The 57671-nt window shown below is 38.7% G+C and carries 54 protein-coding genes (2 of these 54 cut by a window edge); 37 read left to right on the forward strand and 17 right to left on the reverse strand.

Features of this window, described 5'->3' with window-relative positions; genetic code table 11:
- From ED312_RS08570 to ED312_RS08635, 13 genes are all read left to right on the forward strand, one after another.
- Nucleotides 1–4015: the 3' portion of a DUF6443 domain-containing protein gene (locus ED312_RS08570; RefSeq protein WP_123215590.1), read on the forward strand. Its footprint begins 314 nt before the window's first position; only the last 4015 of its 4329 coding nucleotides appear in the window; its start codon lies beyond the left edge, outside the window; the stop codon is at nucleotides 4013–4015.
- A gap of 199 nt (nucleotides 4016–4214) precedes the next feature.
- Nucleotides 4215–4637 carry a hypothetical protein gene (locus ED312_RS08580; protein WP_123215592.1) on the forward strand — a complete coding sequence of 141 codons (423 nt, stop codon included), beginning with the start codon at nucleotides 4215–4217 and terminating at the stop codon, nucleotides 4635–4637.
- Nucleotides 4638–4722: 85 nt separating this feature from the next.
- Nucleotides 4723–4935, forward strand: coding sequence for a hypothetical protein (locus ED312_RS08585; protein WP_123215593.1), 213 nt, complete (start codon nucleotides 4723–4725; stop codon nucleotides 4933–4935).
- Between the two features lie 205 nt (nucleotides 4936–5140).
- A complete protein-coding gene (locus ED312_RS08590; RefSeq protein WP_206363231.1) occupies nucleotides 5141–5569 on the forward strand; it encodes a hypothetical protein in 429 nt (142 codons plus the stop codon).
- 81 nt (nucleotides 5570–5650) lie between these two features.
- Nucleotides 5651–5977, forward strand: a complete 327-nt coding sequence (locus ED312_RS08595) for a hypothetical protein (RefSeq protein WP_123215594.1) — start codon at nucleotides 5651–5653, stop codon at nucleotides 5975–5977.
- A 575-nt stretch (nucleotides 5978–6552) separates the two neighbouring features.
- On the forward strand, nucleotides 6553–7371 hold the full coding sequence (locus ED312_RS08600; RefSeq protein WP_148044253.1) for a helix-turn-helix domain-containing protein: 819 nt from the start codon (nucleotides 6553–6555) through the stop codon (nucleotides 7369–7371).
- 95 nt (nucleotides 7372–7466) lie between these two features.
- Complete coding sequence (locus tag ED312_RS08605) at nucleotides 7467–8189, forward strand: hypothetical protein (protein ID WP_123215596.1); 723 nt, start codon at nucleotides 7467–7469, stop codon at nucleotides 8187–8189.
- A gap of 3 nt (nucleotides 8190–8192) precedes the next feature.
- The gene (locus tag ED312_RS08610) at nucleotides 8193–9176 is read left to right on the forward strand and encodes a hypothetical protein (protein WP_123215597.1); all 984 of its coding nucleotides are present in this window, start codon (nucleotides 8193–8195) and stop codon (nucleotides 9174–9176) included.
- 3 nt (nucleotides 9177–9179) lie between these two features.
- A complete protein-coding gene (locus ED312_RS08615; RefSeq protein WP_123215598.1) occupies nucleotides 9180–9650 on the forward strand; it encodes a hypothetical protein in 471 nt (156 codons plus the stop codon).
- A gap of 52 nt (nucleotides 9651–9702) precedes the next feature.
- Entirely contained in the window at nucleotides 9703–11007 is a 1305-nt protein-coding gene (locus tag ED312_RS08620) for a hypothetical protein (RefSeq protein ID WP_123215599.1), read from the forward strand.
- Complete coding sequence (locus ED312_RS08625; RefSeq protein WP_123215600.1) at nucleotides 10995–11390, forward strand: hypothetical protein; 396 nt, start codon at nucleotides 10995–10997, stop codon at nucleotides 11388–11390. The genes ED312_RS08620 and ED312_RS08625 overlap by 13 nt, the downstream gene beginning before the upstream one ends.
- A complete protein-coding gene (locus tag ED312_RS08630) occupies nucleotides 11371–11841 on the forward strand; it encodes a PulJ/GspJ family protein (protein WP_148044254.1) in 471 nt (156 codons plus the stop codon). The genes ED312_RS08625 and ED312_RS08630 overlap by 20 nt, the downstream gene beginning before the upstream one ends.
- Nucleotides 11842–11875: 34 nt before the next feature.
- The gene (locus ED312_RS08635) at nucleotides 11876–13057 is read left to right on the forward strand and encodes a type II secretion system F family protein (RefSeq protein WP_123215602.1); all 1182 of its coding nucleotides are present in this window, start codon (nucleotides 11876–11878) and stop codon (nucleotides 13055–13057) included.
- Between the two features lie 384 nt (nucleotides 13058–13441).
- On the opposite strand, the gene ED312_RS08640 is transcribed toward ED312_RS08635, so the two are convergent.
- The 8 genes from ED312_RS08640 to ED312_RS08670 all read right to left on the reverse strand — a co-directional run bounded on the left by ED312_RS08640 (nucleotide 13442) and on the right by ED312_RS08670 (nucleotide 20632).
- On the reverse strand, nucleotides 13442–14797 hold the full coding sequence (locus ED312_RS08640; protein ID WP_123215603.1) for a transposase: 1356 nt from the start codon (nucleotides 14795–14797) through the stop codon (nucleotides 13442–13444).
- Between the two features lie 234 nt (nucleotides 14798–15031).
- Complete coding sequence (locus tag ED312_RS08645; protein WP_148044255.1) at nucleotides 15032–16690, reverse strand: S8 family serine peptidase; 1659 nt, start codon at nucleotides 16688–16690, stop codon at nucleotides 15032–15034.
- A gap of 77 nt (nucleotides 16691–16767) precedes the next feature.
- Nucleotides 16768–16920, reverse strand: a complete 153-nt coding sequence (locus tag ED312_RS23745; RefSeq protein ID WP_170164471.1) for a hypothetical protein — start codon at nucleotides 16918–16920, stop codon at nucleotides 16768–16770.
- Nucleotides 16921–17011: 91 nt separating this feature from the next.
- On the reverse strand, nucleotides 17012–18490 hold the full coding sequence (locus ED312_RS08650) for an AraC family transcriptional regulator (protein WP_170164472.1): 1479 nt from the start codon (nucleotides 18488–18490) through the stop codon (nucleotides 17012–17014).
- Nucleotides 18491–19218: 728 nt separating this feature from the next.
- Complete coding sequence (locus tag ED312_RS08655; RefSeq protein ID WP_123215606.1) at nucleotides 19219–19509, reverse strand: type II toxin-antitoxin system RelE/ParE family toxin; 291 nt, start codon at nucleotides 19507–19509, stop codon at nucleotides 19219–19221.
- Nucleotides 19509–19748, reverse strand: a complete 240-nt coding sequence (locus ED312_RS08660; RefSeq protein ID WP_123215607.1) for a hypothetical protein — start codon at nucleotides 19746–19748, stop codon at nucleotides 19509–19511. Before ED312_RS08660 ends, ED312_RS08655 begins: the two co-directional genes overlap by 1 nt.
- 79 nt (nucleotides 19749–19827) lie before the next feature.
- Nucleotides 19828–20217: a helix-turn-helix domain-containing protein gene (locus ED312_RS08665; protein ID WP_123215608.1), complete on the reverse strand. Its 390-nt coding sequence runs from the start codon at nucleotides 20215–20217 to the stop codon at nucleotides 19828–19830.
- Between the two features lie 19 nt (nucleotides 20218–20236).
- Nucleotides 20237–20632, reverse strand: coding sequence for a helix-turn-helix domain-containing protein (locus ED312_RS08670; RefSeq protein WP_123215609.1), 396 nt, complete (start codon nucleotides 20630–20632; stop codon nucleotides 20237–20239).
- 596 nt (nucleotides 20633–21228) lie between these two features.
- Between ED312_RS08670 and ED312_RS08675 the strand changes: the two genes are divergently transcribed.
- The 5 genes from ED312_RS08675 to ED312_RS08695 all read left to right on the forward strand — a co-directional run bounded on the left by ED312_RS08675 (nucleotide 21229) and on the right by ED312_RS08695 (nucleotide 27921).
- Nucleotides 21229–21582, forward strand: coding sequence for a hypothetical protein (locus ED312_RS08675; protein WP_123215610.1), 354 nt, complete (start codon nucleotides 21229–21231; stop codon nucleotides 21580–21582).
- A 129-nt stretch (nucleotides 21583–21711) separates the two neighbouring features.
- Nucleotides 21712–21936 (forward strand): hypothetical protein, encoded by a 225-nt coding sequence (locus ED312_RS08680; RefSeq protein ID WP_123215611.1) that lies wholly within the window; start codon nucleotides 21712–21714, stop codon nucleotides 21934–21936.
- A 152-nt stretch (nucleotides 21937–22088) separates the two neighbouring features.
- The gene (locus ED312_RS08685) at nucleotides 22089–25088 is read left to right on the forward strand and encodes a SusC/RagA family TonB-linked outer membrane protein (RefSeq protein ID WP_240643064.1); all 3000 of its coding nucleotides are present in this window, start codon (nucleotides 22089–22091) and stop codon (nucleotides 25086–25088) included.
- Nucleotides 25089–25097: 9 nt separating this feature from the next.
- A complete protein-coding gene (locus tag ED312_RS08690; protein ID WP_240643065.1) occupies nucleotides 25098–26498 on the forward strand; it encodes a RagB/SusD family nutrient uptake outer membrane protein in 1401 nt (466 codons plus the stop codon).
- A 28-nt stretch (nucleotides 26499–26526) separates the two neighbouring features.
- On the forward strand, nucleotides 26527–27921 hold the full coding sequence (locus tag ED312_RS08695) for a TlpA family protein disulfide reductase (protein ID WP_170164473.1): 1395 nt from the start codon (nucleotides 26527–26529) through the stop codon (nucleotides 27919–27921).
- A gap of 80 nt (nucleotides 27922–28001) precedes the next feature.
- Here the strand turns inward: ED312_RS08695 and ED312_RS08700 are convergent, their stop codons facing one another.
- The 3 genes from ED312_RS08700 to ED312_RS08710 all read right to left on the reverse strand — a co-directional run bounded on the left by ED312_RS08700 (nucleotide 28002) and on the right by ED312_RS08710 (nucleotide 29955).
- Entirely contained in the window at nucleotides 28002–28256 is a 255-nt protein-coding gene (locus tag ED312_RS08700) for a DUF6520 family protein (RefSeq protein WP_123215614.1), read from the reverse strand.
- 146 nt (nucleotides 28257–28402) lie between these two features.
- A complete protein-coding gene (locus ED312_RS08705) occupies nucleotides 28403–29467 on the reverse strand; it encodes a hypothetical protein (protein ID WP_123215615.1) in 1065 nt (354 codons plus the stop codon).
- On the reverse strand, nucleotides 29464–29955 hold the full coding sequence (locus ED312_RS08710; RefSeq protein WP_123215616.1) for a MauE/DoxX family redox-associated membrane protein: 492 nt from the start codon (nucleotides 29953–29955) through the stop codon (nucleotides 29464–29466). Before ED312_RS08710 ends, ED312_RS08705 begins: the two co-directional genes overlap by 4 nt.
- A 579-nt stretch (nucleotides 29956–30534) precedes the next feature.
- Here ED312_RS08710 and ED312_RS08715 point away from each other — a divergent pair.
- The 10 genes from ED312_RS08715 (at nucleotide 30535) to ED312_RS08760 (ending at nucleotide 42138) form a co-directional block, all read left to right on the forward strand.
- Nucleotides 30535–30927, forward strand: a complete 393-nt coding sequence (locus tag ED312_RS08715) for a plasmid mobilization protein (protein WP_240643066.1) — start codon at nucleotides 30535–30537, stop codon at nucleotides 30925–30927.
- On the forward strand, nucleotides 30915–32201 hold the full coding sequence (locus tag ED312_RS08720) for a relaxase/mobilization nuclease domain-containing protein (protein WP_123215618.1): 1287 nt from the start codon (nucleotides 30915–30917) through the stop codon (nucleotides 32199–32201). The genes ED312_RS08715 and ED312_RS08720 overlap by 13 nt, the downstream gene beginning before the upstream one ends.
- Nucleotides 32202–32221: 20 nt before the next feature.
- Nucleotides 32222–34204: a conjugal transfer protein MobC gene (mobC, locus tag ED312_RS08725; RefSeq protein ID WP_123215619.1), complete on the forward strand. Its 1983-nt coding sequence runs from the start codon at nucleotides 32222–32224 to the stop codon at nucleotides 34202–34204.
- A 271-nt stretch (nucleotides 34205–34475) separates the two neighbouring features.
- Nucleotides 34476–35078, forward strand: coding sequence for a hypothetical protein (locus ED312_RS08730; protein WP_123215620.1), 603 nt, complete (start codon nucleotides 34476–34478; stop codon nucleotides 35076–35078).
- Nucleotides 35079–35246: 168 nt separating this feature from the next.
- The gene (locus tag ED312_RS08735) at nucleotides 35247–36266 is read left to right on the forward strand and encodes a nucleoid-associated protein (protein ID WP_123215621.1); all 1020 of its coding nucleotides are present in this window, start codon (nucleotides 35247–35249) and stop codon (nucleotides 36264–36266) included.
- The gene (locus ED312_RS08740) at nucleotides 36266–37534 is read left to right on the forward strand and encodes a hypothetical protein (RefSeq protein ID WP_123215622.1); all 1269 of its coding nucleotides are present in this window, start codon (nucleotides 36266–36268) and stop codon (nucleotides 37532–37534) included. The genes ED312_RS08735 and ED312_RS08740 overlap by 1 nt, the downstream gene beginning before the upstream one ends.
- A gap of 61 nt (nucleotides 37535–37595) precedes the next feature.
- Entirely contained in the window at nucleotides 37596–38927 is a 1332-nt protein-coding gene (locus ED312_RS08745) for a DUF2314 domain-containing protein (RefSeq protein ID WP_123215623.1), read from the forward strand.
- 25 nt (nucleotides 38928–38952) lie between these two features.
- On the forward strand, nucleotides 38953–39381 hold the full coding sequence (locus ED312_RS08750; RefSeq protein ID WP_123215624.1) for a PH domain-containing protein: 429 nt from the start codon (nucleotides 38953–38955) through the stop codon (nucleotides 39379–39381).
- A 165-nt stretch (nucleotides 39382–39546) separates the two neighbouring features.
- Nucleotides 39547–41748 (forward strand): S41 family peptidase, encoded by a 2202-nt coding sequence (locus ED312_RS08755; protein ID WP_123215625.1) that lies wholly within the window; start codon nucleotides 39547–39549, stop codon nucleotides 41746–41748.
- 213 nt (nucleotides 41749–41961) lie between these two features.
- The gene (locus ED312_RS08760) at nucleotides 41962–42138 is read left to right on the forward strand and encodes a histone H1 (protein WP_123215626.1); all 177 of its coding nucleotides are present in this window, start codon (nucleotides 41962–41964) and stop codon (nucleotides 42136–42138) included.
- Nucleotides 42139–42167: 29 nt separating this feature from the next.
- Here ED312_RS08760 and ED312_RS08765 read toward each other — a convergent pair whose 3' ends face one another.
- Nucleotides 42168–43388, reverse strand: coding sequence for an alpha/beta hydrolase-fold protein (locus ED312_RS08765; RefSeq protein WP_123215627.1), 1221 nt, complete (start codon nucleotides 43386–43388; stop codon nucleotides 42168–42170).
- Between the two features lie 644 nt (nucleotides 43389–44032).
- Between ED312_RS08765 and ED312_RS08770 the strand changes: the two genes are divergently transcribed.
- Genes ED312_RS08770 through ED312_RS08780 form a run of 3 tightly spaced genes read left to right on the forward strand, consistent with a single transcriptional unit; the run spans nucleotide 44033 to nucleotide 46085 of the window.
- A complete protein-coding gene (locus tag ED312_RS08770) occupies nucleotides 44033–45109 on the forward strand; it encodes a DUF932 domain-containing protein (protein WP_123215654.1) in 1077 nt (358 codons plus the stop codon).
- A gap of 54 nt (nucleotides 45110–45163) precedes the next feature.
- Nucleotides 45164–45547 carry a hypothetical protein gene (locus ED312_RS08775; protein WP_148044256.1) on the forward strand — a complete coding sequence of 128 codons (384 nt, stop codon included), beginning with the start codon at nucleotides 45164–45166 and terminating at the stop codon, nucleotides 45545–45547.
- A gap of 10 nt (nucleotides 45548–45557) precedes the next feature.
- Complete coding sequence (locus tag ED312_RS08780; protein ID WP_148044257.1) at nucleotides 45558–46085, forward strand: hypothetical protein; 528 nt, start codon at nucleotides 45558–45560, stop codon at nucleotides 46083–46085.
- Nucleotides 46086–46209: 124 nt separating this feature from the next.
- Here the strand turns inward: ED312_RS08780 and ED312_RS08785 are convergent, their stop codons facing one another.
- From ED312_RS08785 to ED312_RS08800, 4 genes are all read right to left on the reverse strand, one after another.
- Nucleotides 46210–46812, reverse strand: a complete 603-nt coding sequence (locus ED312_RS08785; RefSeq protein ID WP_123215630.1) for a hypothetical protein — start codon at nucleotides 46810–46812, stop codon at nucleotides 46210–46212.
- A gap of 246 nt (nucleotides 46813–47058) precedes the next feature.
- The gene (locus ED312_RS08790) at nucleotides 47059–47868 is read right to left on the reverse strand and encodes an ImmA/IrrE family metallo-endopeptidase (RefSeq protein WP_170164475.1); all 810 of its coding nucleotides are present in this window, start codon (nucleotides 47866–47868) and stop codon (nucleotides 47059–47061) included.
- The gene (locus ED312_RS08795) at nucleotides 47855–48256 is read right to left on the reverse strand and encodes a hypothetical protein (protein WP_123215632.1); all 402 of its coding nucleotides are present in this window, start codon (nucleotides 48254–48256) and stop codon (nucleotides 47855–47857) included. Before ED312_RS08795 ends, ED312_RS08790 begins: the two co-directional genes overlap by 14 nt.
- A complete protein-coding gene (locus tag ED312_RS08800) occupies nucleotides 48253–48846 on the reverse strand; it encodes a hypothetical protein (RefSeq protein WP_123215633.1) in 594 nt (197 codons plus the stop codon). The genes ED312_RS08795 and ED312_RS08800 overlap by 4 nt, the downstream gene beginning before the upstream one ends.
- Nucleotides 48847–49231: 385 nt before the next feature.
- On the opposite strand from ED312_RS08800, the gene ED312_RS08805 reads away from it, so the two are divergent.
- Genes ED312_RS08805 through ED312_RS08820 form a run of 4 tightly spaced genes read left to right on the forward strand, consistent with a single transcriptional unit; the run spans nucleotide 49232 to nucleotide 52670 of the window.
- Entirely contained in the window at nucleotides 49232–50455 is a 1224-nt protein-coding gene (locus tag ED312_RS08805) for a nucleotidyltransferase domain-containing protein (protein ID WP_206363232.1), read from the forward strand.
- Nucleotides 50456–50461: 6 nt separating this feature from the next.
- Complete coding sequence (locus tag ED312_RS08810) at nucleotides 50462–50941, forward strand: hypothetical protein (RefSeq protein ID WP_123215635.1); 480 nt, start codon at nucleotides 50462–50464, stop codon at nucleotides 50939–50941.
- Nucleotides 50934–51962, forward strand: a complete 1029-nt coding sequence (locus tag ED312_RS08815; protein ID WP_123215636.1) for a CBASS cGAMP-activated phospholipase — start codon at nucleotides 50934–50936, stop codon at nucleotides 51960–51962. The genes ED312_RS08810 and ED312_RS08815 overlap by 8 nt, the downstream gene beginning before the upstream one ends.
- 51 nt (nucleotides 51963–52013) lie before the next feature.
- A complete protein-coding gene (locus tag ED312_RS08820; RefSeq protein ID WP_123215637.1) occupies nucleotides 52014–52670 on the forward strand; it encodes a hypothetical protein in 657 nt (218 codons plus the stop codon).
- A gap of 529 nt (nucleotides 52671–53199) precedes the next feature.
- On the opposite strand, the gene ED312_RS08825 is transcribed toward ED312_RS08820, so the two are convergent.
- Nucleotides 53200–53925 carry an RNA polymerase sigma factor gene (locus ED312_RS08825; protein ID WP_123215638.1) on the reverse strand — a complete coding sequence of 242 codons (726 nt, stop codon included), beginning with the start codon at nucleotides 53923–53925 and terminating at the stop codon, nucleotides 53200–53202.
- 118 nt (nucleotides 53926–54043) lie between these two features.
- Between ED312_RS08825 and ED312_RS08830 the strand changes: the two genes are divergently transcribed.
- Nucleotides 54044–55207, forward strand: coding sequence for a FecR domain-containing protein (locus ED312_RS08830; protein ID WP_123215639.1), 1164 nt, complete (start codon nucleotides 54044–54046; stop codon nucleotides 55205–55207).
- A gap of 136 nt (nucleotides 55208–55343) precedes the next feature.
- A protein-coding gene (locus ED312_RS08835) for a SusC/RagA family TonB-linked outer membrane protein (protein WP_123215640.1) crosses the window boundary here: on the forward strand, nucleotides 55344–57671 show its 5' portion. 3 nt of this gene lie beyond the right edge of the window; only the first 2328 of its 2331 coding nucleotides appear in the window; it begins with the start codon at nucleotides 55344–55346; its stop codon lies beyond the right edge, outside the window.

The raw sequence follows: 57671 nt of genomic DNA on the forward strand, positions 1-57671 counted from the left end.
AATACCTGCCAATCCAAAGATTACGAATACGGACTGTACCAAAGCGACACTTTCCCGTAACGGTACCCCTCCCAGTGGGGTTACCTGGTACTGGCAGGGTAAGAACAGTAATGGTACCAGTACCAACCTGGGTTCCGGTAGTACGTATACGGCAGCGCAAGGCAGTGGTGTTTATTATATCAAGGCAAGGAACAGCGATGGTATATGGAGTGAAGGGTCGGGTGCTGTACATATAACCATTCCGAACGATCTTCTAGACGTACCGCCGTTACCTTCAATAAAGAATAATTGTGGTAATACGGTTTTAAGCCATGGAAATCCTCCCAGTGGCATTACCTGGTACTGGCAGAGCAGTGCCGGGGGGACCAGTACCAGTACCTCTAATTTGTCGGCAAGCATCACCCTGACCAGTGGCACAGTATACTACCTAAGGGCCCGTCACGACAGTTCGGGTTGCTGGAGTGCTGCGCGTACCATAAATTATACGGTAACCCAGCAGAAGACCTGGTATGCCGATCCTGATGGAGATGGTTTCGGGGACGCTTCGGATACGAAAGTTTTCTGTAGCCAACCGGCCGGTTATGTGGAACGGGCCGGAGATAATTGCCCGGATGTTTACGGTGATGCCAATGGCTGCCCGGATGAAGATTATAAAGCCATTACCTTGAGTAATGAAAATTATATCTATACCCGTACCTATCAAAAGGAAATGACCGCTTCTGGTGGAATTGAGAAAAATGCGGATGTTTTGGAATCCGTAGTCTATTACGACGGCCTTGGGCGTCCCAAACAGGAAGTTTCCGTTCGCCAGTCTCCGGGCATGCACGATGTGGTACGTCATATCGGCTATAATGCCGTTGGCCGTCAGGACAAGGAGTATTTACCCTTTGTACCCGATCCCGCCCAGGGTGGTTATGGTACGTTCCGTACAGGGGATATGGCCGGCGGTACCGCGGCATACTACCTGGATCGTTATGGTTCTGATTTTACAGGGATGAATGCCTCCCAGGCCAATGCCTATTCCCAAAAGCAGTTTGAAGCATCGCCTTTAAACCGTGTGGAGAAACAGGCCGCCCCAGGTAAGGATTGGAAGCTAGGGAACGGCCACGAGATCGAATTTGGCTATAGTACTAATACGGCGACTGAAGTACGGTTGTTTCAGGTTTCCTTTTTGAATGGCAACCCGGAGGCTCCACAGCTGGAAGCAGTTGCGAACAAACACTATGGAGCAGGGCAATTGTACAAGACCATTACCCGGGATGAGAACCACAGCGGGACCACGAAAGACCATACCACCGAGGAATTCAAGGATAAACAGGGCCGGGTGGTGCTCAAAAGGACATATAATAATGGCAGCCAGCACAATACCTTCTATGTTTATGATGATTACGGGAACCTGACGTATGTGATCCCTCCTAAGGTTAATATCTCTGAGGGGATATCTACTGCAGAGCTCAACGAGTTGTGTTACCAGTACAAATACGACGGCAGGAACCGTTTGATAGAAAAGAAGCTTCCTGGAAAGTGGTGGGAATCTATCGTTTACAATACGCTGGACCAACCGGTGATGACGCAGGACTCGTTATTAAAGGCGCAGAAAAAATGGCTTTTTACCAAGTATGATGCCTTCGGCAGGGTGATTTATACCGGGCAGACGAGCCATAGTCAAAGTCGTGGAGAGCTTCAGGCAATTTTCAACAGGGCAGCCAAAAAGTATGAGACCCGTATCCAATCCCCGGCCTCTCCTACCGCCATCCAAGGAATGAATGTTTACTATACCAATGTGAGCCCGCCTACTGGGATATACCAGGTATTTACCATCAATTATTACGACGACTATATGTTTGACCTGGCGGGTTTAACGGTACCAACAGCGGTATTGGGGCAGGCTGTGAACATGAGGACCAAAACCCTGGCTACGGGGAGTAAAACAAGAGTGCTGGGTACGAACCACTGGATCACCACGATCCATGCGTATAATTCCCGGGGGATGCTTATTTACACGGCCACCAAGAACCCATACCTGAACACGACGGACATTGTAGAGAACCGGCTGGATTTTGTGGGTAAGGTGTTGGAAAGCAAAACCACCCATACTAAAGGTAGCAATGCCGCCATAGTTACGGTGGACAAGCTTACATACGATCACGCAGGACGGCTGCTCACTCATACGCAGAAGATTGGAAACCAGGCAGAAGAACTCATAGCAGAAAATGTATATGATGACCTGGGTCAGTTAAAGGTAAAGAAGGTGGGGAATACCCCAAGTAAACCTTTACAGGAAGTCAACTATGCCTATAATGTACGAGGCTGGCTTACGGGGATTAATGATGTGGACAATCCTGGTGGCAAACTATTTAACTTCCAGGTCAATTATAACAGGAGCCGAAGCGGAACAGTCCTCCCATTATTTAACGGTAACATAGCAGAGACCTATTGGAAGACAGCCAATGACAATACCATGAGGCGTTATGCCTATACCTATGATGCCCTGAACCGGATCACCTCCGGGAAGTTTAACGGCAGCGGGCAAACCGATCGTTATACGGTAAAGGATATTGGCTATGACAAGAACGGGAATATTACCAAACTGACCCGTAACGGTCATCTTGTAGCCAACCCTGTTCAAAGCAATGCGGGCCATTTTGGAGAAATGGACAAGCTGACCTACGCCTACCATAATGGAGGCAACTTTTTGGTCAAGGTAACTGAGGCTCACACAGCCAATAAGACCTATGGCTTTAAAGATGGCAGTAATACGGATAACGATTATGCCCGGGATGTCAACGGTAATATGACAAGGGATAAGAACAAGGGTATTACGGGTATCACCTATAATCATTTAAACCTTCCTACCCAGGTCAGTTTCGGAAGCAATAAAATTGTTTATATTTACGATGCCTTGGGCACTAAATTAAAGAAAGAGGTTACCCAGGGAAGTTCTGTGACAGGTACGGAGTATGCCGGGAAGTACATCTATGAGAACAGCCAGTTAAAGCAGGTAAGCCACCCCGAAGGGTATTTTGAACCGAAGGCTGGCGGAGGGTACCAATACGTATATCGATATACTGACATCTGGGGAAATACCAGAATTACCTACGCGGATGACAATGGTGACGGTGTTGCAAGCACTTCGGAGATCAGAAGGGAGCAGAACTATTATCCTGGCGGATTAGAACATCGAGGGTATAATGGAGCTATGTCCGGAGTGAAGAACAATCTGAAAACCTACCAGGGACAGGAATTTACCGAGGACTTAGGCTTAAATACCCACGAGTGGAAATTTAGGGTAAGCGATCCTGCAACACTCCGCTTCTGGCAAATAGACCCTCTTGCCGAAGATTATTATTATAACTCTACCTATGCGTTCCAGGAAAATAAGTTGGGGTTAGGTATAGAATTGGAAGGATTAGAATTAAGTAGGACAAGAGGTGGTACTAACCAAGTATCAAATAGTATTAACAGAGCATATAAGGAAGTCACAAATGTCCAACGAGAGATGAACCTGCAAGGAGCAAATGGAGACCAAGCTACAGAAATAGCAAGGCGGGAAAGAGTGTCAGAATATTCCAATGCGGCAGGTGGAATAACTGAAGGAGTAGAAGACATATCTAAAGGAGTGGTCTATTCTACGGGAGATGTAGTGGATGAAGTAGGAGATCATATAGAAACGGGGGCCCTAATTGCAGCACCTTTTACCGAAGGAGCTTCTTTGACGGCTTTACCTTTGGCTGAAAGTATGCAAGTTACAGGAAAGGGGATGAAAATTGCAGTACATATGTCCGATGAAAATTATACTGGCGCCTTGAAAGAAGGAGCCAGTATTCTTGGGAATAAAGTCATATCAAAAGCTACTAAAAAAATTATTAGTCACTCTAAAAAAGTTGGAAATATAGAAACAAAAAAGCAAGAACAGACACAAGAAACAGCATTAGGAGTTGTCGGTAAATTTTTTCAGGAAGTATTTAAGAGAACAGTAGAAATCTTTAGTGAAGATGATAACGTTATTAAATAATGAAATATTTACTATATTGAAATGAATGGTAATTTTTTTATAGGTGTCTTTCTTTTAGTAATAGGAATCCTATATGGAGTATGGAATCTGAGAAAAAAAACTGAAGAATACCCTAATACATTTACAAAAGTGGATTCTGTCAATTCATGGGGGATATCAATAATATTGATTGTTGTTGGAGTAATTATGATTGTAAAAAATGTATAAAAGGCATATAATTATATTATTATTTTGTAGCTTCTTTTCAAGCTGTACTTCTTTTAATCCCTTGAAAAAAGGTACATTTTCTTTGTATGAAGATGACCAATTAATTTGCACTATTTATCGATTAGAGAATTTTCAAATAGAGAAATGTCAAAAAGACAATCCTTTATATGCTAAAATACAGTGGCAATCTAGAAATTCATTCATTATGGAGGGAATAGAAAAAGAAAAAAAAGGGGTTGATACCCTGAAATTTTTAGTTAGCTTTAAAGAAATAGAGCAAAATAAATATTTATTAAAGAGTATTCCGGTGAATAGTGATATCAAATATGAATATAAGGCCGTCTTGGTAAAAACGAGTTCAACAATTAAAAGACAATATTTAGATACTTTAGTTTATTTAAACAAAACCAGATAGTATAGGTGTATGTACTGGGAAGTATATCTATGAGAATGGGCAATTGCAGTTTTTCAGTCACCCGGAGGGGTAAGTAAGGAAAATAATGCTTTCAATAACCAATACGGATGTAACTACCCAAGTAAATTGGAATGTACATACGGAAGGTAGGTCAGCCGATGGAATTGTGCAGATACCTACTTTGGCCGCTGATGATGAAGCTGCAAAAAAGGCCGCAAATACAGAGATAAGCAATAGGAAGAAATACATGCTTGTAATAACAACTGTTCAACAGTTACTCAAAGAATGGCAAATATAGCAACAGGAGGCAACAACTAAATTGATGCAAAACAAAGGATAACACCAAGTTGGATATTAAGAAGATTTGGGTACAAAGAAGCAGATGTTGTAGCACCCAATAATTTATATAATGCAGCGTTAAAGACTAAAAATGCGAAAAAGTTAAAGGACCAGCTAATGTACGGGCAAAGCCTTATTTAGAATATTTTGGAAAAAATTAAATTATGAAAAACTTGATAATGATTCTTTTATTTGTATTATCTGTAAGTTGTAATGGACAAGATAATAATATGAAAGATACACCGCTAGTAACAGTTATAAAATTGCAATCATCGGAAGCACTATTAAATTTTGATGAAGCAAAGCAATATATGGATATTGAAAAGGTTTTTGGAGAAAATCCTGAATCTAAAAAAAGCCCACAAGAAGAATGGAAAGAGATGGTTACTTTTTTTTATAATTTAGGAGGTAATAAAAAATTCACAAATCAGTTCAAATATTTTGATTACAATATTGCTGAAATAATTAAGGTTTCAAATGCTCAAGTTAAATTTGTAGCCATTGATAAAGATAGTCATATTAAAGAAATCATCTATTCGCTTGACAAAATAAAAGATAGATGGAAAGTAACTGACATGCAATATGTAAATTAATCTAAAACCCCTCAATGAAGTGTACCTCGGCTCTATGAAGTTTGCTACCGAGGCTGCTGAAAAAGGGTTAAAAATTAACATATGAGAAAAGTAGGTTTAGTATTGATGATTTGTTTGTTTTTGTTGAGTTGTAATGATATGATTATAGATGAGTCGGGAATTGAGTCCCTTGAGGTATTCAATAACAATAAAGAAAAAATAAGTGTGCTAAATAACAATTTTGAGATATCAAATTTTGTTAAAAAATTGAATGGAGCAGAAAGGAAAGTGATCAAATTTTATCCAACATATACTATCAAAATTTCATATCAAAACGGTAACGAAAAAATATTATTTAGTAATGGGAATAATTTTAAAATAGATGGTTTAACCTATCAAATGAAACAAAACGTTGTTGATCAAGAATAAATTAATAATTCGAAGGTAAAAGAAAACTTTATCTCTGTGAATCAAAATGCGCGAATAAAGGAAATTATTTACTCTTTGGATAATACCGGGGATAAGTGGAAAGTAGTGGAAATAGAGTATGTTAATTAGATGATTTTTAATATTATGAAAAAACAATAAAAAGGGGCAGATATTGGTTGTAATTCGAGATTGGGTTGCTTTTTTGAGAGGGGTAGACCATGGAACAATCAAATTTCATACATTTAGCTTGAAATTTTGACCATGAATGAAATTAAGCTTTAATATTTTTAGTATACTAATATTTGCCGGTGTAATACAAGGGGTTTTTTGGCATAGTTGTTTTAACCTCAAAGGCGTTTAAAAGTAGGGCAAATAAATATTTGGCGCCAACAATAATCGCATTGTCGCTAAATAATCTATATTACTGGTTTACCGATATCAGGTTAATTGAACAGTTCAAAGAAATTGACTTGTTGTACCTTCCTTGGCACTTATTTTTTCTGGTAACCTTTTATTTATATGTTTGTGCATATACTGAAAATAGGAATAAGAAGCAGTTTTTAATACTACTTTTTATGCCTTTTATCATCTCGTCCATTTTTCATATAGGGATAAATATTTTTTATTATTCTGTAGAAAGTTATCCTGCTGGTGTAAAATTATTTTATGTTTTGGAAGAATATTTGGCTTTTATCTATGCCGCTTTACTAGGCGTGTTATCATTTCGAAAGTTAAAAAATGCTATACATATAAACAATAAGGTTAATACAAAATGGCTATATAATCTTTTGAGGGTAGGACTTATTCTATGTATTGTTTGGGTAGTCATATATTCCTTGGCAATATCATTTAGTATGAGCGGTATGAAACTTTATTACCCGATATGGTTGGGAATCTCCATTTTGTTCTACTGGATTAGTTACAGGGGATTATATCAATTTCGGTTGGCAAAAGATCGTAAAGCAGTCAGTTTACTACTTCACGAATTTGTGAAAAATAAAAGTGAAGAATATCATCTAGGGACTGATAATTATACACAGAAGAATCCAATATTCAGTAAACTGAAAAAAATTATTGAAGAAGATCATATATACCGGGAACAAGATTTATCCTTATACTCTTTGTCTAAAAAGCTGAAAACTAATACATCTACCCTGTCAAGAATTGTGAACGAAGTTTCTGAAAAGAGCTTTACAGATTTTATAAACGTATACAGAATTGAAGAGGCTAAAAAGATATTAAATGATGATGCTTTTTTCAAGTATAAAATTTCTGCAATTGCATTAGAGGTAGGATTTAATAACTATGACACCTTTTGCAATGCATTTAAAAAGTATACAGGAACTACCCCGGGAAAATATCGAGAATCTCATATGAAGAGAGTGAAAGATTAGTTTTTTTAAAAAGACCCGTTAAAAAGAAGAGACTGAATTTTAATTAGTTGATTACTTTTTCTTCATGGGTTAAGGCTCAATAAAATACAAGTTCTATGAATAAAATATACTACGCTTTTTTACTTATCACATTATTTATAAGCTGCAAAAGTGTTTCTGTAAACAACCGGTTGCAGCGAACAACGGTAGAACCTGTAGAACTGGGCACTATCGGTTTGCATGAAGACCAGTATCCGTACGATCGTTTTTCCATTACGACGGTACCCGTGCTGGATGAGAAGGTCCGGGTGAAGGCGGTGAAGCATGTATTCAACAAAAGGAAATTCAATGCTTACGAAAAAGCTTCCCCGGAAAACAGGATGCAGTTGCAATATGTTGATTCCCTACCGGATAAGCCCGAGTATATATCACTGCAACTTATAGACAATGTAACCCATACGGAAATACTGAACCGGGATGCGGCCCTCCTGGATTATCTGAAGCCCCGGACCGACGCCTTTATAGTCACTTCTGTTGCGGCTGCATTGCACGGTACGCATATACAGGCCATCCATAATGCGGAAAGCGTTTTCCTGGTTTATGACACGGATGTAAAAAAGTATTATCTTGAAATTAACAACAGGGATAAGACCACTTTAAAGATCCGGATGGAAGATATGGATGTCTTTGCCTATGGCCTGTCTTTTTTCTGTTGGGGCGAGAATACAAAACACCGGATAGAGATCAAAGACATTATAGAGGAGCATAATTCCTGCCCGGACGGAACATATAAGAAGGCTTCCAAAGTAAAAAAGAAAGTCAACTATTTTAAGCTGTAAGCTATGGAACGATTATGGAAAAACGGAAAGAAGAAGGTAACGATCACCGGAATAGTGCTGATAACAGCACTGGTCTTTACCGCTTGCGATGATATTGCAGAAGTCCCGGATATATCGGATAAGGAAGTTATTCTTATTGCTCCGGCGGATAGCACGACAGTGCGTGGAAACGCGGTGACATTTACCTGGCAACCCGTAGAAGACGCGGAAGCTTATGTATTGCAGGTGGCCACACCGGACTTTCCGAATGCCTCGCAGGTGGTGATAGATCATACTATAAAAAAAGATACTCTCGGAAATCCATTGGCCACATCCTATGCAAAAGAAATGCTGCCCAATACCTACGAATGGCGGGTAAAAGCGGTAAACAGCGGTTATGAGACCCCTTTTTCCACCAATAGGTTCGTGCTGACCGAAAGTGACGGTTTTTCAGGGAATACGGTTATCCTGAATGCCCCTGAAGATAATTTTGTGACGAACCAGGAAGAGGTAGGTTTATCCTGGGGCGCCATAGCAGAAGCTACCGGATATCGTGTGCAGGTACGGAACGAAGACGATAGTGTGGTACAGGAAGAAGAAGTTACCGAAACCGCGCTGGAAATCACTTTTGAAGAGGGGAATTTCACCTGGCAGGTACGTGCGGAGAAAGATGCGGAAAGCACTTTGTACAGCTCCCGGGAAATACTGGTAGACCTTACGGCTCCCAATACTCCGGAACTCACGTCACCGGCAGATCAAAGCACGACCACAAATACCGAAGTTACATTTACCTGGAGCAGGGGCAACATTGCAGGAAGTGCGGAATATGACAAAATATTTATCTATAGTGATGAAAGTCTGCAAAACCTGGTTGAAGAGGAAGAAGTAACTAACAAAACCCATACCGCCACATTGGAAGAAGGGGTGTATTACTGGAATGTGAAAGGATTTGACAGGGCAGGTAACGAGGGGGAGTTATCCGGAACTTTCAGCTTTACGATAAACTGAGAAATGGGGAATAAACGGAATACCTATGTACTATTAATCGTTGTCCTGGCCATCTGGGGGATTATCGGGTACAGGGTACTGAAAACCCTGAATCCTTCACCGGAAGCGTCGGCCGTTACGGAAAAAGGAGTGTCCTTTCATCCGGAAAAACTAAAAAAGCAGGAATCTTTTACTATTGCGGTTCAGGAACGCGATCCTTTTTTGGGGACCATAACAAGGCCCCAAAAGAAAAAGGCAGCGAAACCGGCAGTACGCAAGGAAATGCCCCCGGAAATGGAGGTGCCTGTCTATTATTTCGGCATGGTGAAGGATGGCAAATCCAGGGAAAAGATCTATTTTGTCCAGATAGACGGTATGCAACAGTTAATGCGTATCCATGATGAAGTAAAAGGAGTGAAGTTATTAAAGGGCAGCGAGCAGGAGATCACCGTTCTGTATAACGGAAAGCGTAAAGTTATTCCGATTAACGGATAATCACCACAGATAAGCCGCCCGGCCTTTAAAAGAACACTAAAAACAACGAAGCATGTATGTATGGCGAAAAAAAATACCTTCCGGTGCCCTGCAATTTGTTGTTTTTATCGGGGTGGTCATTGCCATTTTACTCGCGGCATTCATCATGCTGATCCACACCCGTACCCTTTTCAGGAAACAATCCGGTTTTACCATAGAAACCGTAATAAACGCGAACTACGGAATAGATTACATATTGTCCAGAGCGGTTCCTTTACAGGATTCGGTAAAGGTTAACCTTTTTGATGAACCGTATAAGACCTTGTCCGTACATAAAACGTACTGGGGAGTGCTGGAAAAAACCACGGCAGTCTCCCGGGTAAAAAATAAAGAATTTGTCCGCCTGGCACTATTGGGAGGCTATACACCCCCGGAAGAAAAGGCTGCACTTTATGTAAAGGATAATAATCGTCCGCTGGTTGTGGTAGGCGATACCCGGATAGAGGGTACGGTATTTTTACCGGAAGCAGGCATAAAAGCCGGAAATATATCCGGCCAGGCCTATTACGGGAGTGCCCTGGTCTATGGGAAAACAGCACAAAGCGGGACCGATCTGCCCGGATTGCCGGAAACCTTGTCCGGTTACCTGGAATCTGTTGCCCGAGGTGATTTTCCTGTAAGTGAAGACCAGGTTCTGGCCCCTGAAGAAGGCGGAGTATATAAAAATTCGTTTCTCGAAACGACAAAGTATTTATACGCTCCCGGAGAACTTCGTTTGCAGGGGATAAGTCTTATAGGGAATATTATAGTTTACAGCAGTACAAGGATCATTGCCGACAGGAGTGCCGTACTGAAAGATGTGTTGCTTATAGCCCCCGAGATAGTCATTGAAGACGAGACCAAAGGCGTTTTCCAGGCCATAGCCACAAAAAAAATACGTACAGGGAAAAATTGTGAATTCGGATACCCCTCCGCGCTCGTGGTATGGGAAGAGGAAAAAGAGAATGCTGCAGAAAATATTTCCGGATCGGAACAAGGTACCGGAGATCATGAAAACGGTGTACGAATAGGGGAGGGAACCGTAGTTAAAGGCATTGTGATGTTCCGCGGTGTGGAAAAAGAAAATAACTATACGCCCCAGGTCGTCATAGAGGAAGGGGCCAATGTATATGGTGAGGTCTACTGTAACCAGAATACCGAACTGATGGGCAGGGTGGCCGGGTCTGTTTTTACCGGAAATTTCATTGCCAATCAGTCTGGCTCCATTTACCAGAACCATTTATATAATGCCGTGATAACCGATGCGGAACTCCCCGAAGAATATGTAGGGCTTATTATGGAGACCAAACAGAAAGGAGTGGTAAAGTGGCTGTATTAAAAAAGAAATACCGGAAGGTAAAGGCCTCTACCCTGATGGAGACCCTGGTGGCTACGGTGCTTATCGTAGTGATCTTTATGGTGACCAGCCTGGTGCTGAACAACCTTTTTTCCGGTAGTGTAAGCCAGCATACGGGAAAAATAGAAAACCGTTTAAGAACATTGGAATATATGGTACAGCGCAACAAAATAGAACTTCCTTATTCCGAAGATTTCGGGGAATGGAATATATCCGTCCTGGTAGAGCCACAGTCGGGGACGTACGGGGTCTCACCATCCGCGGCCAGCGGCTATAGGGAGGTCGCTGTAGAAGCAAAACAAAAGAACACAGACAAAAAGATAGTACAAAAGATCATCTGCCGGAATGAACCCAAACAAAGGTAAAATACCGTCTTTTACGTTGAGTGAGATGATGGTGGTTATAGCTATAACCGCTATTGTTGTAGCCATGGCATTTACTGTTTTGGGGCTTGTACAGCGGCAGATGAAAGGAATTGAGATCAATTTTTCCGGGGACACCAGGCTGGAACTGCTGGAACAGTCCCTTTGGATCGATTTTAATCGTTACCAGACCATAGCGTTTAATGCTGCTATGGACGAAATCGTATGTAAAACAGCATTGGATTCCGTATATTATGAACTCTATGAAGACAAGGTTATCAAATACCCGGATACGTTCCGGATCGCTTTTCCGGTAAAAACTTTTTATATGGATGGCAATGTGGTAGAGAACGGACGTATAGATGCCATACTACTGGAAACCTCATTGGATACCCTGAAAAATAAAAAATTGTTTGTCTGTAAAAAGAATGATGCCGCCCAATATATGGATTAGCCGGGCTGCTCATAAGAAATCCTGATAGTATATTATGGCCTTTAAATTGGATAACACCCGAAAGAATAGTACAGCTCCGCCATCACCGGGAGCTTTTAAACAGGGAAACGGACAGACTCTCCGTGAAAAAGACCAGGGCGGTATATCCGGATTATTACAAAAGGAGATTACCATTTTCGGGAATACTTTTTCCAATAAGAAAAAGGAAGATTTTTATACGGAGGTCAGCGTTTTGCTAAAGGCGGGAATAACGCTTAAGGAAGCCCTTACGCTTATAAAGGAAAATCAGAAAAAGAAAAACCTGCAGGAATTTCATGCGGACCTGATAGAACAGCTTATCTCCGGAAAGAACTTTTCCGATAGCATACAGGGCAAAAAAGAATTTTCGGAGTATGAGTATCATTCCCTCAAAATAGGAGAAGAAACCGGGACTCTGGAGAAAGTTACCGAAGAACTGGGAAGCTTTTTCTCCAGGAAAAACGAACAGCGCAGAAACCTGATCAGCGCACTGATGTACCCTGTTATTATACTGGCTACAGCCGTATTCGTTGTCGCTTTTATGCTCCGGTTCGTAGTGCCGATGTTCCAGGATATTTTTACGCAGAATAATGTGGAATTACCGGGGGTTACGAGGTTTATTATAAGCCTTTCCGGATTCAGCCAGGGAAAAGGCTGGATATTCCTGGTATTGGTGGTGATCTTTCTTGTATTGCGCAAGACCTTGTCTAAAAAGAAATGGTATAAAAAGATCAAAGACAATGTTCTCTTGAAGCTACCCTTTATAGGACCATTCGTAAAAAATGTGTACCTGGTCCAGTTCACGCAGGCAGTATCCCTGCTTACCGCATCAAAGGTCCCCGTAGTGAACAGCATCCGCCTGGTTAAAAAAATGATAAGCTTCTATCCCTTACAACAGGCGCTGGAAGAAGTAGAGACCAGTATATTACAAGGAAAAAGCCTCAGTGAAAGTTTGAAACAGGCCCGTATTTTCGATCATAAGATGGTTGCACTGGTGAAAGTGGCGGAAGAGACAAACCAGACGGAGTTTATCTTCGAACGCCTGAATCATCAGTATAATGTGGAAGTGCAGCAAAAATCCAAAATGCTGTCTACCATGATGGAACCGTTTATTATACTTTTCGTAGGAATTATAGTAGGCGTAATTCTTATAGCCATGTATTTGCCGATGTTCCGGCTGAGTAGTGTATTAGGATAATGAATCTGATTTTCAGGATATCAAATATCTATAAATTTTGAAGTGTACGATTTAATCATAAATGCAGCCGAACAAAACGAATTGGATAAAAGCCTGGCCGCAATGTACCTGGATAGGTACCTGATGCACCGGGGAAAAGATCAGATTTTTGGAACGCAGATAAGATCAGATCTCGAAACAATATCTCGACCATCCCATTAAGTGTTGTATAGGCGCTTTCAGAAGTAAGTTAATTTCCCAAAAAATAAACAACGAACTCAGGTGATTTTAGCATAGATTGCCTGAGTTTTTTCTTTTTTGAGGATACTTTTGGTCTTTGAGTTGGATTGATGTACCAAAAGGACATAGGTATCCCTGTATTTTTGCGTTTATTTTAAAAACCTATCAGGCTGCTTGCTGGTGGAGTTGTCCTGCCATACGCCTACCGATTTCCAGACAGTTGGCCGTGTGGATGCCGAAGAAGATCCACAGGATTTCTGTAGCCCTGGTTTTGGCTTTTACCTTTTTCAAGTGATAATGTTCCTTTTCTTTACCAAAACTGCCTTCCAGCCTTGAAGCCCGCTCTTTGGTGATCTGTCCCTTGAGCAGCGCTTGCTCTTTGTGATGTTTGCCTTTAGGACCTTTGGGCTTAAAATCGGTCTTGATACTATGCTTAGTAACAAACCTACGATTGGCATTGGTGGCGTAAATGGCATCGGCTCCAAGAACCCTGAGCCTTTTTCGAGTGAGGCGTTGTGCTTTATAGACGGAACTCTTCAGCCGGGTGCCCTCGTTAAAGTTATCAAAACTAATCAGTTCTATAAAGTTGATGCCATCTATCTGTAGCTTGTTGACCTTGGCTCCAAACTCTACTTTCTTGATCTCCTTACCTCTGACAATGGGACGCAAGTAATCCTTGCCAATACTCACAATACGACCTTTAGGCTTTTCCCCGGTAGTAAACAGGTTTAATTGCTGCTGGTAGATCTTCCTGATGGTATGTACGGTCTTATGGTAGCGCTTGGGCAGTTCCACAGCGTGCCCTTTAAGTAGCTGTTTTTCAAAACCCAAGAACTTATCCAACAGTCGCAGCAGTGCCCGGGTCAGCGAGCGACGTTTCTTTACCGTTTTCTTGCGCATCTTGCTGTAGCCAATATAACGCTTCTTCCATTTGAGGTACTTACTACGGGGCAACTTCACCTCCAAGGCTCGACACAGCCGCCGCAGGGCTTTGTAAAGCCACTCTACAGCTTCCCAGAGCTGCTTCTGGTTGGTGGGGTAACGGACTTCACTCTCATAGCAGGTGGCATCCACGACAGCTTTTTCAGCTTCGTCAATATAGGGCTTCCAATGGGTATAAAATACCTTTTCCAACGCATCGATCTCCAATACTCCAGACAACTCACAGCGGATTTGGCTCACGATCTTGTAATTGGTAATACGGCGAAGTCCCAGGTGGATGTCACAGAAAAACTGGTAATCGATATTGCTGTTAAGTTGTTCGATGAGTTTACGATCTGAACAGCCCGCATGATGTTTTAGAAACATTAAAGCGATCCGCCCTCGGGGACTGAACATAAAACGAGGACCTTTTTCATAAGGCTTCAAACCAAATTCTTTCACCAGTTTATCCCAGGGAACCGCCTGGTAGATTTTCCCCAGGTCACTCTCAAAAAAGCGTTCCCGATAGGCCGCTAATTGTTCGGTAGAAGATAAAAATGAAAAAGTGTGTTGTAATTCAGAGATTCTTTGTAATTTCATGGATAGATAGAAAAGAAAACCCCGTTTTTTGGTACTTTGGCCAATTTCCGGGGTTTTGTTTCTCTAATTTACAAACTAATTCGCTGAATTACAAATGTTTATTTACTTCTGAAAGTGCCTTGTATAAAGCACCATAACTAATCATGTCCTAAGAGACACACACGCTATATCTTTCGTCGACTCCCCCAAATTAATGCTCATTTTTAGCTCGAACTTTTATATGTTTGATAGTATTTATTCTTTTGATACCCTTTCTGCCATAAGTAAAGCATTATATGCATTTACTATTTTGCCAGATTTTGACAATTTGTCAAAAGGTATTTTATGGTTTTTATCCTCTTTAGTAGGTACTTTTACAGGAAAAGTATAGGCTATTCCTGAATCCATAAGAATATATTTCACCTCGGTAGCGGTTAAATCCGGATAATTAGAAAAAATAAGAGCCGCAACACCGGAAACAAGTGCCGTAGATAATGAAGTTCCGGAATCAGTGTGGTATAGTGGAAAACCGTAAGTGTTATGATTGGGAAAAGCTGTCTCTATTTCGTAGCCTGGAGCAAATAAGTCCACATCATTAGCGCCATAGCTGGAAAAATAGGCCCTTAAATTTTCATTGACAGTATAGCTTGAACCTCCAACTTTTAAAAAATTATCTACTATTTCATGACCTATGCTATCCTTATCTAAAGGATACTGGATTTCATCGTCAACATTTGTAGATAAATTGCCCGCAGCAGAAACTATTAATACATTATGTGCTTCAGCATACTTCATAGCGTCCAGTACCCATTGATTGTTTAAAGAAAATAATTTTATAAAACTCATATTGATCACTTTCGCACCTTTATTGACGGCATATCGGATTGCTAAGGCGAGATCTTTATCATAATAATCCCCTGTCGGAGATTTACTTATTGGCAATATTTTAAGGTTTTCGGAATAATTTCTAAAAACACCTGTGATCACACTAGATACCCGAGTACCATGATCGAAAATATTTGCCTGTGCAAAGACTTGGTTGTTACCATAAATGGTATCATTAATATCATAAGGATTATCACCGACAAGCTCCCTGTCATTAAAATCAATATTTAATACTTTATGAACCCTATCGTTTTGTTTTTTATTGTAATGGATATTAAATTCATCTGTTTCTCCCCATTCGATAACTTCTTTGATCTCTTTTACATGAGGGGCCAACTCGGGATTGTTGATAGTATCTATCTGATTTAAGGTTTCCAAATTGTAATTATAATCAGGGAACCAAAACTTTAAAGCTTCTCTCGCTGTGATATAAGTATTATAATAATCATTTAAACGGACTAACTTATCTTCTTCTTTTTTTAATTCGTCTTCCAATTTTTCTTTGGCCTTGATGTACAGGTTGAACTTTCCAACTTCCTCTTGCGAAATATCAGCTAATGTTTTGTTTTTAAAATGTTCTTTATACAAGCGAACAATGCGTACATACTCCTGATTTACAGTAGATGCATTATCTCCGTTATTGTTTCCCATAAAGTTCCACCCATACATATCGTCTATATAGCCATTGCCATCATCATCACGGTAGTTTAGATTTTCAGACGGGTTTTCCCAAATATAATCTTTTATTGCAGGGTGATTAATATCAAACCTTCCATCTATTACTGCAACAATGACCTCCCTTCCCTTTCTATTCTTAAGGATAGTTTTTTCGGCCTTTTCTAAGCTAATTCCAGGAATACTGTCGTCTAAAATATCTTTATAATACCAATCTTCCTTTTTTATTAAGCTATCAGGAATAGTTCCGTAGGTATCGAAAACTTTTTCTATAAGCTGGAACTTATCATTAGGAGATTCGCATTGAAAAAAGCTACATACAATAAAACTTAAGATGAGAATACGGTACTTCATAAAAAATAAATAAAAGAAAAATAACAAGGATGATACGTATCACCCTTGTTATAACAATTGAATATAAATTTCGCTATTTAGTTATCACCATTAGCTAGTTCTTCTTTGCATTTTCTTGATGACAGAGTAATAGTCTGATCATTCCCTCCTTTAATGGCATAAGGGTTAGTAAGTCTCGCAATTTTGAAAACTTCCAGTTTGAGTGTTTTTTCAGTCTTTTTTTTCATCATTCTAGTATTTTGTATATTTAGTTATTAATGAGGCTAAATGTCCATAATGCAATTTAAAAAATCAAATCCCCTGGGCTTTAGTTGTCGAAATTCATGAATTTCGATTCACATTCTCCATGTTTTTAATAAAAAAGGAAGGTTTGATCTCTGTATTTTTTAAAAAGGCATTGGAGAAGGATTCAGAAGTATTGAACCCACATTCTTGTGCTATAGCTTTAATGGTATACTTTCTAAATTGTTTATCTGATTTTAAGCGTTCTATACAATAATTGATCCGAAGATCATTAATATAATTTGAAAAATTTTTGTCTTTGTAAAAATTGATGATTTTGGATAAGTAGCGAGTATTAGTATTAAAGTTGGCAGCCAATGATTGTATAGATATTTCGGATTTAATAAACTCTTTATTTTTTTCAAAAGCATAAAGTTTACTATTAATATCTTTAATTATCTCCGGTCTAATATCCAAATCATCTTGTTTGGACAAAGGGATTTGTTGAGGTTTCCTTTGTTCCCTTTGCAATACAGCTTCAAGTCTTTTTTTGTATTGTCTTTGTTTACGATATGACCAGATAACATATATCGTAATTAGCAAAATCACTCCCCCACTAATAAAAAGATAAGTAGAAAAATTTTTCTTTTCATTTCTTAAGCTGGAAATAAGCTGCTCTTTTTCTTCTAATAGTAAGGGAGTATCATATTCTTTTACCAACCTTTTGGATAGTACCTGATATTTTGTATTCAGCACACTATCTATAGCTAATAATCTTTTAACATATTTCAATTCTCCGTATGGGTCTTCTTTGAGTTGAAAATGCTTGATTAATATTTCATACCCCTTTCTGTATTCGGGCTCCAAGTCATTTAGCAATAAAGTAAGGGAATCTACTTTTTTTAAGGCTGATATGGATTCATTTTTATAGTCGAGATGTTGTGCCGCCATACCTAAAAAGTAATAGCATGAAACTAAATTCGAGACATCTTTGCTGTTAATAAAATCAGGTAAAATCTTCTGTATACTGTCATAGCTTTTTTGAAAATTACCTTTATCATAATCTGTTGCTGCTTCATTCAATATAAAATAGGGAAGTAATTTCTTTGTATTTTTCTCTCTGGACTCTTTATAGCCCAAATTATTATAATACGATGCTGAGTCTAATTGTTCCAAATGTCTGTAGGCATCTCCCATAGCAAACAATGTTATTAGATAATCAGAAAAAGTGTTATCATTATTATAGAATTGTTCCGCTTTTTTATACATTTTTAGTGCCTCCTTATAATGACCAAATCGTGCTTTGATAATAGCGATATTGAAATTTACGTCCATGTCATCAGATAACTCTTTGGATTTTAAGTAATTTGTTAGAGCAGCATCATACTCTCTTTTTTCATAATAGCGTTCTGCCTTGATATAATAAGGTACAGAAAGTTCATATAACAACTTTTCATTTGTAGTTGTGCTAAGTAATTGTATTATACTATCCGTGTAGTTGATTCTTTCTAATGAATACAAATGGTACTTATACCCCTTTAGCCAATTGAGAGTATCTTTAATTTTCTTGGCTTTCATTATAAAGGCATTTGCATAAGGGGCAATACATGTAGAATCCTTTTTGCAATTTTGAATCCTAATTTTGAGAGTATCGAAACTTAAAGATGTTAGTGACTCAGATACCGATTGTATCTGATCCCTTGGCATACTCTCTCTTGATCGGTTTAATAATGTGTCAGTTTGTCCAAATAAGATAGAATTGCATATGACACTGATTAGAAATGTAACTATCAAATATTTCACGGTGATTGGAGCAATTTTGCAACAAAAATAATATTTTGAAGCAAATTTATAACATTTATACTCAGTCTATTGAGCAAATCTTTTGATGTGTTCGTAAAAACTAAAATAATAATTCAAAATAAAAAGACGACAAGAGACATTGTGGAACACCGGAAAAAAAGGTAGCATCTTGCTTAATCTTACCGTCCTCCGAAGTCGCAAAATATTCGAAGAGCGGGGATTTTCAACTTATATCACTTGTTACTTTTCTTTACCGAATATTTTTCAACATACACTTTCATCATTTCACCGGGTTCTTTTCCCACGATTTTTTCGATAAGCAGAAATTCATAGGGCTCAGGCGCACTGGTATTGAAGTAAATATCGGTTAATCGTTGTTTCTCTATCCCTGTCCTGGTCTGGATCTATTCAAAAGTGTTTTTGCCTTTATAACTCCTCTCGCATAAATATTCCAGAATTGATCCGTTTCCAGGGGTCAAACAAGGACCTGTTGGCGAAAAATATTATAAAGTTTCGGTATCGGCTTTAGTACATATTACATTAAGAATATATACAACCCCTTTTTGTTCTTTGTAAAGTATTTTATAGTCCCGAACGATTATCCTTAGATATTCTTGAAATATTTCATCCCGTTGGTACTGTTCGGCAAATACAATTTCTTTAGAAGAGCCAATAATATCTTTTCTAACAATCCTTTTTGCCGTAGGAATGTCTTTATACCTATAGTCTAAAATAGCGTTGAGAGATTCCCTGGCTTGCCTTGTCCAGACCACCTGGACTATTTTACGAGTCATTAACTTTCTTCTTGTTCAAATTCATCAGCAGATATGTAATCCCCTTTATCTATCTGATCTTCTGCAACGTCCAATGCCATTTTGTACTCTTGTCGCGTCATAGGAGATCCATCCGGATGGTAAGCAACAACTTCATTCTTGAAATACCCTTCATAAAGTGCATCTACCATTTGTAAGAACCGTATATCTACGGTCTTTATGGATCGTTTCCACTTTTCTCTTAATTCTAATGCTCCCATAGTATGTAGTATTATATATCAAATATACGGCATTTTTCAGGATTTCTTAGCTATGTATTTCGACTTATGGCATACTTGATTATGCTTTCCCTTTTAAAGCCTCGATAATTTCTTCCTTCAAGGATTGAAAGCGCCGTTCATAAAGTTCAATAATCTTATCTACAGGCTCATTGACGATGGTATTTATATTAGTATTAACCGAATGACTGCCTTCATAGAAATTTGCAGTACAATATAAAATTGATTCTTCATTAAATTTTTTTAACCCTTCTGGCAATACACCTAAAGCGTCAGCTATTTCCTTCAATCTTTTATCATCAATGGATTCAGTTTGTTCCATCTTACTCACGGCTTGTTTACTGATTCCTCCCAATCGCTCGCCCAGTTGGGCTTGTGTCATGCCACGTAAACTTCTTACTCGTTCAATTTTCCGACCAATGTGGACGGATTTATTTTCAAACGTATTCATTTTAAATCGAATTAGTTAGTTAATTTTTCTTCAATTTTGATTTTTCCAATTCCAACAAATCAAGGAGTCTTTCGTACAAGTCAGTTATCCTTTCACTTGGCTCATTATAGGATATGGAAGCAGAACCGGCTTGATATGTGTTGTCATGAATATCATTATAGTGATTGATATTATATATCACTGCTTTTTCATCGAAATTTTTTACAGTGTCCACGGCAACACCCAATTTATCCGCAATTTGCTCTAATAGGTCATCTGGAATTTCTTCTTGTTTTTCCAAATCGGATAACTGTTGTTGTGTCATTCCTAAATCTACCGCCAAAGCGTACTGCTTGATTCCACGAAATTGTCTTATTCTCGATACATTTCGGCCTAAATGCGGTTTTTTTGGTTTCGTTTTAAGTTTAGTTTCCATTTGTTTTATTTTTTCCAAATATAGTTAAAGTCAATTAAAATTAGGTTATGGTCAACCAGAAAATTTTATTTTATTCTCATTTATTCGTTTCCTTTGCTTTAAGAACCAACCAATAACACCCAAATAATGTTTAAGCATTTAAGGAACGTTTTAATAACTACATTTTATTTGCTTTTTAGGAAGAAACCTAAAAACCTTGTATAAGCTATTCTTAAACAGGTCTTTTCAGCCACGGCAATTTGGCTATTCAATCAACACAAAATTCAATTACAAACAGGTGTTGGTTTGTAAGCAGCTATTGGAAATATAGAGGATTCTATAAAAATGTGCCAATAATGGAGCCTCATTAATATCTTTAAGAAACTCACGCCCGGGATTCGGTACAACAAGCCGTAAGCCACAGGTTATAGCCCTACAACCACTTGTGGCTTACCACCGGATTTAAATGGCATTGTACTACCAACGAAAATCCGATAGCGCATAAGCGCTATGGTGGCAGTTGAAAGCTACTTCCGTATGGCTATCAATACACTGGTATATAGGGATGAAGAAACAGGGGAAACAACAAACATGGGAGTAAAACAGGCACCATAACTATGAAGAAAAGCGAAGAGGAATTATTGTCTAAATTAAGAGAAGGGGCAAAGACGCATCATCCTACATTGGTGCCTCATCCTTTTTACAAAGACAAGTTCCAGGTGTCCTTTTTTTACGTGGAAGACCATATAGAGCTGATGCTCCACATACAGGCATTATTGAATATTTGTATCCTGGCCATGGATTCTTCGGAACTGGTTAAAAGACCCTCCCCGGAAACCCTGGAACTATATGTCCGGCAGGTATTAACCCTGGCCAACCGTTTATTGCCCCAGGGAGAAACGGCTTTGCTGGATGATGTTAATGCGTTTTTCCGCAATGAAGAACTGCGTAAGCATATGGATAAAACATAACGGTATGTCCGTTAGTATCCTACCGTCTAAGTAAAAAATATAAAAATAAAAGCCTCTCAGATAACAACCTAGAAAAACCGGGAGGTCGCAGTTAACATAATAGTAGAATTATTTAACTATTACAAAACTATGAAAAATAACCGCAACAAGATAACCGTACTGCAAAGCCAATGGATTTCTGAAATAAAACGGTTTTTTCAACTTCAGGAAACCCGGAGCGAACTTATCGATGAGCTATTACATGATTGTAAAGAAGGAAAAGGAACGCAAGCCCTATTACAGGCGCTTGCCGAGAACGAAAAGATCAACAGGAAATACTTGCAACAGGTCAAAGAAGTCCTGTATCAATTATAAAGCAAACTAACGAATATCAAATAATCAGTAATATCGAATTGCCTATGTAAGAAACAGCATGAAATAAAAGGCCTCCCTAGAATCACTTTTTCCCTAAGTATTTCGGGAGGCCGGAAGTTCATAATAGTAAAACTATTAATCCATACAAAACTATGAAAAACAATTCGTATACAGGGAAGAATATGTGTCGCCATGCATTTTTTATGGGAATGATACTGGTATTCCTGCCTGTATTTGCTACCGTTTCCCCACCCATATTTAACCTACAGCAGCAGATAACCGGAATTGTCACTGATGCCGAAGGCTTACCACTGCCAGGCGTGAACATCCTGATTAAAGGCAGGGGAGAGGGTACCTTTTCGGATATGAACGGTGCCTGGGCTATTAGGACATCTAAGGGCGACACCCTTGTTTTTTCATATATCGGCTTTAAGACGATAGAAGAAGCTGTAGGAGAACAGACGGCAATAAATATTGCTCTCATGGAAAATGTAACCTCCCTGGAAGGCGTAGAACTAAATGCAGGATACTACACGGTGAAGGAGCGGGAGCGTACTGGAAATATTGCTAAGGTGTCGGCCGAAGAAATAGAATTACAACCTGTTGTTAACCCTTTGCAGGCGTTGCAGGGAAGGATGGCCGGGGTTTCTATAGTGCAGTCCAGTAGTGTGCCGGGTTCTGCTGCTACAATACAAATACGGGGACAAAATAGTTTAAGGCCCGAGGGAAACCTTCCGTTATATGTAGTAGACGGAGTGCCCATAAACTCCAGTGCGATAACTTCCGGCGGCATTTTGGCTCTTGGCGGCATTGACCCGTTAAACACTATAAACCTTTCCAATATTGAAAGTATAGAAGTCCTGAAAGATGCCGATGCTACTTCTATTTATGGCTCCCGTGGTGCCAATGGAGTAGTGCTAATTACTACTAAAAAAGGGAAGTCAGGAAAAACGACCCTGAATATTAATATGTATTCAGGGGCAGGAAAAATGTCCAATACCTTAAAAATGTTGAATACCGGGCAGTACCTGGAAATGCGTGGTGAAGCTTATACCAATGACGGAGTAATGCCTACAGAAACCAATGCCCCGGACCTTTTACTTTGGGACCAACACCGCTATACCGATTGGCAGGAAGAACTTTTAGGGGGATCAGCTTTTATCACCGATATACAGGCTTCGGTATCCGGGGGTAATGCCAATACTTCTTTTACTTTAGGAGGAGCCTATCATAAAGAAGGTGTCATTTTTCCCGGGGATTTTGGCTACCAAAAAATCACCGGAAATTTTAACCTGAACCATACATCATCAAATGAAAAATTCCGGGTCAATTTCTCCACGAATTACGGGGTAGATAAGAACAAGCTTTTTAACCGGAGCCTTTTTGTACGGGACGTTATTGTACTTCCACCCAACGCACCTGCTCTTTATAATGAAAGGGGGGAGTTAAACTGGGAGGGCTCTACATGGGTTAATCCCCTTGGCTATTTAAGAAAAACACTGGATGTAAAAAGTAATAATATTGTCACCAATATGGTACTAAGGTACCGGTTGTTTCCGGGACTTGAATTAAAAACCAATCTGGGATACACCAATTTGTACGGCGAACAGGTAACAAAAAATCCGAAAAGCAGTAATGATCCCGATATTCAAACCACTAATACTTCCCAGCAACTTAATACAAAGCGGAGGTCCTGGATTGTAGAACCACAGCTTGTATTTTCTCAAAAAATCGGGGGAGGACATCTCGAAACGGTAATAGGAGGCACTTTCCAAAAAAGCTCTTCCGGGAGATTGTTAATTTCCGGAGAAGGATACCCGGATGAAAGCATGATCGGAAATTTATCCGCAGCCGAAAATCAAAGTGTGCTCTTGCAGGAAGATATAGATTACGCCTATACAGCGGTTTTTGGGCGTATAGGCTATAACTTCAGGAAGAAATATTTTATCAATCTCACCGGACGAAGAGATGGTTCTTCTCGCTTTGGACCGAACAAACGGTTTGCCAATTTCGGGGCGATCGGTGGTGCCTGGATTTTTTCCAAAGAACCGTTTGTTGTCAACCACTTATCCTTTTTGAGTTTTGGCAAGTTACGTGGTAGTTATGGAACTACAGGCAGCGATCAGATTGCAGATTATGGTTATTATGATGCCTATGAACCGACTGTAGCAGGAGGGCTGTATCCTACACAACTGGCTAATCCTGATTATTCATGGGAGGTGAACCGTAAATTGGAGGGAGCAGTAGAGTTGGGCTTTGCCAGGGACCGTATCCTCTTTTCCGCAAGTTGGTATCGCAATCGGTCTTCCAATCAGTTGATCGGGTATGCATTACCTGCGATGACGGGTTTTACCTCTATCCAGGCAAACTTACCCGCAACAGTACAAAATACAGGCTGGGAACTGGAATTGATGACCCATAATATACAATCCTCCGGTTTTAACTGGAAGACGTCTTTGAATATCACATATCCCAAAAACAGATTAGTAGAATTCCCCGGTATAGAACAGTCCTCTTATGCCAACACCTATCATGTAGGAGCGTCTTTGAGAAGTGCTATTTTATACCAGTCCGTTGGCGTAAACCCAGAGACTGGTTTGTACGAGGTACTGGATGCAAACGAAGATGGAAGATTTGATTTTAATGACAGAACCGTAATAAAGGATTTGGGCAGGCAGTATTTTGGAGGAATCAACAATAGTATAAGCTATAAGAATATTGGACTGGAATTCTTCGTGGAGTTTGTTAAACAACAAGGGCGAAACCAATTGTCCATGTTTGGTACTCCCGGAAGATTAATGGAAAACAGACCTTTGGAAGTTATGGAAAGATGGCAGCAGGAAGGAGATATGGCAGGTATTCAACGGTTTTCACAATCGGCAACGGGTAATACAGCATACACCCGGGCTGCAAGCAGTGACCTGGCTATTGGGGACGCTTCTTTTATACGACTAAAAACCCTTTCGCTTTCATATCAAATACCTCCTGCATATATCACCAGGGCCGGCCTGAATGCCTGCAAAGTGTATATCCATGCACAAAACCTCTTTACAATGACAAATTATCCGGGATTAGACCCTCAATATCCGGGAAATATCCAGGGAATGCCTGCATTGAGAACAATTACCGGAGGAGTCCGGTTAACTTTTTAAATTAAAGTAATGATGAAAACACGATATAATTTCCCCGGAATTCTGGTAATAGTCATCGGCATACTATGTTTTTCTTGTGAAGATTTTGTAGAATTAGATCCACCCAATTCTCAAGTAGTTGCTGAAGTTGTTTTTGAAAGCGATGAACTTGCCGATGCAGCGGTGGAAGGAATTTTTCACAGGTTGTATCAACTCACGGGATTTGCCAGTGGAGGGATTTATTCTGTAACGATGTTAGGAGGTCTTTCTGCTGATGAATTTGACCTTCATAATACCATAGCTTATACGGATTTGCCTGATTTTTACCAAAACGAGATCAGTATAGCCAATCGAGCGAATTTAAATGTCTGGTCAAGTGGATACAATATTATCTATATGACGAACGCGGTTTTAGAAGGATTGAATAGTTCGTCAGGCGTTACTGCCGAAACCAAAAGGCAACTGGAAGGAGAGGTCAGATTTTTAAGGGCTTTTACCTATTTCTACTTAGTAAACCTGTTTGGAGATGTTCCGTTGATTACTCAAACCAATTATCAAGATAATGCTTTGACCATAAGGGTATCAAAAGATAAAATATATGAGCTTATTATTGAAGATTTGGAGAAAGCAAAAGGTTTATTAGATGTTGAATATCCGACTATGGAAAGAACCCGTCCCAACAGTTTGGCAGCTTCTTCCTTGTTGGCCAGGGTGAATTTATATCTTGAGAAGTGGGAAGAAGCTGAAAAGCTGGCCACCGAGGTCATAAGTGCAGCGGACTTATACAATTTATCGGAAAACCTAAGTGATGTTTTCCTGGTGAACAGTCGGGAAGCTATCTGGCAAATTGCTTCAGCAGGTTCCAGTTATACGTTTGAAGGAAATACTTTCATCTTAATTTCTGCAAATAGTTTTTTGAATCCCGTAATCTTAAGCAATTTGCTATTAGATACTTTTGAAGAGAATGATGCGCGTTTTGACCAATGGGTGGGAAGATTTGATGATGAAACAGATTCACTTTATTATGCTTATAAATATAAAATTCGTTTTCTCTCGGGTGCGGAACCCCCGGTAGAATATTCCATTGGTTTACGGTTGGCAGAACAGTATTTGATCCGTGCGGAGGCCAGGGGAAAGCAAGGCAATATTACCGGAGCACTACATGACCTGAATACTATTCGTAACCGGGCAGGTCTGGAAGACATATCAGGAATAACGGATCAGGAACTGATGGATGCCATTATGAAAGAAAGAAGGATAGAATTTTTTGCGGAATGGGGGCATCGTTGGTTAGACCTGAAACGAACAAATCGGGCAGATACCGTTATATCGTTAGCTAAGCCCGGTTGGCAATCCACAAATACTTTATACCCGATCCCGGAACAGGAATTAGAAAGAAATCCTAATCTCACCCAGAACGAAGGATATTAACAGCATGCTACACCAAATAATAAATGAAATGAAAACGATATATAAAATCATTATAGTGACGTTTTTAGTTGTTGGCTATACTTGTCATTTAAATGCTCAAAATTCGAATTATCCTGAAATAGGAAAGTCGGTTCCCGATTTTGTGTTGCGAGATATTGATAATTATTCACGAAAAAACATAAGTTCCGAAACCCTCAAAGGAAAATTCGTTATCCTTTATTTCTGGAGTAGGTTTTGTTCGAGTGCGGTCAGCAGTTTGCCTAAGGTAGACAAGTTATACAAGCAATTTAAAGACAGTGTTGATATTGTATTAGTAGGAGGAGAGTCTGCTGATGTTAACGATAAATACATGCTCCCGGGACAAAAAACGGGAATGGATAACCTTAAAATACTATATGACAGAATAAGGAAGAAAGAACATATGCGGATTCCAATTGCTTTTTCTCCCGAATTATTTCAGCGATTTATACCACCGGGAGAAGGGGTGCCGCATGTAATATGGATAGATAACAAAGGTGTCGTAAGAGCTGTTACTTCTTCAATCGATCCGGGAAAAATCCAGGCTTTTATAAAGAATAGATATTTCGAATTCAGAGATCATTCCTATGCAACTAAAAACATCAAAGGGAAGCATTCTTATGATAGACAAAAACCTTATTTGGTTGATGGAAATGGTGGAAAAAGCACGGATTTCCTATATAGGTCATTACTTTCCAAATATAAACTTGGAATGCCTGATATGCCTAATATCCCCTTAGGGATAGGCCTGGTATGTGATGATAACGGTTTTTATCCAAAAGGCAGGTTAGAAGGAATTTCCCGACTGTCCAGATTGTATAAATTAGCTTATTTAGGATATTGGCACCCCCGAGGAATGGCAGATACATCTGAAATAGATAAACATTATAACAGGGTATTGCTGGAAGTAAAGGATAGTACTCCATTTACATCCTATGATTTTGAAGATCGGAAACATATGTATTGTTATAGCCTGATCGTTCCACCGGGTAAAGCCACTCGCATGTATCTTATGGAAGTGATGCAGCGAGATCTTAAAAATTATTTTGGATATCACGCTAGCGTGGAATGGAGAAAATTACCTTATTGGAAAATTACGGCTACGGAACAAACCAAAAGAAAATTGAAGGCCAAAGGTGGAGTATACAGCTATCAGGGAGATAATTTTACAGTATTAGGATACCGTAATGTATCGGCAGACAAATATTTTTCATCCTTGTTGTATCTGGTTAAAACAAAGGAATTGCCTATTATCAATGAAACGGGTATCGAAGGAAATATCGATATAAAACGGACCGATGTCGCCTTATGGGATTTTGAGGATATAAAAAGGGTCTTGCAAAAGCAGGGATTTAGTATAAAAAAGGCAGAAAAAGAATTTAAAGTTGTGGTTATCTCTGATTAGTAATAGGTCGTCCCCTATAGTTAGTTTTTGAAGTATAGGGAACGGCCTTTACTTAACAATCATCATTCAACAATACTCTTCTATTGTTGAGATGGACGGTGAAGTTCTACAGAACATTCGGTTTCAGTTTCATTCCTGAGCTGATACACTTGTTGTTCCTGGAACTCACAGAGTTCTTCACCTTCACCACATTCTGCAGGGACGGATTGGCATATACCAGGTTGTTGGATAAATGTTCCTTCATCCTGAGTGTCAATGAGTCGTGCAGAAGCAAAAGAGACGGCGATAGTAAAAATAAATGCCATAGCCGGCAAAACAAAATTCATTTTTTTCATGACGTTTAAGTTTTAAAAGATTAATAATTAGATGACCTACTTTTTTCTACAGGTGTTCGGTACTTAACTTCCTGATCCTATCGCGATAAAATATTATAATAGTGAAACTGTATTAGAAGCTGATATATTTAAGTTATTGATCTGTTTTACTTTTTGTTGAATAGGTTTAAATGATTGTCATAGATGACTAAATAGTTATCATGTAATGCCATAAAGTACTTATCGGTAATTATAAAGTTTGATAGTTTGTGGTCTTTATAGGGATAGATGTAAAAACTCAGCTCATACTCCCGATTTTTTAAGTTGTATACATCAATCACAGAGGCTTCGGTAAAAATTTTCCTGGATTCATTTTTAGCCATGAGATTAGACATAACCAGAAGTTTATTTTCATATGTAGCCATTTTTCCGTTCACTAAAAATGGTGGAGCGGCCATTGTATTTGAATTTTTAGATGAAATCTCAGCGGTTTTTATTTTAGCTATGGTATTGGTATCTATAGTATTCTCTCTATACACCAGGTTGAGAGTGGAATCCATAACAATATATTGGTTACGATAGTAATAGAGGTATATTAATTTAGATATGTCCTGATTGTATTCTAACATACCGTCTGTGCAAAAAATACCGTCTATCTGCTTTTCCAACAACCCGGGAACAAGCTTGAAATAAGGATATTCGGCTGTCTCCTTACCTAAAACATACGATTTCGTTTTGCTGCTGATACTCCGCATTACAAAACTTTTTGGACCTATAGGAATTGCAGTACTGAAAAAGGCACTATCATACATAAACGGCTGGGCATGCCATTCTCCCAGGGTTCCTCGCAAAAGTCTTGGAGTTACTCCATCCGTGATATAAAAATAGGGGGGCAATATTTGGACTTTAGTGTTACGACGGAACTTTAGATTTTTCCCATTGGCTACCGTAAGTTGTATATGAGTAGTATCCAGGTCAGGAAGCCGAACCGAAAGGAGGTGAAGTGGAGCTGTTGTATTACTAAGATAAACCACATCATCATCATTCCCGGCAAAATAATAAGAGTTGAACTTGAGATCGATAGCTTTCGCCCGTGTTACGGGATGTGGGGGAAATAACCGGTAGAATCCATTATCCTTATGTGTTTTTTCTCTGGATATAGCAAACAAGACAACTACAACCGAAATACTGCATACTAGGCATAATGATATTTTAATAATAGGGCTTTTCACGATACTTCTATATTATCGTTAGGGAGTACTTCTGAAATTACAATAGGTGAAGAGGTTCCATGGTTGGTTGACTTTTCCAACAATAGAATACCGATCATGGCCAAAAAGACAAAGCCAATATTAAAAAACAGGTGTTCGGTCCATCCCATCTTTTCGAGGATGCCCCCACAGGAACAGGGGACAAAAGAACTATAATTAAGAACAATAAAAATATAGGCTGTAAACATGACCATCAGGCTTAACGAAGCATATAAAGCCAAAAGCCGAAGACGGGGGATGATAAACATAAAGGCTATAACTAGTTCTATGCCGGGAACTAACCATGAAATCCATCCCCCTATAGAAGTAAGCACAGGGGATTGCCCAACCTGTACCCTGAATTTCTCATAATCCAGAAGTTTGGTGCATGCCGCATAAACAAACAGGATGACGAATAAAAGGCAGATTATGCTCACAATATGTTGCTTATGGGGTTTAAACAACTTCATGACTTTTCCGATTTTGATGATTAATTCTGTGATAAAACAGGCACTTGGTTAAACCGAGTGTCTGGCAACTAGCTTACAATACAAGGCTAAATTACTTAAATACAGTAAAATAAGCGTTGGAAAAATTCGGGCATTACTTGGAAAAATTCGGGTTTTTTATAGAATACGCTCCATTTCGAAAAAAATAATAAAGCGAACAAGACAATTCTTATCAGACGTTGATAATTTCTGGTGCTAAAAATCTAACACTATAAAATTTCAAGCTATAGGAAAAATCGTTGGTTTTTGATATCTTTGTGGATACACTCATCTATAATGAATTGGCGTAGTCGGAATTTTATCTTTCAAGACTATCTGGTTCAATCTACACTCCACAGCTCAAAATAGATCATAAATAGGTCTGGATGGTATTCCAGCAGGGTACTCATTTTTGAAATCTTCTTTTAGAGGTGAGTATAGTCGTCTGGACATTATTGACAACAGCAAGATGAACGGTTGTGTCACAACCGATTTTTTGGGTCTTATGCCTCGGAACTTGGCGACCCTGCTGTTTAGGTTTGATAATGACGAAAGAAAGAGATGATGAAGAAGGAAAAAACAAATCGTACCCAATGGATTCATATCCGTTTGACCCCTGATGAATATCAAAAATTACAACAACGTTTTCAAAAGACTACCTGCCGGAAGTTCAGTGAATATATCCGCTATTGCCTTTTTGAAAAACAGGTTGTCACCAATTACCGTAATGCCTCCTTAGACAATGCTATGGAGGAAATAAGCCAGTTAAAAAACGAGCTTAACCATATCGGGATTAACTACAACCAGGCCGTTAAAAAACTACACTCCCTTTGGCGTATTGAAGATTTTAAAGTGTGGATCGAAAAGAATGAAAAGGATAAAATCAGCCTTTTCCAGAAGATCGAGGCCATTGACAAACACCTTCAAAAAATCGGGGAATTATGGTTGCAGTAATTAAGACAGGGCATTCCCTGCACCGAACTTTAAACTATAACGAAAACAAGGTCAAGGAGGGTTTGGCAAGGTGTATCGGGCAGGGCAATTATCCCCTGAATGTGGATAAAATGAGTTTTACTATGAAACTCAACCGGCTGTTAAAACGGGCAGAACTCAACCCTAACGTTAGCCGGAACAGCGTTCATATTTCCCTGAACTTCGATCCATCCGAACGGCTTTCCGATGAAAAGATGAAAATCATAGCCGACGCTTATATGGAGAAGATCGGTTTTGGAAAACAGCCGTACCTTATCTATCGCCATGAAGATGCAGGACACCCTCACCTCCACCTGGTGACGACCAATATAGAAGCGAACGGAAACCGGATTGGACTTCATCATTTGGGTATACGCAAGTCCGAACCGGCACGGAAAGCCATAGAAGAAGCCTTTGGTTTGATTAAGGCAGAACATCAGAAGCGATCGCTCTACCAGATAAAACCGGTATCCCCGCAAAAGGTCCAATACGGCAAATCCGCTACCAAAAGGGCCATCCAGAATGTATTGGAAAACATCCTTGACCAGTATAAATATACCAGTCTCCTACAGCTCAATGCTATTCTCCGCCAGTACAATATTAAGGCTGATCGAGGTAATGAAACCTCCCGGATGTACCGAAACAATGGATTGGTGTACCGGGTATTGGATGCCCAGGGAGATCCCATAGGCGTTCCCATTAAGGCCAGCCTCTTCTACAATAAGCCCACCTTAAAATCCCTGGAAAAGAAGTTTGCAGCCAATAAACAGAAAAAGACCAGGGACAAGCTCCGGTTAAAAAATACTATTGATAAACTTTTATCCGGGAAAGAAAATAGCTCCCTGGAAGAGTTTACAAAAACCTTAGACAAGCAGGGCATCCATACGGTTTTAAGACAAAACGAAGAAGGAAACATATATGGAATGACCTATGTGGACCATAGGACTGGATGCATCTTTAACGGCAGCGAATTGGGTAAACCCTATAGTGCCAAAGCCATCCAGGAAAGATTGGGATTAAGGGAGGTTTCCGGGCCGAATCTGCATTCCGCCCGGAAACCGGGGTTGGGGTTACAGCCGCAGCACACTGCGGCAGAAACCAAGGACACTTTCACTGATTCAGAACAATCTACATCCAAAGAATTTGAAAAACATACCGAAACCCTTTTGGATCACCTGCTCCAACCGGAACAGGTCCCGGATTACCTGCCTTACCACTTAAAAAAACACCGAAAAAAGAAGAAAAGGAAAAAATAATAACTATAAACACTACCGTCATGCAAACAGGAGAGAATGAACAGGCGCTGCGGAAGATTGTAGACATGACCCGGCTGATAAGTATCACCATTTTATGTATCCATTTTTATTATTACTGCTATTCGGGATTTAAAGAGTGGGAACTAACCACGGCCTTTACCGATAGGTTACTGAACAATATATACCAGACCGGTCTGTTTTCCCGGTTTTATACCTCCAAACTCTTTGCCCTTGGATTTTTAATGATCTCCCTTTTCGGGGCCAGGGGCAGAAAAAACGAAAAACTGCGCTATAAAACAGCCTTTACCTATATCCTGGCTGGCCTGACCTTGTATTTCCTCAGCCATATAGTGATATGGTTGGATATGGACATGACCATAGTAGCCACAATTTATATGGGAATCACTTCTATAGGCTTTCTATGTATCCTCTCTGGGGGTACGCTACTCTCCCGGATCATTAAAAGCCGGATCAACAACCAGGATATTTTTAACAAAGAGAACGAAACCTTTCCCCAGGAAGAACGCCTTCTGGAAAATGAATATTCCATCAACCTGCCAGCACAGTATAAGTTAAAAGATAAAATACGAAAGAGTTGGATCAATATCATCAATCCTTTTCGTGGACTGATGGTATTGGGAACACCGGGATCGGGTAAATCCTATTTTGTGATACGGCATGTGATTACCCAGCACATCAAAAAAGGGTTTTCTATGTTTGTGTATGATTTTAAATACGATGATCTTTCCAAAATAGCATACAATACCTGGCTTAAATATAAAGATCGGTATAAAGTACTTCCGAAATTTTTTGTGATTGATTTCGATAAGATCATGCACCGGTGTAATCCCTTGGAACCTTCTTCCATGAACGATATTACCGATGCCGCGGAATCCGCCCGGACCATCCTGTTGGGGTTAAACCGGGAATGGATCCGCAAACAGGGTGATTTTTTTGTGGAATCTCCTATCAATTTCCTTACGGCAATAATCTGGTACCTTAGAAAATACCAGGATGGAGAGTTCTGCACTTTACCTCATGTCATTGAACTCATGCAAGCTGATTACGATGAACTCTTTACGCTTCTCCGCACCGAAAAAGAGATCGAAGTTTTGATCAACCCCTTTGTCAATGCCTATCTCAACGATGTCATGGAACAACTCGAAGGGCAAATGGCTTCGGCTAAAATTGCGATGGCCCGGCTTTCTTCTCCTCAACTCTATTATGTGTTATCCGGGAATGATTTTACCCTCGACATCAATCACCCAGAAGAACCTAAAATTGTCTGTATGGGCAATAATCCCCAGAAAGTCCAGACGTATGGGGCTGTGCTGTCCCTTTACATTACCCGGCTGATTAAGCAGGTTAATAAAAAAGGAATGCTAAAATCCAGCCTGATCTTTGACGAGTTTCCTACCATTTATTTAAGTCATATGGATAGTTTGATTGCTACTGCAAGGAGTAACAAGGTTGCTACCTGCCTCGGTGTCCAGGATTTTAGTCAGCTACGAAAAGATTATGGAAGGGAACAGGCCGAGGTAATAATGAACATCGTAGGCAATATCATTAGCGGCCAGGTTCTCGGCGATACCGCTAAGCAACTCTCGGAACGTTTTGGTAAGATCATGCAGGACAGGGAAAGCCTGTCCATCAATAGCGGAGATACCTCTATTAGCAAATCCAAACAGTTAGAATTGGCGATCCCTCCATCCAAAATATCTTCCTTAAGTTCCGGGGAGTTTGTCGGGGTGGTTTCCGATAACCCAACTTCCAAAATAGACCTGAAAGCCTTTCACTCGGAGATACTCAATGACCATGAAGCCATTAAACAGGAAGAGGATAGCTATAAAGACATTGTCCCTGTCCGAAAGCTGGAGCAGGCTATGATACAGCAGAATTACCTTCAGATTAAGCAGGACATACAGGATATTATAGAATCGGAAATTGATCGATTGTTGAGTAACCCTTCTACAGTGCATTTGGTGATTCATAAAAATGCTTGATTTTTTCTGTTTTACGGAATGCCGTAAAATGGTTAATGAGTTATTTACTTTCTTTACGGCAATTAATGTTTTCAAGGGCTCTTCTTGATAATCAAAAGACAGAACAGGGAATCATAACCATGCTTATTCAGGTTGATTTTTCAAAAATTATAAAACGATGAATCCATGAAAATTCTTCTGGAATCCTGTAAATATTGATACCTTATGAAGCCAAAACCCCTAAGTGACTGAAATGGTTAATTGTATATATTTGTGTGTTGAAACAATAAAAATGGACGAAAAAATACGAGAATATATTGTTAATGCTTTTCCAATACAATGGGTTGAATACTCTGAAGAATTACGAGACGCATCCGAGCTAATATGGAATGAATCAAAGAACACTTGGGTTCATAATAATTTTCCGATTAGACAAAATAAACCAGGTCTTTCAAGAACATATTTTTTAAATATTGGATTTTCATTGGAAAATTTAATTAAGGGACTTTTAATCTCTGAAAATCCTGATTATCTCAAAAACGGCAAAATAAGTCCAGAGATTTCATCTGGACATAATCTCGAAAATTTAATCTCAAAAATAACCACATTAAATTTTGATGAAAAGGAAATGGATTTTTTAAAAATTCTAAGTAAGGCTATCCCTAACTGGAGTAGATATCCTATTCCCAAAAGATGGGAAACGGAAAATAATGAGAAAATAGTAAGCGAAGATATACGTAAACAATTTTTAGAAATGTGGAATAAAATTGGATTTAAGATATATGAACTTACCAAGGATGGATGGAACGGGCCTAATGGAGTTAAGCTTGACATCTGGAGAAGTTCATATTTTGAAGGAACATTAAATTTTGAGATACCAAATTCAAAAAAATAATAACTACTTAGACAGACTCTAACAATGGCTATAGATAATTAACTGTTCTTGCCTATTATGATAATTTTTGCAAAATTTTCAACTTAGTGTGCACTTACAAACTTAAATACTAATCCATACGACTACTCATAGTCCTGCCGTTATGCAATACTTTTAACCAATCTAACTATGGAGCTAAACAAGATAATTATTCATGAACTAAGTAAAACAAGTGGGTCAAATGAAACCGAATTAATACTTTCCGAAGAGTTAGTTGAGATTGACAATAACTCAATCGGCTTAGTTGATGCCCTAAATAAAAGTTACAATACTGACAGAGTTTTATATGCGGTTTTCGATAAATCGGAAGGAAAATATTTTCCCGAGAAGTTTGATGAATACAAAGATTCTGACCGAAGTGCAGCTGATTTTATAACATTTACAAGGAGTGTAATCGGAAATTTGGAGACTTTAATCCAACCTGTTACATTAGCTACGGGAGGATATTTTGTATTTGCAGAGTACACAAATAACGCAAATGATTTCTTTGGTGTATTCTTAATAAGAGATACGGAAGGGAAAACATTAAGTAAAACGGAAAATTCATTTTCAATAGACAGTGTAGAATATGTTGATACTTCAAATTTAGCAATGGCTTGTCGGATTAATCACGATAAGTATAATATTGACGAGGAGAATTATCTTTCATTAACTCAATTACGCCAACAAGAAATTTCCGAGTATTTTAAGAATTGGATTTCTATTGAACAAATAGAAAGTAGTAGTGAATATACAAAACAACTTTATGACATTATTACTCAAATAGAAAGACCTGTCAATCCTGAAACAAATGCTGAATATGAAATTGAAACCTTTAGAAACCTTGTCTATAATTATGCTTCAAGCAGCCCAAATAGAACAATAAATCTTAGAGATTTAAGCCAGCATTTCTATGAAGACCCAAATACAATCAGCAATTACGCCTTAGAAAATGATATACAGATAGATACAGAATTCAGATATAATACTCGACAACTTAAAAGGTTTATAAAGTTAGAAGTAAATCGGGATGGCATAAATTTTAAAATATCAAGAGGTGCGTTTGATGACAAAGTAAGATTTGACGATAATGACGAAAGCCTCGTGATAATTGAGTCTACAGCTTTTGCCAATGCTTTAAGAAACGAAATTAATAATCCTAACAATTAATGTTGGAGATTCAAAAAAATATCTATGATTTTATTGTAGCCTTAGACTATGAAATTAAGGCTGACAATCTTCATTTTTCTTATGATGCAAATCTTGAAGATTATCTCAAGAGAGCTGGTATAGAGTTCGAGAAGGTTAGAACTGAGGAAATAAATATAGACTATTCAAATCTTGGTTTTAAAGTTTTTGAAAATGCCAATGACTACCTAACTGAGGGTAATGTCAGGAAGGAGGGTAATATTTTGATTTTAAATTTCGATGAGACCACGATTAGCCGAATTGACAATAACAGCTATGTCGACTTTGAATTAAAAGAAAGCTTTTACTTTTTCTCAAACGCTAAAAACTATTTAGATTTTATTGATTTTTTAAAGGCCCAAGACCAAGAAACAGAAGATGCATTCCATTTTATTGATTATGCAAATGGAATAAATCGCAAAATTGTATTGACAAGTTTAACAGAAAAAAGCCGACTGATTTTAAAATATTATAAAGAAATCCCTAATTTTTCGAGTAAAATCGATTATTCTCGTAGTTTTAATCAGTTCAAAAATTGTTTTGCACAAGAAAATCAAAATCTACCAAAATTTTTAAAAAGTTCATTAATTAAATATGCTTCAAGATGTCAGTATAATGAAAGAACTAAATTAGTATTTGAGAATTTGTCAAGTATTGTTGATGATGCTAAAATGACGTTTGAAATCTTCATTAATAATCTCTCAATCGATAAAATAAGAAAAGATTACGACGATTATAAATCTCAATATTTCAACGAAGTTGCAGAAATTCTAAAAAAAATAACACAACAAATAATAGGATTTCCAGTAGTAATTGCTTCTACGTTATTTGCGATAGAAAAAGTAAAAGGAAACCCAATATTTCTATGGATTTTAGCTGGTGTAATTTTAATAACAACAGTTTACTTAATCTTACTGTTGAATATGAATTATAAGGATTTAGATTATGTTAAACACCTTTCAGATAGGGATTATGATTCTATAAAGGGGAATAATTTTTTTGTGAAATTCCCTGATGAGTTTGTAGTCTTCCAAAAAATTAAAAACAGAATTTCTACGAGAATTAGGAACCTGCTTATAGTTTGTGAATCTTATTTTTGGATTTTGGGTGTATCAAATACTATAATGATTTGCTTAATGTTGCACCATCTTGAAGTGCCAAATATGGGTATTGTATTTATTGGACTTGCCATCCTAACTATAATGATTATTACAAGAAACAAGATTTGGGATGAAAAAAGTGTTACATAATTTATAAGAGTAATAGTGAGGATAGTGTACTGACCGTATTAATGAAATCGAATATCCGTATATGAAAAACAAAATTACACTATTGGGAATAATTTTCTCGACTCTGATGTTCAGCTGTTCAAATAAGCAGAAAAAAGTTCCAAGCGGTAAACTCAATGAAACACAGGTATGGTTTGAATATGCAATTTATTATCCCGATGATTCTTCCATGAATAAATTGAAGGTCATTGAGTTAATTAAAAATAAGTATTCCGGTCTCGAAATCCTGGATTCCATTCCGGATACTAAGCATGTTCAAGGCGCTCAAATTGTAGTTAAGGAGATCAGGAAGGTCAAAAAAGATTTTCCACCGCCAGACCTGGATTATTTAAAATATTCCGGTCGGGGATTAAATAACCAACAAAAAGAAATCTTGCAGACATCCCGTTTTGCCATACTTCTTGATTTTTTATGCGTTGAGGATCAATTAATCTCAACAATGAAAAGTGCCAATGAATTGGTTGCTGCATTGACCTTAAATGAAAATGATATTATTTGGGATTCCGAGACCAGGGAGTGTTTTACAAAAGACTACTGGGTAGAGAATAGGCTGATTGAGAATAATTCCATAAATATTAGTAAGCACATTACCATACACCTGTATCCTAAAAATGATTATTGCAGGGCGATTACTTTAGGCATGTTAAAATTCGGATTGCCTGATATTTGCGTAGAGAATCTATCTTGTCAGGGGAACCAGGATATAGCAGGTTTAATAAACCTGACTGCACAAACACTTCTCGAAAGGAAATCAATAGAAAGGAAAGGAAAATTGCCAATTAATATAGACCTGCTGTCAAATCAGGAATTAAAAGCTGATTTGTTATCCTCTCTGGAAGATAATGCCGGGAAAAAAGTGGAACTAAATATCGTTCAGGGAACCTGGGAGGAAGGCGACCCCAAAAATAAAATAATCGAAATCGGGTTCTCGGAAAAAAATCCGCAGATAGAGCACGATCAACTGATGTCAAAAGTTTTTGGCGTTAAGGACGAAGTGACCTATTTGAACCATGATGAGGAAATTATGGCCGCAAGTCAAAGAGCAAAAAACAAAATTCCGGAATTGCATGATAAGTTTTCAAAAGGACTACCTCTCGGAACCCATTTGCTGATGAAGTTTCCATTTGAAAACTATGCAGGTGAAAGAGAATGGATGTGGGTAGAAATCGTTAAATGGGAGGGAGAAGAGATTAAAGGTCTTCTTCAGAATGACCCGGAAATAGTGAAAACGTTGAAATCAGGGCAGGAAGTAACTAAAAATATAGATGACATGTTTGACTATATACTTTATTTCCCTGATGGAACACAGGAAGGTAATGAAACAGGAGAAATTATATCGAAACAATATGAATAGGCAATCACCATAGATAAGCCGAAAAATGAAATTCAAAAGCAAAAAAGACAAACTATTTCATTTTCTGATCCTCGGGTCAAACGCATTCCTTGTTGGAATTACGGTTTTTGTCCTTATAACCGGAGAAGCAGAAAAACATGAATACTGGGAGCTGGTATTAATCCTTGGAGTCGTTGGGCTTTTATTTTGGATGTATTTCGGAACAAATTACGAATTATCGAAAGACGGATTGATGTACAGGTGTGGGCCCTTAAAGGGAAAAATAGGCATCGATCGCATCAGGGAAATTGTTAAAGGGAAAACGCTTTGGGTTGGATTTAAACCGGCGACATCGAGAAACGGACTTATTGTGAAATATGACAAATACAATAAAATCTATATTAGCCCTGAAACTAACGAATCATTCATTGAGAAAATTTTGGAGCTTAATAGTGATATAAAAATAACGGAATAGAATCCTGCTCTACATAGGAAAAACATAATATATCTTGAAGAAATTAAAAACTGCAAATCCCACAAAACGCTTAGAATAATATCCTGTTTCTTGATATTTAACAACTTTTTAGATGTCCTGTAGTAATTTTTTGTCTTTCTTTAAAGAAGGAAAATAAAACGTCTTATGAAAAAATACTACGTACTTCTTTTGCTTTTTATCCACTATGGTATCTACGCTCAAACTCAAGATCTGAATTTTAGCTTTGAGGAAATTGATGGAAAAACACCTGCGGGCTGGAGTCTTTCAGGAAAAGATGATTATGATGCTTCAGTTGACCATACAATTTCAAAGGACGGCAAAAATTCTGTGGTTATCGAGTATCATGGAGACAGCCCTAACTTTAAAGCATGGACCTATAGTATCCCAGCCAAATACCAAGGCAAAAAAATAAAGCTTACCGGTTATATCAAAACGGAAAATGTCACTGATGGCTACGCCGGATTATGGTTGCGGATTGATCCCCGGGTTGCATTTAACAATATGCAAGACAGAGGGGTTACTGGGACAACAGACTGGGAAAAACATACAATTACCCTGGACCTAAAACCGGATAAAGCACAAAAAATTGTTTTCGGAGGCTTATTGGTAGGAAAGGGTAAAATGTGGATAGATGATCTGCAAGTTACCATAGATGGAAAACCCATTCACGAAGCCCCATTAAAAGAATTATCAAAGGCTGAAAAGGATCGTGAATTTGATGAAGGGTCCAACATAAAATTCCCTGAACTCAACGATGAGGTGATTTCCAATCTCGATCTACTGGGAAAAATATGGGGATTTTTGAAATATTACCATCCCGAGATCAGTAAAGGAGATTATAACTGGGACTATGAATTATTCCGGGTATTACCCGGATTCCTCAATGTTTCCGATAACAAAGAAAGGGATCGTGTTTTACTCGAATGGATTGAAAAATATGGCACCGTCGAAGTTTGCAGTCGATGTAAAACAACCGCTGATGATGCTTTTTTAAAACCAGACCTGGATTGGATAAATAAGAGTACATTATCACCGGAATTAAAAAACAAACTTCATTATATCCGACAAAACCGGCATCAGGGAGCGCATTATTATATTGGCGGAGCGGGTAAAGTAGGTAACCCGGAATTTAAGCACGAGAATCCTTATTCGGAGATGCCTTACCCGGATGAAGGGTTTAGATTGCTGGCATTGTACCGGTACTGGAATATGATTCAATACTACTTTCCATATAAACATTTAATAGCCAAGAACTGGAATAATACGCTAAAGGAGTATATTCCCCGCTTTATCCATGCTGAAGATGAATTGGAATACGAATTGACCGCCCTTCAGATTATAGGAGACATACAGGATACCCATGCTAATATACGGCAGGGAGACAATGCCATTCAGGATTGGAAAGGTGCGTTTTATGCTCCCGTACAGGTAAAGTTTATAGAAAACAAATTAGTGGTTATCGACTACTATGACGACAGAATGAAAACAGTTGCCGGATTAGAAAAAGGTGATATAATTACCAAAATAAACGGGAAGCCTGTTGAGATTCTCGTTGAGGAAAAGAAACCGTATTATCCGGCTTCCAATTACCCCACGCAATTACGGAATATCGCCAGGGATATCCTGCGCTCAAAGAAAGACACATTACGCATAAATTATATAAGAAACAAAGAGGAATTGTCCAAAACCCTGCAGCTTTACCATAGGGACACTCTCCATATGGAATACTGGTATGCACGCGGTAAAAGCGATAAAAGTTATAAACCTTTAAATGGGAATGTTGGTTATATTACGTTGAAAAGTATAACAGATAAGGATATCAATGATATAAAAAAACAATTTAAGGAAGTCAAAGGGATCATTGTAGATATCCGGAATTACCCTAACACTTTTGTCCCGTTTAGCCTGGGTTCTTTCTTTACATCGCAGTTATCACCATTTGTAAAGTTTACTAAAGCTAATTTTGATAATCCGGGAGAATTTACCTTTACTTCCCCTCTTAAAATCCCACCCAAAGGAAAAAACTTTCAAGGGAAGGTGGTTGTTCTTGTTAATGAAGATTCCCAAAGCCAGTCGGAATATACGGCAATGGCATTCCGGGCAGGAGATAACGTAACCATTGTGGGTAGTACCACAGCCGGGGCCGATGGTAATATATCTGATATACATCTGCCTGGTGGACTAGTAACTTGTATCTCCGGTATTGGTGTATATTATCCGGATGGCACGGAAACCCAACAAGTGGGCATTGTACCGGATATTGAGGCTTTACCTACCATTAAAGGTGTAAAAGAAGGGAGAGATGAAGTCTTGGAAAAGGCCATCGAAATCATTAATAAGGATTGATTCAAAAAGGCAGTAGGGAATACAAAGATTATTGTAATACGCAGGGTCAAGTCAAAAGTAGTTATCTAAAAATATTATTGACGGTTTCTGTTACGTTTTAAAATTTTCTATTGATTTTGCTAGTAAACATTAAAATGAATATTAACAAAAGGAAGAGGGCCGATCCGCAATAAGACTAGGGGCTGAACGTTATTATTCGAAAATAAAAACAATATGAAAGATCTATTAAACAAAATCCAGACGGAAATCGAAACGTTTAACATAGATGCCAAATCACAAGTTGAAAGTGGTAATAAGGCGGCAGGTACAAGAGCCCGGAAAGCTTCCCTGAATGTCGAAAAACTGATGAAGGAATTCCGGAAAGCATCCTTGACAGAATCCAACAAATAAACTCAATAGGTTACCTTAAAAGGGTAACCTTATTTATTTTTTAACTCACGAATAGTTTTTGCAACAGATTCATTGCTAGGGTCCAACTCATATGATTTTTGATAATATTCCAATGCCTTTTTATTTTCTCCCGTTAATTTGTAGGCTTCCCCAAGAATTTCATATGTAATTGCGGAATCCGGATAATAAGAAAGGCTCATCTTTAAAAGTTTAAGAGCATTTTCCCTGTCTTTTCCACCGTAAAGCTTGTAGTAGGCCACATTATTTATCATATTCTCAGGAGGTAAAAAAGCTATTCCGAGATCATCAGATAATTTTTGATAATGATCTGCTATTTCTTCGGCAGATCTAAATTCAACGTCTTCTAAAACAAAATCTTTAAAAAGAAAATAAAGACCATGATACAAGCTTAAAATGGGTACGGTAATATGATTTTCTTGCTCAAAATATTCAAATTCACAATTTTTATAAGGCATCCCATTATTTTTGAGTAAAGCGTAGAAAAGTTCCTGGCTGGTTCGTGCCCGAGTAATAAAATGAGACCTTTCATAATTATCGGCTGTTGAAATATAAATTTTCTTGTTGACTATCTTTTTTATAATAGAGCTGTCTATTTTCTTTATAATATATTGATCATCCCACCAAAAACTTGGATCAATGGCTATATGGGCATTAAATGACCGCTCAGGAGAGAGAAAAGCATAAGTAGATAATTCTCCTCCCATGGAGTGTCCGACCAGTATTCTATATTTGTTGGTTCTATACTTTGAATCAATCTCCTTTAAAAGTTCCTGTTCCAGGAAATCGAGAAACTTTTCAGCTCCTCCAGTGGTTTTTTGCTTTTCATCGGTGTCCCCTACATAATTAATAAGAGAATGTGAAGGAGTAAAGTCCCTGTTTCTATCCGTGTTCGGCACGGCAACAACTATCATTTCAGGAATTTCCCCGTCATTGCTCAAATACTGTACGATGCCGGTTGCAGAATGAAAATGATAATCACCATCCAGCAATAGAATCACCGGATAGGTCTTGGAACTTTTGGCATACGAGTCGGGAAGATAAAGCTGGTACGTCCTGTCTTCTCTCAATATATTAGACACTATGGTATGCTTAGTCCCTATAATAATGTTATCACTTTCCTGTCCGGACACCGAAAAAACAATCAAAATAGTCCACAAGTAAAAAAAGTTTCTGATGAGTATTTTTATCTTATTCAATGCTATTTCAAAATGATTACGACAATTCTTCATCACTTAAATTAATATCAACAATTAACTATAACATGGTGAAGATAAGCAATAATGAGTAAAATAAGATTTCGGATTCCTTTAAGTTTGTGAGGTTGGGTTATAATCTTATTTCGAAGAGAAAACATTATAAGGTTGAGATTAGCATGACATCTCCCCTTTCGGGGTCGGGCTTTCCGTTCCAATCTTTTCCCCTTGGGAAAAGGATTTCCTCTCCTATCCCTGATGCGGTCCTTCAGGTTCCATAAGATTTCCATACCGCAGCTTCCTTTTCACATCTCGGTAAATTTTATCCGATTCATTTTTATCCTACAAACCTGCCGACATACCCTAAAAGAAAGAAAACGAAAGAAAGAATTTTTTTCAAAAAAGGACAAAAAGGCCAGCTAAAGTAGCGGGAAAACGGTAGCTGCGTGCGCATAATGGCCCCGCTCCTGCCTCGCAGGGCCACCTTTCGGGACTTATAGCACTCCGCTACCACCCTCCCGCTTAGGGCTGGCTTTCTTTTTGTCCTTTTCCGAAAAAAAATAATGCGGTGGGCAGCAGTGGGAATAAGGTGGGATCGTACAGGATAAAACAGCCAAAGGATGGGAGGGAAATAGCGAAAAATGTAAGTGTAATCAATGTTAAACATAAATTTTTCAATCATGGGACACAACTTGAATTTCAACAGGCAGACCGGGAAGTATTCCTTTTTTAGTGTGCAACAACCCGCATGGCACGGCCTGGGGCAGGTCGTAGAAGAACACCCGAGTAGTAGCGAGGCGATCAAACATGCCGGATTGGACTACGAGGTCGTAAAATCCCCGCTGTTTACCCGTGGGGAAGGGCTTTCTGTAACTGGGGATGGGGAAGTCACCGAAGGAAACGGCATTGTTGTTCCGGATCATTTTGCCACCCTGCGTACCGATACCAATCAGGTATTGGGGGTAGTCGGTAAGGATTATCAGATCGTACAGAACAGCGATGCCTTTTCCTTTTTCGATGCGATTGTAGGGGGAGGGGACGGTATCCTTTACGAAACTGCCGGGGCGCTCGGTGCGGGAGGGGAACGCATTTTTATTACTGCTAAACTTCCCGGTTATATCCGGGTAGGTAATGGGGATGATGTGACCTCAAAATATATTTTCCTCACGACTTCACACGATGGATCGGGGAGCATTACCGCAGCATTTACGCCCCTTAGAATCTGCTGCCAGAACACCCTTAACGCGGCGCTAAAAAACAAGACCAGTGTCGTCCGTATCCGCCATACGGCCAATGCCAAACAGCGATTGGAACAGGCCCACCAAGTCATGGGACTGGCCGATAAATTCAGCAGCGAACTGGAGGGCATTTTTAACCGGTGGGCCAACGTGCGTATTAAAGATGAGGAAGTAAAAAAACTCATCCGTATGGCCATGTGCCCAAACAAGGAAACATGGGAAGCCCTTAAAAAAGGGGACGAAGACAGCCTGTCCACCTTGTTTAAAAATACCACCGATGACGCCTTTTCCTATGCCATGATGAGCGACACCCAACAACTGGAAACCACCAAGGGAACTGTCTTTGGAGCCTACAATGCGGTGACTGGCTACTACCAAAACGTCCGCAATTTCAAAAGTGACGACGATAAGGTAAAATCCATCCTCTTGGGCGGGACTGCCCAAAGCCGGGGACAAAAAGCCTTTGACCTCTGTGCCGCCTTTGAACAGTTCGGGGCGGATGCCTTTAACATGAATTAATCTCAATCCGGGGGTGGCTGTCCTTTCACGGATAGCCGCCCCTTTAAAACTATAATGATGAAAACATTAGAAAACATGAATAATGTAGAAAGAGCCTATTTGCTTGCCGGATTGTTCCCGGAAGAATTGCCGGGAATACTCACAGACATCCGGCAGCGTGCAGCCTACCTGAAAGAACACGAAGGTGACATCCGTAAAGAATGGGACAACGGGTTAATTACCGTAGATTTTTGGTATGACCTCGCCAAACGGGTATTGCAGGTCATTGAGAAATACGAAAGTAGGCTACTTGAAAGTCGTAGGCTGTTTGCTGACCAGCTTTTTGACGGGTATAACGCCCTGTTTACCATTGACTGTATCGCCAAGTACGCCGACAAGGGTAACGGGAGTTCCCGCTTCCAACTGGCGGTAAAAATGCTGTTTGAGTATCACCCTTAAAACCAAAGCCATGTATATCATTGATAAAAACGGAAAGCAGATTACAGTTACTGACTTAAAGGCAGCTATTGCGCAAGCAAAAGCCTTTAAGAACTACCGCCACGAAAATCCCGGTTTTGCCGAACTGGACAATATGCTCAGGGAATACTGGACAGACCTGTATAAAAAACTGCTCCGGTTACAACAGGCACAGGAAAATGCCCAAAGACTTAAAGCAGGGGAACAGGATACTGTACAGACCTATACCCTGAAAAGTAAAACGGAAAACCCCGATTTACAGGTGACCATTAAAGACCTGATCCCTATACCCCACACCCGGAAATACCATTACCGGGAACTGCTAAACCTGACCAATTATTCCCGTTACGAGCCGGACTGGCAAACACCAATGAGCAAGGAACATGATATGTTATATGCCCTCTATGGGGAATATAAAGGGGATTTCTTTAAGGTCAGGGATACCAGGCTGATCGTTATTCCAGGCACCTATCTGTACCCTACCCTGCTCACGGAGGAAGATATTAAAAGAATGGGATAATCTTAAAATATATCTGAAGGGAAGGCTCTTCTGGTCTGACTAATTCACTTTGTGTACCTGTCGATACATCCCTCCAATAGGATTAAGGTAGTGTAGATTACCCGACATAGTTTCAAGTTAAAATTTACTTTAGTCCTATTTGTTTAACAAAATGTATGTGTTTCTGAATTCTTTTCTGACGTCTTTTTGTGACTGCATCCAACTCCATTTTAAGTTTTTCTACAGGATTCCAGTCATTATAGCTTTTCTTTTTGATACCGTATTTTATAGATAGTTCTTCTGATAACTTGTAGGCTGCCACCCCCCATTGGCTATACCAAAATTTACGTTCATTAAACAAATCTTCAAAGTCAGGTGGATCTGCAATACTCTCGGCAGATTTGATTATTCTATCAGCGCCCTCAATATCCGAGGGTAATGAAAGTATTTTATACATTAATTCATGCTCGATGCTCTTCCAATCTACATCCTCTGGAAAAATGGGGGCGCCAGGAATTTTTACTTGTGGCTCTAAATACCCTTCTGGTGTGCGCTGTCCGAAGGATAATCCATCGTCACCAATTACGTCAGCACAATCTTCAACAAATTTATCAAGAATACATACTACACGAATCGCAAGATATTTAGCATTCCTTTTAGTAGCCTGCATATTGGTCCAATACGTTTGGAACCAAGAAATAGCAGAGCCTACCAATACTCCTATTAGACCAAAAATTGCTTCTGTCATTTTACACTCTTCTATAAATTTTACCCCTGTTATTTAAATTAATAATAGACTCGAAGGAAGAATCCATTTCGCAATAGTAGAAAAAGCCATAAATCTTGTTTTTTGGTATTTTTAATCCACGGATAATTAATAAGTTATGTCTTAAGCGGCTAAAATTGTCATCTTCGGCCAACTTTGCAAATAAATTGAAGCCTTTCCTACATTGGGGTAGCACACCATATCGGTAAAAAAGGGAACCGCAAAAAATTATTCTTCCCATACAACACTTAAAACAGAATTATAAGTACTGGAAATAATACAATATTCAAAAAAATTAAAATCATTATCATCTTCCCAATCCTTTAATTCAAACCATGTAGATTTCCATATTTGTTGTTTAGAAAATTGCTTCGGATATATTTTCCCTTTCTCAAAAAATTCCATTGCAACAGAATCTTCCGGAGGCTCAAGTTTAGTCCTATCGATTATGTAGTGGGGATAGCCCTCTGGCCATTTCCAATAGCTCACACTTTTATTATGGGAATGAAAAAGACAAATGGGATGATCTCCTAATTCGAAATATTTAAACGTAATCGAAGTAATACTAACTTTAAAGAATGTTGCCAATTCTTTTAATAAGTCAGGGCTAAACTTTTTACCCTTCTGTTTTTCATGAAATAAGTGACTGGGAATTAGCAATTCAGAAGCAAATTGATTCGCCTCATATTCTATTTTCCCATTTTTGGCTTGCTTTTCCTTATTATTAAACCAAGATGTTGTTGCTTCATTATCATTATGAACATCAAGTCCTTTATGAAGAATTAAATGTCCGATTTCATGGGCCAATGTAAATCTCTTTTTTTCCTCAAACTCAATATTTTCATTGATCTCTATGATAGTGTGTTTTTGGCCGGAAATAATTCTTCCATCAGAATTCAATAAAGGTTTTTCGACAACAGTTGCTCCCAAACCATGAGCAAAAAGATCCAAAGGAAAATCCAGCAAACTTTCAAAACCGTAAGTGTTGAGTAAGTTTCTGGCAGCTGCGGAACCTTTATTGAATCTATGATTGTTCATTATCCAGTTCATCCATTAAGTCAACCAAATTTTTACCCTTGATAATCTCTTTAATTTCATCCTCAGTGAGCTTATCCAAATTTCTGAATTGTACAGACATTTGTTTTGCCTCAATTAAATTCTTGAGAGTTGCTATGGGTTTTTCGATATTTTTATGGATTGCATCTTGGAATCTTTCAATAATCTTTTGTAATAGTTCTTGATTATACTGCTTGGTCATTAAAGCGTTATGAGTGAATTTCAGACGTTTGACAAACCTTTCTATCTCGACACTTTCTTTGTCAAGGTCTACCCCGTCTTCTCTCAAAGAATTTTTAATTAATTCTATATCGGTGTTTAAGTAAAACTCTGTAATTCCTTTGTCAATATGCTTTTTTAGATCGCTCATAGTGTCTTTTTTAGTTTCCTCCTTCTATTCTTTAATCTTTTAGTTGCATTATATACTTCAGCAGTGCTTACTTCTAATAACTCCGCTATTTCACCAGATTTGTATATATCGTCACACCAGCATTCAAAAATTAAGATTTCGAGTGTGCTGGCCCCGGAATTTTCTAGTAATTCTAAAAAGTGTTTTTTCTGATTGTCATAGTCTATAAGGTTAAATGCATCGTCCCGATGGCCTATTTCTTCTGCATAGACAGGCAAATCAAGAATATAAGACTCGTCAATTTCATCATCTTCAACTTTTTCAGGAGCTTTTCTTTTTTGCTTTTTAAAATAGTTGCTGACATCACTTTTAAGTACCCCAAACAAAAATTCTTCAAAGGAATATTCTTTGCTGTCCCAATTCCTTATTCCACTCAAGGCTTTGTCAAAAACACCAAAAACAAAATCAAGCAACTCCTCTCCTTCAAAATTGTCGTTTTTTTTGCCAAGTTTATGCTGGGCGTAAAGTCGCATACGTAATATTAATTCCTCCATTTCCTGATTACTATACTGCGTCAGCAAATGGGCTACTTCTTCGTTTGGATCATTCATATTACCTCCTTTCTAAATAGTATAATGCTCTTTTTTTGAGAAAAATTTCCAATCAAGGGCAAAAAAAATGAAAACAAGAGCATAGTATTTATAGATAGTGTAAAATAAGAAATAATGAGTGAAACTCCACAGCTCTGAATGGAGATAATTTAAAAAGCAGAAAAATGGCTACAAACCCGCCAAAAGACAATTCAAGAAAAGGGGCTGTAAAACAAAGGTCCCAGGTATTTAATCCGAAAACCAAACATTGGATTAAAAGAGATTCCACCACAGGGAAATTTTTAGATATGAAAACTTCCGACCATGGACCTTTTAAAGGAGTTCGGAAGGAAAAATGATCCCGGTTAGTAATACAGTACATTAATAAACCAAAACACTTAAAATTATGACACAATCTTATAGAAAAGAAGTTGAAGAAATATTGGATATCCTGGGTGGGAACCTGGATATATCAGAAAGTCAGTATAATGCGGCGGTTAGGAGTTATCAAAGCGTGGGAGATTGGTTGGCAAATAAGGATTCGCCCTTGTATCCCTATAACCCTAAAATATTACCACAAGGCTCCTTTATGCTGGGAACCATGACTAAACCTATACATGAGGAGGACGATATTGACATTGATCTGGTATGCAAAATTGAAGGAAAACCGGATCACTGGACCCAAAAGGATCTTAAGGATGCTGTTGGAGATAGATTAAAACAACATGGTCTTTATGAAAAGATGTTAAAGGACAAGGAAGGCGGAAGAAGATGTTGGACCCTTATGTATTCCGAAGATTCCAAATTTCATATGGATATTCTCCCGTCGTTAGCTGATAGTAATTTCAATCTTATGCTTACAAAGAATTTCGGAGTGGATAATCATCTTTTGGCCATAAGAATAACGGATAAAGAGAGTGTGTTCTATACTTTAATGAGCAATCCTTCATTTTGGTATAAGAGTAATCCATTTGGTTATGCAAAATGGTTTTTCCATAGAGCAACTATTAGCAAAAGTAAGGCTATTCTGCTGAGTGAATCTGTTAGCCCGGTTAGACCTTTTCAAAAGAGAAAGCTACCTCTTCAAAGAGTAGTCCAATTATTGAAAAGGCATAGAGATATGATGTTTGCATCCGATGATTTTAATTCCGAAAACAAGCCCATTTCTATTATAATTACCACGCTTGCCAGTAGAGCTTATGATAAAAGCGATAATCTAGTGGATGCCTATACGCACGTGGTATCCCAAATGCGTAATTTTATTGAAACAAGATTTAACCCGAAGACCGAAAAGTATGAGAAATGGGTTAGTAATCCAATCAACCCAGAAGAAAATTTTGCAGATAAATGGATAGAAGAGCCACAAAAAGAAGAATATTTCTATATGTGGTTGGATAAGCTGGAAGAAGACATCCAAAGTATTCGGTTTGGTGAAGGAAAGGGACTTTATACACTAAACGAGTCTCTGGCAAAACAGTTTGGTGACAATCCTGTTCAACTATCCTTCGCAGCTTATGGAGAGAAAAATAGAATGCGAAGAGAAGCAGGCTTGAGAAAGATGGCTGCCGGAACAGGTATTCTGGGAGCAACAGGAAAACCATTACCAAACCATAATTTCGAGGGAATTTAATATAAGATGAGTAGTAAATATTTCAGGTCAAGTAAAGGTAATAAGTTAAATGGGTTATTGGCTTCTGAGCAACTCAAAAAAATTAAGACTGATTTTCCTGAGTTGCAAATTGTAAAAAATACCTGGAACAGTTTTCAGTTGATAATTCAAATGCAACCCACTTCCATTAGCGCAAAATACGATATCAAAATAGTTTACGAGTTAAATCGTTGGGTTAAAGTGTTTGTAATAAATATGGAGCTAAGGCTTGCTCCTAATCGTGTGAAATTACCTCATGTTTATGATACCAGTAAACAGCAACTTTGTCTCTATTCCCCATCTAAAAAAGAGTGGGATGGGTTTAAGTATATAGCCGATACGATTATTCCTTGGACAAGCGACTGGCTTTATTATTATGAATTATGGCTCCCCGAAGGAAAATGGTACGGTGGAGGTCATAATGAATATCCAAATGAGGAAAATACAAGACTTCTAAAAAATGAGTGACAAAAAATTTAAAATATTAGCAATAGATGGCGGGGGAATTAAAGGTGTCTTTCCTGCTTATTATCTAGCATTGGTTGAACAGGAGTTAGCCAAGAGGATCGATGGAAAGACCCAAATAAAAGATCATTTTAATTTGATAACGGGTACATCTACCGGAGGAATTATTGCATTGGCTTTATCTCTTGGAATTCCTGCAAAAGAAATTTTCGAATTATACATTGAGAACACAAATAAAATTTTTGGGAATAAGAGAAAATTCTTTTTTGGGCAAATGCTTAAATCTGCACACAATAGAGATTATTTGGAAAATTTGGTAAGGGCCAAGTTTAAAGCTTATTTCAATGGAAATGATCCAAGACTTAATGATTGTTTGACCCATGTTGCTATCCCTGTTTATGATCTGATTAAAGGGAATCCAAGTGTCCTTAAATCTCCTTATCATCCAAATTTTAAAAGAGATTTGCATATTCCAGCCTTTAAAGTTGCAATGGCTACATCAGCAGCTCCGACTTATTTTGACCCATACTCTTCTGAATATGAAGATATGGAAGGACTACTAAAACCTTTTAAGAATAAAGTTGATGGAGGGGTCATGGCTAATAATCCGACTATGGTTGGGATTTTGGAAGGTTTGAAGACTTTTAATGCTCAGTTGGCAGATTTAGAGGTACTTTCTTTAGGAACCGGGTATAAAAAATTTACTGAAGGTGAGTCCAACCGCAAACAATGGGGACTGTACTATTGGATGAGGAAAAATAAAAGAAAACGCCTGATCGAATTGTTCATGCAAAGCCAATCTCAGTTGGTAGAAAATTACATTAGTCTGTTGTTCCAGGGAATTGACAAGACAGAAAAGGATAATCCCAATTTTATATATGACAGAGTAAATGTTTTATTATGTGAAGACGATTTTATTGAAATGGATGAGAAAAACCCAGTGAGGATAAAAAACTTTGCAGAACTGGCTATGGCTGAGTTCCATGAGCATGGAAACCATATTATGAAAAACCATTTCTATTAATACGATTTAAGTCTAAGGTTCTATCTCTATTTTCCAATTAAATCAAAGATTATGAAAACTATTGAAACATTGATTTTGCACAGATACGAAGGATTACTCTACCTTCTTGTAGCCGCATATTTATACAAAGAACTACTCCCTATTTTCAAAAGGATACGTTCTTATACGACCAGTTGGATACAGTCTAATTCAGAAAAGCGTAAAAAGAGTCTAGTCAAAAGTCTAAATTATGTCTCGGATAAAAATCCGGTACTAAAAGATATGGTCAAACATGAGATTGAAAACATAATTTATTCCGATTTAACAGGTTACAATTGGAGTAGGCAGAAGCATTTACAGTTCCTAAACTTTTATAATAAAATTAAAGACAGGATTTCTCTAAAGGATTTTAAATTTTTATTTGGAAACTGCCATATCAGTAAAGACGGAGTTGTTTCGATTAAAACTACCTTTTCTACGAAAGTCTATGTGATTCAGAATTATGTTTTACTAGTGCTTTCTGGATTGATGTTTTTGTGTCTTTTCGTGCTTAGTTTTTTGATTTACAAAGAACCATTTGGGATACAGTTTTTTATAGCTATTTTGTGTGTTATATCTTTGTTTGGAAGTTTCTTTTTATTTGGGGAGATTATAAGAATAAAAAGGCTCATAAAATTCATAAAAGGAAATTATGATAATTATTTGATCCCAGATTATGAAACTAAATAGGGTATTTAACTGAATTGATCAGGATTTAATCTGACGATCATAAGTAATTTTCACACAACACAAACAAGACGTAACAACCTATTACCTATCGATCTAAAAACATTGTCACTCTGAGATATCACATAAAAGCTCCAAATCCTCCAAAAATTGGTTCGAGATTTGTATCGTTGGGTCCACCCAACCGGACAAGGCCAAATCTTTAGGTTTTGTCCAGTTTCTGTTTTATGCAAGTACCTGTCAATAGAAGGGATGAGAGATACTTCCTTATTAATTCAAGTGGTTCGATATTGTGAACTATCAAAAATCAATTTCTTATAAAATATCGAACCGACAATTCTTCATTTTAAGGGTTCGATATTTTTGTTTGGGGTTCGATCTACGCACAATCAGAAAATATCACAGGGGTTGAGAATGAATTTAATTTTGAACATTTTTCCTGAGTTGAATATGAAATACCCCTTATTATAATTTGTTTTTACCAAATGGGTGCATAATGAATTATCTTTTTAATGTACTTGTATACAGTCATTTATAATTTGTCTGATTTAGATATTTCAAGACTATCTATGAACATCAAAAAGGGGATAAGGTGTTCGAGTGAAGTCTCATTATCTCCACCAAAGGCCCTCATAATCTCAGTGTTTATGAGGGTTTTGTTTTTTGGCAGTCCATTCCTTTTATTAGATTTTTCATTTTTAAAAGTTCTGGATAGAAAAAAGAGAAACAATTCTTCATCTTTGAATGCTTCCCGTATTTTTTGAAATGCTATCCGCATTTGCGATTCTACCGTTTTAACCGATATACCCAGGATCTCCGAGATTTCGCGATATTTCAGACCTTCGATCTTGTTCATTTCCAGTATTCTTTTGCAGCGATAAGGTAGTGTGTCTATGGTTTCTTTTAATCGCTGAATGCGCCTTTCGGTAAGTTCGTTATTTTCCTTTTCGTTTTCTTCAATGGCTTTTGTCTTGAGCTGGTCGAAAACAGAATACTGTATTTTTTCTTTCCTGTAATAATCTACGTATAGATTATGTGCGGTGGCATATAAATAACTTTTCGGAGAATTGTTTTCGTTTATTTTTTTCCGGTTTACCCAGAAATTGACAAAGGCTTGTTGTGTGATGTCTTCGGCAATGTCCTTGTCTACCACATAAGACATGATGTAGGCAAAGACTTTACTGTAATATTCCGTAAAAAGGGTATAAAAGGCTTTTTCGTTATCTTCTTTAATAGATTTAACTATGCTTTTATCCATTATGAGTTGGTTTAGTTTTAGAAAAGATTCCCTTGAACAGATAAATATTGAAAAAAAAATTAAATTATTGTTAAGGGTTTTGTTTAAATTGACGTAATAGGTTAAAAATAATGTCAACTTGGAAGAGCTAATAGTTAAATTTTTATCAGATTCCCTGACGCCGGAAGAGCTGGAAAAACTCCGGGAATGGCTGGCTATTCCGGACAATCAAAAGGTATTTGAAGGTTACGTGAAATCGAACCAGGACCTTCTGGAATTACTTCATAACGGGAATGTGGACGAAACCTATCCAAAAATATGGAATAAAATCCACGAAAAAGAAAAACCGGTCAGAAAATTAAATCCGCGTTTTTTTACCTACACTGTAGCTGCTGCCGTTTTAATAGTGGTTTTCACATCTGTTTTTTTTATCCGGCAATATATTTCTTCCAAAGTTACCCCGGATGACCTTGTGGACACCAAAACCTCGGTGGTCCTGAAACTGGGCGACGGAAAAACCCGGGTTCTGACCCTGGCAGATACACTGGTGGATGTTACGAGTAACGGTAATATCAAAAGCCACTACCGGGCCAATCAGCTCAACTACTACAATGTCCGGTTAAAAACAGAAAATACCGGGAACCCTGAATTCAATACGATTACAGTGCCCAACGGCAATCGGTTTAAACTGATATTGGCCGATAGTACCGTGGTGCACCTGAATGCGGGAACAACCCTGAGATACCCGGTCTACTTCCGCAATACCGGTAACAGGGAAGTATATCTGCAAGGGGAGGCCTTTTTCGATGTTACCAAAGACAGGGATCATCCCTTTGTGGTAAGTTCGGATGACCTGCATATCGAAGTGCTGGGAACGAAATTCAATATTTCCAGCTACCGGGATAAAAAACTTTCGGAAGTCGTACTGGTTGAAGGTTCCGTGAAAATGCAACCCAATTCGGCGGATAATCCTTCCGCAGCGGGAGTATTGTTAAAGCCCGGCTTCAGGGGTGAACTGGACAGCACTTCCGAAAAAATAGCTGTGGAAGAAGTGGATACCTACCTGTACACCGCATGGATGAACGGTAAACTTATTTTTCGGAACAAGACCTTTGATGAGATCCTCGAAACCCTGGAAAGGCATTATAATGTAAAGATCATCAACGAAAACCGGGAACTGGGAAAATCGAAATTCAATACCAGTTTCGGAAGTGATGTCAGGCTGGAACGTATTCTTTTTTACTTTGAGAAGATGTACGGCATAAGCTATACTGTTAAAGAAGATACCATTATAATAAAATAAAGAAATGCCTATGTAACATTCCGGAACAAAAAAACGGCATCGGAGATAAAAAAATCGGAAAATGTTGGCCCATTTCCCGATTACGTACGATGCGATTAATCCTTAGTCATTAACCACTCATAAACAGTACAAAAGTATGAAAAAACTTCTTAAGCGTAAAAGTAATTTTCAGCTATTAAAATTTGACCTTAAGATGAAGCTAAGTGCACTTTTCCTGCTAACGGCACTTTTTGCAATGCATGCGAATACTTCCTATTCGCAGCGTAATAAGGTCTCTTTGGATATCAGTAAAAAATCTGTCCGGCAGGTTCTGGAGCAGATAGAGCGTAAAACAGATTACCGGTTTGTGTATAAGCTGGATGATGTGGACCTGAACCGGAAGGTAACCTTGAAGGTGTCCGATGAACTGATTACTAAAGTTCTCGATGTGATTTTCAACAATTCGGAAACGGAATATGCCATTCTGGATAAGCAGGTTTTCCTTTTAAAGAAGAAAACACAAAGCCTGTCCGACCCGCCTTCTGCCGGTCCTGTTACACCGGGCCCGGTGCAACTCCAGGTTACCGGGGTTGTCACGGACGATCAGGATATACCCCTTCCGGCTGTGAATATTATTGAAAAAGGGACCGGTAACGGGACCTCCACCGATTTTGACGGAAATTATGCCATTACGGTAAGTGAAGGTGCCGTACTTGTGTTTTCCGCAATGGGCTTTAAACCGCAGGAAATAACGGTAGGCGACGAAACCACCGTCAATGTGAAATTGCTGCCCAATACGGAGCAGTTGGGTGAAGTGGTGGTAACGGCATTGGGTATTAAAAAGGAAAAACGTTCCTTAACGTATGCCGTTACCGAAGTTGGCGGCGATCAGTTTACCCAGGCCAAGGAAACAAACCTGGCCAATGCACTTTCCGGGAGGATAGCAGGTGTAAATGTTTCCAGTTTGGCTACCGGCGCAGGGGGATCGAGCCGGGTTGTTATCCGTGGTAATACTTCGTTGTCGGGAGATAATCAACCGCTATATGTCATTAACGGAATGCCCATGGACAATACCACTATGGGGGGTAGTGCCTCCACAAGCGGGGGAGGTTTTAATATAGATCATGGTGATGGTACGGGTGGTATTAACCCGGACGATATCGAATCTATAAGCGTACTGAAAGGGGCTACGGCAGCAGCCCTTTACGGTTCGCGGGCATCTAACGGGGCCATAATTATCACTACCAAAAAAGGGGCCCTTCAAGCCGGCATAGGCATTGAGGTAAATTCCAGTTTTACCCTCGATTCCCCTATGGATTTCACTGACTGGCAATATGTATACGGCCAGGGGAACGGCGGGCAGAAACCCGGCAATCAATCCGAGGCCGTAACCTGGGGTAGAAGGAACTGGGGAGCCCTGATCGACGGCTCCGACTATATAGCCTTTGACGGACAATTGCACCCCTATACGGCCAAGAAGAACAATGTCAGGAACTTTTACAATACCGGGACCACTTTTACCAATACGGTAGCGATCAGTGGCGGAGGGGAAAAGACCAGCTACAGGTTTTCGGCGTCGGATACCGATAATAAGGGACTGGTGCCCAACAACAGTTTTAACCGGCGCATCTTCAGCCTGAACTTCAATTCCAGAATAGGAGAAAAACTTACCCTGGAAGGAATGGTCCAGTTCAATAAATCCAAAGCGTATAATAAGTCCAGTGCCGGAGATGCGACGGGAAATCCCAACTGGGTAAATATGCTCGCCAATACCGTAGATGCCCGGTGGCTCGATCCCGGTTATGACGAAAACGGTACGGAGATCGAATGGAACGAAACACCGTATGCTTCAAACCCCTATTTCGTGGCCAATAAGTTTAAGAACACCGAAGTAAGGGACCGTTTTATCGGGCAGTTTTCATTGAACTACCAGGTCACTGAAGACTTGTCCGTAAAAGGATCGGTAAGTAAGGATTACAGCAATTTTAATTTTACGGCGATTCTGCCTACCGGAACCCTGTACACCAACAATGCTGCGGGGGAATATCACGGTTTTGACCTTATCGTGAGCGAGACCAACAGTATGCTGAACATTAACTACAATAAGGATCTGTCCGAGGACTTAAACCTCGGGGCCATGATAGGCGGGAACATCCGGAAGTACAAGAACGAACAGACGTCTTTTGACGGGACACAGTTTATCATCCCGTTTTTTTACAGTTTTACCAATCTGGCTACGAGTACCGCTATCCCGACAAACAAACACCTGACGACGAATTCTTTATTTGCATCCTTTGATCTGAGTTATAAAGATTTCCTTTATATAAACGCTACGGCAAGAGAAGACTGGTTTTCTACCTTAACGGCGGCAGATGGCGGCAGCAGCGATAACAACATTTTTTATCCGTCCGTAGGTGCCGGGTTTATATTTTCGCAGGTATTGAAACTTCCCGAATGGGTGAATTACGGAAAACTTCGTGGTTCC

It is taken from the genome of Sinomicrobium pectinilyticum (assembly GCF_003725735.1).
Classification (GTDB): domain Bacteria; phylum Bacteroidota; class Bacteroidia; order Flavobacteriales; family Flavobacteriaceae; genus Sinomicrobium; species Sinomicrobium pectinilyticum.

What these genes read in the sequence shown, in the direction of transcription:
- ED312_RS08660 (WP_123215607.1), bottom strand. Translation starts at nt 19,748, where the DNA reads ATGGGAGCATTAGAATTAAGAGAAAAGTGGAAACGATCCATAAAGACC.
- ED312_RS08635 (WP_123215602.1), top strand. Translation starts at nt 11,876, where the DNA reads ATGGCCTTTAAATTGGATAACACCCGAAAGAATAGTACAGCTCCGCCA.
- ED312_RS08680 (WP_123215611.1), top strand. Translation starts at nt 21,712, where the DNA reads ATGAAAAATAACCGCAACAAGATAACCGTACTGCAAAGCCAATGGATT.
- ED312_RS08810 (WP_123215635.1), top strand. Translation starts at nt 50,462, where the DNA reads ATGAGTAGTAAATATTTCAGGTCAAGTAAAGGTAATAAGTTAAATGGG.
- ED312_RS08580 (WP_123215592.1), top strand. Translation starts at nt 4,215, where the DNA reads ATGTATAAAAGGCATATAATTATATTATTATTTTGTAGCTTCTTTTCA.
- ED312_RS08605 (WP_123215596.1), top strand. Translation starts at nt 7,467, where the DNA reads ATGAATAAAATATACTACGCTTTTTTACTTATCACATTATTTATAAGC.
- ED312_RS08620 (WP_123215599.1), top strand. Translation starts at nt 9,703, where the DNA reads ATGTATGTATGGCGAAAAAAAATACCTTCCGGTGCCCTGCAATTTGTT.
- ED312_RS08735 (WP_123215621.1), top strand. Translation starts at nt 35,247, where the DNA reads ATGGAGCTAAACAAGATAATTATTCATGAACTAAGTAAAACAAGTGGG.
- ED312_RS08765 (WP_123215627.1), bottom strand. Translation starts at nt 43,388, where the DNA reads ATGAAGAATTGTCGTAATCATTTTGAAATAGCATTGAATAAGATAAAA.
- ED312_RS08645 (WP_148044255.1), bottom strand. Translation starts at nt 16,690, where the DNA reads ATGAAGTACCGTATTCTCATCTTAAGTTTTATTGTATGTAGCTTTTTT.
- ED312_RS08700 (WP_123215614.1), bottom strand. Translation starts at nt 28,256, where the DNA reads ATGAAAAAAATGAATTTTGTTTTGCCGGCTATGGCATTTATTTTTACT.
- ED312_RS08710 (WP_123215616.1), bottom strand. Translation starts at nt 29,955, where the DNA reads ATGAAGTTGTTTAAACCCCATAAGCAACATATTGTGAGCATAATCTGC.
- ED312_RS08825 (WP_123215638.1), bottom strand. Translation starts at nt 53,925, where the DNA reads ATGGATAAAAGCATAGTTAAATCTATTAAAGAAGATAACGAAAAAGCC.
- ED312_RS08585 (WP_123215593.1), top strand. Translation starts at nt 4,723, where the DNA reads ATGCTTTCAATAACCAATACGGATGTAACTACCCAAGTAAATTGGAAT.
- ED312_RS08665 (WP_123215608.1), bottom strand. Translation starts at nt 20,217, where the DNA reads ATGAATACGTTTGAAAATAAATCCGTCCACATTGGTCGGAAAATTGAA.
- ED312_RS08630 (WP_148044254.1), top strand. Translation starts at nt 11,371, where the DNA reads ATGAACCCAAACAAAGGTAAAATACCGTCTTTTACGTTGAGTGAGATG.
- ED312_RS08590 (WP_206363231.1), top strand. Translation starts at nt 5,141, where the DNA reads ATGAAAAACTTGATAATGATTCTTTTATTTGTATTATCTGTAAGTTGT.
- ED312_RS08675 (WP_123215610.1), top strand. Translation starts at nt 21,229, where the DNA reads ATGAAGAAAAGCGAAGAGGAATTATTGTCTAAATTAAGAGAAGGGGCA.
- ED312_RS08720 (WP_123215618.1), top strand. Translation starts at nt 30,915, where the DNA reads ATGGTTGCAGTAATTAAGACAGGGCATTCCCTGCACCGAACTTTAAAC.
- ED312_RS08800 (WP_123215633.1), bottom strand. Translation starts at nt 48,846, where the DNA reads ATGAATGATCCAAACGAAGAAGTAGCCCATTTGCTGACGCAGTATAGT.
- ED312_RS08740 (WP_123215622.1), top strand. Translation starts at nt 36,266, where the DNA reads ATGTTGGAGATTCAAAAAAATATCTATGATTTTATTGTAGCCTTAGAC.
- ED312_RS08815 (WP_123215636.1), top strand. Translation starts at nt 50,934, where the DNA reads ATGAGTGACAAAAAATTTAAAATATTAGCAATAGATGGCGGGGGAATT.
- ED312_RS08655 (WP_123215606.1), bottom strand. Translation starts at nt 19,509, where the DNA reads ATGACTCGTAAAATAGTCCAGGTGGTCTGGACAAGGCAAGCCAGGGAA.
- ED312_RS08775 (WP_148044256.1), top strand. Translation starts at nt 45,164, where the DNA reads ATGATGAAAACATTAGAAAACATGAATAATGTAGAAAGAGCCTATTTG.
- ED312_RS08745 (WP_123215623.1), top strand. Translation starts at nt 37,596, where the DNA reads ATGAAAAACAAAATTACACTATTGGGAATAATTTTCTCGACTCTGATG.
- ED312_RS08640 (WP_123215603.1), bottom strand. Translation starts at nt 14,797, where the DNA reads ATGAAATTACAAAGAATCTCTGAATTACAACACACTTTTTCATTTTTA.
- ED312_RS08750 (WP_123215624.1), top strand. Translation starts at nt 38,953, where the DNA reads ATGAAATTCAAAAGCAAAAAAGACAAACTATTTCATTTTCTGATCCTC.
- ED312_RS08730 (WP_123215620.1), top strand. Translation starts at nt 34,476, where the DNA reads ATGGACGAAAAAATACGAGAATATATTGTTAATGCTTTTCCAATACAA.
- ED312_RS08755 (WP_123215625.1), top strand. Translation starts at nt 39,547, where the DNA reads ATGAAAAAATACTACGTACTTCTTTTGCTTTTTATCCACTATGGTATC.
- ED312_RS08650 (WP_170164472.1), bottom strand. Translation starts at nt 18,490, where the DNA reads ATGAAAGCCAAGAAAATTAAAGATACTCTCAATTGGCTAAAGGGGTAT.
- ED312_RS08600 (WP_148044253.1), top strand. Translation starts at nt 6,553, where the DNA reads ATGCCTTTTATCATCTCGTCCATTTTTCATATAGGGATAAATATTTTT.
- ED312_RS08685 (WP_240643064.1), top strand. Translation starts at nt 22,089, where the DNA reads ATGAAAAACAATTCGTATACAGGGAAGAATATGTGTCGCCATGCATTT.
- ED312_RS08805 (WP_206363232.1), top strand. Translation starts at nt 49,232, where the DNA reads ATGACACAATCTTATAGAAAAGAAGTTGAAGAAATATTGGATATCCTG.
- ED312_RS08770 (WP_123215654.1), top strand. Translation starts at nt 44,033, where the DNA reads ATGGGACACAACTTGAATTTCAACAGGCAGACCGGGAAGTATTCCTTT.
- ED312_RS08820 (WP_123215637.1), top strand. Translation starts at nt 52,014, where the DNA reads ATGAAAACTATTGAAACATTGATTTTGCACAGATACGAAGGATTACTC.
- ED312_RS08670 (WP_123215609.1), bottom strand. Translation starts at nt 20,632, where the DNA reads ATGGAAACTAAACTTAAAACGAAACCAAAAAAACCGCATTTAGGCCGA.
- ED312_RS23745 (WP_170164471.1), bottom strand. Translation starts at nt 16,920, where the DNA reads ATGATGAAAAAAAAGACTGAAAAAACACTCAAACTGGAAGTTTTCAAA.
- ED312_RS08595 (WP_123215594.1), top strand. Translation starts at nt 5,651, where the DNA reads ATGAGAAAAGTAGGTTTAGTATTGATGATTTGTTTGTTTTTGTTGAGT.
- ED312_RS08760 (WP_123215626.1), top strand. Translation starts at nt 41,962, where the DNA reads ATGAAAGATCTATTAAACAAAATCCAGACGGAAATCGAAACGTTTAAC.
- ED312_RS08695 (WP_170164473.1), top strand. Translation starts at nt 26,527, where the DNA reads ATGAAAACGATATATAAAATCATTATAGTGACGTTTTTAGTTGTTGGC.
- ED312_RS08690 (WP_240643065.1), top strand. Translation starts at nt 25,098, where the DNA reads ATGATGAAAACACGATATAATTTCCCCGGAATTCTGGTAATAGTCATC.
- mobC (WP_123215619.1), top strand. Translation starts at nt 32,222, where the DNA reads ATGCAAACAGGAGAGAATGAACAGGCGCTGCGGAAGATTGTAGACATG.
- ED312_RS08785 (WP_123215630.1), bottom strand. Translation starts at nt 46,812, where the DNA reads ATGACAGAAGCAATTTTTGGTCTAATAGGAGTATTGGTAGGCTCTGCT.
- ED312_RS08790 (WP_170164475.1), bottom strand. Translation starts at nt 47,868, where the DNA reads ATGAACAATCATAGATTCAATAAAGGTTCCGCAGCTGCCAGAAACTTA.
- ED312_RS08795 (WP_123215632.1), bottom strand. Translation starts at nt 48,256, where the DNA reads ATGAGCGATCTAAAAAAGCATATTGACAAAGGAATTACAGAGTTTTAC.
- ED312_RS08780 (WP_148044257.1), top strand. Translation starts at nt 45,558, where the DNA reads ATGTATATCATTGATAAAAACGGAAAGCAGATTACAGTTACTGACTTA.
- ED312_RS08615 (WP_123215598.1), top strand. Translation starts at nt 9,180, where the DNA reads ATGGGGAATAAACGGAATACCTATGTACTATTAATCGTTGTCCTGGCC.
- ED312_RS08715 (WP_240643066.1), top strand. Translation starts at nt 30,535, where the DNA reads ATGATGAAGAAGGAAAAAACAAATCGTACCCAATGGATTCATATCCGT.
- ED312_RS08610 (WP_123215597.1), top strand. Translation starts at nt 8,193, where the DNA reads ATGGAACGATTATGGAAAAACGGAAAGAAGAAGGTAACGATCACCGGA.